The organism is Vibrio sp. 1-1(7) (genome assembly GCF_013048485.1).
GTDB classification, from domain to species: Bacteria; Pseudomonadota; Gammaproteobacteria; order Enterobacterales; family Vibrionaceae; genus Vibrio; species Vibrio fujianensis.
In genome coordinates this window covers 1-57671 of sequence record NZ_VHSP01000003.1, presented here as the reverse complement: position 1 = coordinate 57671, position 57671 = coordinate 1, and the positions used below count along the sequence as shown (strand labels likewise).

The window sequence follows — 57671 nt, the reverse complement described above, 5'->3', positions numbered from 1 at the left end:
AGTGGCGCGGCTCACGTAAACGGGTTTGCGCGTCGGCGTAGATGGCGCTAATCAAAGGGTCACTGTCTTTAGACAGGTCTAACAGCATCTGCTTATAGTGGTTCAGCAGGTTCAGACCAGATTTGCTATTCAGGTCAGTCCAACGACACCCCTCTGGCAAAGTATGTTTATCTAACGTTTCTGCTTCGGTGTTCTCATGCACCATCTTAATAAACAACAGTAGTACTAGCTCGGTGACATAGTCCGAATAGTTAATGCCATCATCACGCAGCACGTCACAAAGGTTCCACAGTTTTTGTACGATATTATCGTTAGTCATCTTATTTCCTATTTTGCCTACTTATGCCATGACATTTGGCGGAGGCACTTAATCTGTTCCGGGTTCAGCTCGCGGCTTGAGTTGGCCACATCGCTTCACTTAACTCAGCCAGTACGGTGTCTAGCTGGTTAACTAAAATTTTATCCAATTGCTTGGCCCCACCATGATCAGCAAAGCGTTGGTTGACAAATTCACGGTCGACAATGACTTCATGTACCAATTGCTTAGCTAAGCGATCGAGCCACTTACGCTGTGCAGGCATCCATTGGTGAGTGGTATAAATGCGATCCATTGCCTGAGCAACACGCTGCTCAAATGGCACCAAGGGCTCACCAAAGGCAGCACGACGAATATGACCGATAATGCTGGCTGCAATGTCTTGGCTGGTTTGATTGCGTACCGCGCTTTGTAATTTAGCTTCAGAGTAACCAGCACCATCAAGTAACAAGCGAACCTCTTTAAGTTGCTCGCGAGTAAGATCGCGGGGCTTGTTTACAACCACAGCCAAAGCCGCAGACTGATTCAGCTGCTCTTTGATGAACTGGTTAAAGCTGTCTAGGTAATCCTCTGGGCGTTGATGTGCACCATAGCTTTGACTACGGTCTCGAATTTCATCTTCATGATCTGAAATCACTGGTTTTCTTTCGCTACCGATTAGCAGTGACACCTCAGCTAATTGACTGAGTAAGCCACTTTGTTGGATCACAAACTGTGCAGCTTGTTTAGGCCCCAGTTGGTGCAAGTGTTTATGCAGCAGCTTAGGCTCAACTCCCCACATCTCTTGCAGCTCATCCAGCTTTTTCTTAAGCTCAGGCTTAAATTCCGCCTTTTTCTCCGCTTTACGTAGTACACGCATTAGTTTTTGGCTTAGCTGACTAAGTACCACATCTGCGTGCGACTCTCCCTGCTGCTCACCTGGGCTTCTTAGGGCTTGCTCCAACTTTTCAGGGTCGGTAAGCTCATCAACAAGTTGCTCGATGGTGATATTGGGGTCTTTCACCAACGGCTTCATCGTGTTGACTTCACTTAGCGCAGCGTAAATATCTACAGGATCGTAGATACGGAATACGGTTTTACCAATCTCGTCACAACGGCGGGTGGCACGGCCAACCATTTGCTCATAGAGAATGCGAGATTTTACCCGACGTAGGAAAACTAGGTTACAAATTTTTGGCACATCGATGCCGGTCGTCAGTAAGTCAACCGTAATAGCAATGTTGGGATAACGTTCGTTTTTGTATTGACGAATTAACTGATCAACTTTGTCACTTTGGCCAGTGATTTTAGCAACTGCCGCCTGATTGTACTCGCCGTTGTAGAGCTCTTTGAAAGCGTCATCCAACAACCGCTTAACCATATCAGCATGGAGATCGGTGGCACAAAAGATCATGGTTTTCTCATCACCAAATGGATCAAGCTCCTGCACCAGTTGCTCGCAAATCACCCGATTGAAATTTTCATTGATGACGCGACGGTTAAACGCATCGACCTCGAACTTCAGTTCATCTTCAAGTTCCGACGATTCTACTTCACCGGTTTGGGTGTTAATGGCAGAGACTTTCGCCCCTTTTTCAAACTCTATGCCCTTTTGAGTCAACAAAGTTTCATAGCGGATCGGGGGCTCATGATCGATCAACCAGTCATCGGCGACCGCCTCACGGTAGGAGTAGGTGTAAACCGGCTTACCGAAAATCTCGCTGGTGTGCTTAGCTGGGGTTGCAGTTAGCCCGACCTTGACCGCGTCAAAGTAATCCAAAACTCGGCGATAACTAGAGAGATACTGACTTGCATCCCTTGTTGCTAATTCACCCTCGGTCATTTCTTGATCTAGGGTGTAACCACGGTGCGCTTCGTCGACAATGATGCAATCAAATTGATCTACAGGTGGTGGGTTATCCGACATAAATATGCGCTTAACCATGGCCTGAACGGTGGCAACTTGCACCCGTGTTTCAGCTTCAGCAGCCATATCTCCCAATTCTGCAACATTGTAGATCTTGGAGAGAGTCTGGTTTTGCTCAAGTGGGGCTTCGTTGAATGAGTCTATGGCTTGCTGCCCAAGAGCTGTCCGGTCAACCAAAAATAGAATGCGCTTAAAACGCTCAGCCTTCAGGAAACGATACATTAAGCCAATGATTGTTCGGGTTTTACCGGTACCAGTCGCCATGGCCAGCAGTGCACTGCGAATATTTTGCGCCAAGGTGTTTTCTACGGCAGTGATTGCCTTTTCTTGGTAACTACGCAACTTTAGGTAAGCAAAACCTTCTTGCTGTAAGACTTGCTCTGCTTCTTGTTTACTTCGTTTCAGTAGGTCTAGCAGACCATCAGGCGTATGGAACTGCTGCAAAGCACGCTTAGTGTTGCTAGGCTCACGTACATCTCGGAACCAAGTGCCTGATTGCTCAGCAAGCTGTGGGATATATGGACGCCCATTGCAGGAATAGACAAATGGAACCTTGTAGTGGCCTTCATCCTCATCAGGCCATGCAATAGTAAGCCCTTCTAATTCCCAAGCTCCAACCATGGAAGAATCGACCTGAAATCCTCGGCTATATCGTTCTGCCTGAGTAATTTTTCCTGCTACATTGGTGTTTTCTTTCTTAGCTTCAACCACAGCAATCGGTGTCAGGCCATGAAACAGCACATAATCTGCACGGCCTCCCTTGCCATTGTGCTTTGTTGGCCACTCAGAAATGGCCTTATTGACGCCTTTCTCTGGGCGAGCGCCATTTTTAAAGGTTTGCTCTTGGCTGTCGGCAGACCAACCGGCTTCGATTAGCTGCTGATCAATAAGAATTCGGGTAAGCTCTTCACTCAGAACAATCTGCTGACTGGCGCTACGAGTGTTACTGCTTACCTGCTGCTTTTGTGCCGCAGCAGCTTTTTCACCTTGTTGCTCAAGCTGTTTTTGTAGGTCTTGTAACTTGGATTCGTACTCTTTTTGCTGCTGTGATAGCGCCTGCTCATGCGCTTTTGCTTGTTCTGACAGTTGCTTTGACTCTTCATCCATCGCCAACGCAAGTGCTTCGTATTCGGCCTTTTCCCGATTAATCAGGTCATTAAATTGCTTGCTGGAGTCCAGCTCAACATTCGCTTGAGTCAGCTCGGCTTTTAGCTTCTCTATTTCCGATTGAAGTAAACGAAGATCGCTACTTGGATCTGACGGAGGTACAAAAGGTCCAGCTTTAAAGGCGGTACCTTGCTTACCGAAAGACTGATGGAACCATATCGAAAGAGCTCGTGCCACTTTTAGCCCATCAAGGGCTTCTTTATGCTGCGTTTTAAACTGATGAGTCGCTTTGTTGCCCTCAATACGTAAGGTATGGAAAAGCTCACGTACCACTGGCTCGAATTTAACTTCACGGTTGAGACGGTATAAAAGGTCGGCTTGGGTAGTTTTCTCATCAAACTCGACTCCGACCAATACTGCAATGTGTTGAGCCAACGCTTCGCCCAGTTGTCTGAGTTTGATTAACGTTGTATTGGGGTCGCTGGAAAAAACACGCTCAGCGCCAGAGGCTAGTTCAACAAAAAGTGGGTCGTGTTCTTTCAGAAAAACAAAGTTTGATGTTGTCTGCATTTTACCTTCCGTATCCTTACTTAATTCTTGGTACTAAAGCCAAATTCAAGCTTGTTCTTGAGTATTATCCCGCTCCAGCAGCTCTCCCACATTGCAATCAAATAGAACGCACAAGCACTCAATCGCTTCCAAGTCCACTTTTTGGGCTGTTTCTTTATATAGCAGCGTGACTGTATTGCGACTAAGGCCCGTTTCACGGACAACGTCTGCAATACGCAGCTTACGTTCTCCCATTAAGCGAGCAAGATGGCATCGAATCATATTTTCTATCCATATAGATGAAGTTATGAGGAACAAGATTTTATCACAAACTCCTCGCGATGAGAAAAAATACAACTTGAAATGAAATTATTAGCGGCGGGATGAAATTCGTGTTAACCCTCTTCCCGTACTCAAAATAACTCTAACTTGCTCTATCAGTACAGTGAATGCAGCGGAAGCTGTACCGATAGAGCGGCACCGTTCGAAAGCGGTACACTTACTACAACAGTTTTTTTGTTCCCCTCTTCTGTTTTTTCAATTTATTTCAGTACTGCGCCATGACTTTCACATGTGAAAGTAAAACAGGAAAAATCTACAAAAATAACGGCCAAATGGCCCTCTAGGGGCAACTTCAGAGCGCTAAAAAATCAAGCCTCTGAAATACCATAACGGTGTCGACAAAATGAACTGAAATCAGCTGAAAACTATAGCGCCGCGGCCTATTTATTGAATAGGAATTTTTTATGAACCAGAACGTTATAGCCAAGAAAGTTGGCTTGATACTAGAAGAAAAAGATAAGGATCCAATACTAATCGCAGGGCCAACCCATGTGAAAGCCTTTACCTATGATCCAACCTTTATGAAAGACTTCGGAGTGCTTTTGCAGTGGACATCTCGCTCAGGAAATGCTCACGAGCGCGTTTTCAAAATGAGAGATATTTTGGCTGACGGTGGTAAAAGCATGCTTCAAGCATTAGCTGATACTGGTTTATTTATTCACCACAAAGCAAAGTACTGGCACTTTATTCTCGACTACCTTATGTCTGAAAATCCAGATAAAACAGTAGTAACCGTAGAGAAAACTGGTTGGTTTTTTGGCCAATTTGTCACACCAAGCTGGGTCGCTGGATTTGGAGAACAGGAGGTTATGTACACGGGTGATGCGCCAGAAAAGCTTAACTCCAATGGAACGTTTTTTGAATGGCAAGATTCCGTCGCTGCACTATGCCAAGGTAATGCATTGATGATGGTCGCTTTGTGTGCAGCATTTGCAGCACCATTACTCGAAAAACTTGGTTGGGACTCATTCTTAATTCATCTGATGGGTTCATCCAAAAATGGCAAAACAACATTAATACGTTTATCAGCATCCGTTTATTCTGATTTTCAATATCGAGACACATGGAAAAGTACTGATGTTGGCCTTGAACGTCGAGCTACAAACAGAAACGGCATGCTTGTGCTACTTGATGAATTTAACCAAGCTAAACCTGACGAGGTGTCTGAATCTATCTATCAATTAGGAAATGGAGTATCCAAGCTCCGTAGCGAGAAAAAACTAGCTAACAGACCACAGGATTTCTGGAGCTTGATTGGTCTATCAACCGGTGAAATTAGTCTGGAGCAAAAACTAGCAAAGTCGAATGAAAAGCCACAAGCAGGCCAACTTATGCGCTTTTTCGAGATTCCTCTGTTTCAAACATTTGGTGTATTTGAAAACTTACATGGATCTAAATCGCCAAAAGAATTCGCTGAACGGATTGCTGATGTAACATCAGAGCAATATGGCACCGCTTTACAGCCATTTTTGAATCAGGTCTCTGCGATTTCGGATTTAAAGAATAAACTACTCAAACATGTAAAACAGATTTCCCAAGCTTGGATTCAAGATCTTCAGATTAATCCAAGTAACCAAATCTCTTTTGCTTTGGATCGCTTTGCATTCCTTGCTGCTGTCGGTGAACTCGCTATCGAACTGAGCACTCTCCCTTGGGAAAAAGGATCAGTAAAATATGAGGTCGGTAAAGTCTTTGAAGCATGGCTAGCCAACTACAGCGAAGAATCTGATTACGAGGAACGACATATTCGTGAGCAACTGCGCAAATTTCTTCCCAAGAGCCAGTATTCAATCAAACCACAAGGTGCGGAGACTAAGGTCGGATGGTGGAAACTGAGCAGTCATGAATTGAGCTGGCATATCCGCCGTGATGCTTTTAAAACTGGCCTTAAACTCGAATTTGATCATCAAGTTATTCAAGCCGCCATGATATTGAAAAAACAAGGCTGGCTTCAAACTAACGAACCGTCACGAGGCACATTTAAAAGTAGCATTTCAGGGAAGGCAGAAAGGCACTTCAAACTATTTCCTAGCCAGATTGCAAAGGACCTCAATATCAACATTGATTTCAGCCAGTTCCAACAAGGAGGTGAGGCATGATTTCCCACTTTCCCATTTCCCAGAAGGAACGAGCGGAAGTTAAAGCGCTTCTGGCAGATATCAAAGCAGCAACAGAAGAGCTACGCACTCTGATCACATCGCAAAAGCAGTTTCTTAGTGCTGAAGAGACCGCCCAATACACTGGTTTGTCAGTTAAGTACATATATAAGCTGACCCATGCCAAGCAGATTCCGCACTACAAGCCAAATCGCAAACTGTACTTCAAACGTGATGATCTCGATGCTTGGTTGATGTCCCATCGTGTGGAAGAGGAGAAGTAAAATGAATTATACTGAACCTACTCTTGCACAAAGAGCGGAGATTTTGAGTGCATACGGTGAATCGGAGCGCCTAGTGAGAGAAGCTGAGCGCAAACAGATCACCTCGGTCAGCAACACCACATGGTGGCGACTAAACAGAAAAGGTCAAGTTCCGACAGCCAAGCAAGTTGGTACAACCAAGTCTTGGTTACTCTCCGATCTGCTGCTGTGGATGCAACATCAGTAAGTTAACCAAAATTGTTTTGGTGAGTATATCGGTGAGTAACAAATATTGATTACTCACCATAATTGATTGAAAGCATTGATTTAAAGGGCATTATCAATGCTATTCTGCGAGCAGATCCAAAACATCGAATAAGGTTTTTTGAGTCTCTTTAAGCTTACTTAATCTTACCAAGCCCCTGTAAATAGGGGCTTTTTTATTTTCAGGATATTTCAGGTCTTTGCCTCTATTTTCAACCAACTGGTGAGTTTAGTGGTGAGTAGGATTGATCCATAACCCCATCGCTTAGAGCAAGCCATTAAATACACCTGAAAGGACGTAGCGCTGATCTCGGCACGACTTGAAATGACTCTAAGTGCTTGGCGCGCTTTAGCGTCTAAATACCCATCCAAACGCTCGAATTTATAGTATTGATATTCGCTCACGATGACCTTGCTATGTATTTATTGTGAATTGAAACGCTTGTTTTAACAAAGGCTGTACTTGTACGACTCGAGCAATAGGATCACCGTTTACGTAGCATCTTGGATCAATAATGATAAATCCCCAAAACTGTAAAAATCGCTCAATAAACCGTGATTCGATGAGTAGGCTTACCTTTCTTTTCAGTGGAAAGTTATCGTCCGTAGGTAATGCTAGGAGCAAATCAGGGAAAGCGATCATCACCTCTTCAACCAACTGATCCACACTGTTGTGGCTTTGAATACGCCACAGCATAAATAGCCAAAAAGTACGTAAGTCGATATCGTACTCGAAACTGTCCAAATATCCCCAATTATATTTGCTGATGGCGGCTTCTAGCATGGGTTTGAAAAAGGCTTGTAGCCCTTGGGCTTGGTATTGTTTTTGTGCCTCTTTTTTCACATGGTAGCGACCGCTGCGCCGGTAAATAATGCCGCTGATTTCGGCCAGTACTCGGGTGTAATGCAAGGCATTAAACTTGTCTTCGTTACTGCCGGCAAACTCACTGATACTGATATGATGTTCGAATTGAGCGACTGAAAACTCAGGTAATAATTCACTGGCCTGTTTGACTAATTTAACCGGCAAGTTACCTTTACTGGTGGCTTTGAATGAGCCCTCATTGGCCATCGCCTCTTCAAGTATTAAGCTCAGATACCGCATCACAGGGCTGTCAGAAAAATCCGTAGGCGTCTTAATCGTCACCCACTGCAACTGTGCAAAAGGCGCATAAAGCCAATTGGCCATTTGTGTTGGCGTTACACCACAAAAATCGGGATGAGGTTGATTATTGCGATCTTGCACTTTGTGTTGCAAAGCAGCATTGAGTTCATCAATGCTCAAATCTGGGTTCATTGCCAATATGGCTTCCGCGTCATCAAAGACTTGCGCATGCTGTTTGGATACGTTGTCCATACAGCAACGTTTAAATTTTTTGCCACTGCCACAATGGCAAGGATCATTACGGCCGAGTTTCATTATGGGTTTCTCTTGTCTTTTTAGCGCTTGTAAAGCATTGGTTAAATCGCTGTTGGTGAAGTATCAAACATCATTCTAACGATGCAGATACAGACATGCCATTTTTAAGTTTTATCGTTATCTCAAACTGCTGGCATTTATTCAACCAAGTTAGCATTTTTGCTGTTCAAAGCAGATCATTCAATCAAATATCACTACACTTTTCTTTGTCTATACATCAAGACACCGCATCGATAATTGATTGGAGTGATGGAATGAATAAACCGTTTTGGTTACTGCTCGGAGCAAGCATATTCGCTTCGCCTACTTTTGCCGCCCACTATGTGTTTAAAAATGTACAAGTCTTTGATGGCCAACAAGCAACGCTCAGCGTAGCAAAAAATGTCTATGTGCAAGATAACCTAATTAGCAAAATAGAAGATTACCAACCACTCAACATCACGGATCCAAATACCATAGTGATTGATGGACAAGGCAAAACCTTAATGCCAGGATTAATTGATGCTCATACTCACTTAATGCTCGCGGCTCTGCCTCAACAAACCTTAATGCTTGCCGATCAAGGCTTTATTAATATTGTTGCCGCTAAAACTGCAGCAGACATGTTGCAACGTGGCTACACCAGCGTACGCGATTTAGGTGGGCCAGTCTTTGGCTTAAAAATGGCCATCGATAAGCAGATCACCACCGGGCCTCGCATTTGGCCAGCTGGGGCTTTTATTTCCCAAACCGGCGGACACGGTGATTTTCGACTCCCTAATGAACTGATCAGCGCAGATAGTAAAAAACACACCATCTCTGTTAGGACAGGCACTTCAGCGATTGCTGATAGTCCGGACGAAGTTCGCCAGCATGTACGAGAGCAGTTAGCCCTCGGGGCATCGCAAATTAAACTGATGGCAGGTGGTGGCGTCTCTTCTTTTTACGATCCACTGGATGTGACTCAATACAGTGTTGCAGAAATCCGCGCGGCAACAGAAGCGGCAGAAAATTGGGGCACCTATGTGGCAGTGCATGCTTATACCCCTCGCTCGATTAATCAAGCCATTGATGGTGGAGTTAAATCCATTGAGCATGGTCAGCTGGTGGATGAAAAAACCGTAAAACGGATGGCAAAAGAAGGCATTTGGTGGAGCTTGCAGCCATTTACCTCCGATCGAAAATCGGCATTTGCCGACGGTTCACCACAACGTATTAAGCAAAAGATGGTCGAACAGGGTACCGATCGTGCTTATCGTTTGGCGAAAAAGCATCAGGTAAATGTCGCCTGGGGCACGGACATTCTGTTCAGTGCTGAGCGGTTGCAGCAACAAACGAAAATGCTGACACGTCTAAGCGAGTGGTATCGCCCTTTTGAGATTTTAAAAATGGTCACTCACGATAATGCTCAATTGCTAATGCTCTCGGGAGAGCGTGCTCCTTATCAAGGTAAACTCGGTGTTATTGAAGAAGGTGCATTGGCTGATTTACTGATCATCACTGGGAATCCTTTACAAGATTTAACGATTTTAGAAAACACCGAAAATCTGCAAGTCATCATGAAAAACGGGATGCTATATAAAAATACTCTCCACTAAGAGAGACTGGCTTGCAGCGCTGGACGCAGAAACCCACGATGCACTGCCAGCAACTGACTGGCCTGCTTCGCATCCAGATCGGCAAGAATCATCAAAATAGCGGTCTTGCAGTGACGCTGGCAGGCATGTAAAGCCTTGTCTGCCTCTTCCTCATTACAACCAGTTGCGGCAATGACAATCTGCGTTTGCCGCTTAATCAACTTAGCATTGGTTGCTTCTACATCGACCATTAAGTTACCAAACACCTTACCACAACGAATCATAGCACCACTGGTGAGCATATTTAAAATCAGCTTTTGTGCCGTACCCGCTTTCATTCTCGATGAGCCAGTCACCACTTCAGGCCCCACAATGGGCGTAATCGCAATATCGGCTATCTGCTCCATCGGACTGTTAGGATTACAAGCAATGGCAACAACGCTCGCTCCGACGGTTTTGGCGTATCTCATTCCTCCAAGGACATACGGCGTCCGTCCACTGGCTGCAATCCCGACCACGACATCTTTACTGGTCAGGTTCAACGCCTGTAAATCAGTTTGCCCTAACGAAGCATTATCTTCCGCATTTTCGACTGCTTTTAAAATTGCTGGATGCCCGCCCGCGATTAGCCCAACAACTAAATCCGGTGACGAGCCATAAGTAGGGGGACATTCGCTAGCATCTAAAATGCCCAGTCGTCCTGAGGTGCCAGCTCCGATATAAATGAGCCTTCCTCCCGACTGAAAAGCAGTACTAATCGCATCAACCGCGAGCGCTACTTCGGGTAAGGTTTTTTCTACGGCAAGTGCTACTTTTTGATCTTCTTGGTTAATAATGCGTAACATATCCAAAGTAGATAAGGTATCAATTGTCGCGCTAGCAGGATTACGACTTTCGGTAATCCATTGGGTTAAATCCATCTTCATTAAAGACTCACCACTAAAATAGAATCGACGCTCTATGAGGCTCTGACCGTTAAATACCCCGCGCAAATAACTGAGCGAGAAAGATTAATTCCTCTTCACTCTCTTGGGCTGATAGTGCCTCAATCCAAATACTGCCGCTGTAATGCTCGGCCCGCAACAATAACGGACAACCCTCGAAATCAATCAACCAGCTATGCATATCGGCATCCAACTGTTTTTCAAGCACCGTTGCCGAAAGTAACCGGAGTAGACGTTCGGCTAGCTTAGGAAAGGAGTCAAAATCCCATGGTGGAGTACGTAAAATAATGCGCCCTTGCGGGGCTAAATACTCACTTAAGCCAAACTCAGCCATGTCCAGTCAAATGCTCCTGAATCGCATCTAAAAATAGGTCGGCATACTTTTCCAGTTTGCGTTGCCCAACCCCATTGACTGCCAGCATCTCTCCATAGGAAGTGGGTAAGATATCAGCCATATCAATTAAGGTGGCGTCACTAAAGACCACGTAAGGAGGCAAGCCTTCCTCATCAGCAATGGATTTACGTAACTTACGCAATTTCGCAAACAGTTTTTTATCGTAGTTCTTGCTCGATAGTTTATCGGCTTTTACGGTCCGAACGGCCGTATCTAAACGGGGCACCGCCAGCTCTATCGCTTTATCACCACGTAATACCGGACGCGCTTCTTCCGTCAACTGTAAAGTCGAGTTGCGGGTGATATTTTGGTGCAGTAACCCTTTGTGAATCAACTGCCGAAAGATACTGACCCAATAATCATGGCTATGATCGCGCCCTAAGCCGTAAGTGGAGAGCTTGTCATGGCCATTTTCACGAATACGGATATTTTGCATCCCACGCAGCACTTCCACCACATAACCAATGCCAAAACTTTGGTTAACTCGATACACACAAGAGAGCGCTTTGCGCGCCTGTTCGGTTGCATCAAAATGCTTAGGCGGATCAAGGCAAATATCACAGTTTCCACACGGCTTATCACGGTATTCGCCAAAATAGTTGAGCAGTACTTGGCGACGACAGGTTTGCGCTTCGGCAAAATGGCTCATAGCGGTCAGCTTATGGCTTTCGACTTGTTTTTGTGGCCCCTCTTCTTTTTCATCCAGCATACGTCGCAGCCAGATAATATCAGCGGGGTCATACAGCATCATCGCCTCGGCAGGCAAACCATCACGCCCAGCTCGTCCGGTTTCCTGATAATAAGATTCAATATTGCGCGGAATATCAAAATGCACCACAAAACGGACATTGGGTTTATTAATACCCATCCCAAAGGCAACCGTTGCCACCACGATCTGAATATCATCTCGCTGAAACGCTTCTTGAACATAGGCGCGTTCATCGGCTTCCATTCCTGCATGGTAGCTGGCGGCACGAATACGGTTGTTGCACAATTTTTCCGTCAACATCTCCACTTTTTTGCGACTGCCACAGTAGATAATCCCGCATAACCCTTTTTTGGTTTCCAAATAACGAATCACTTGCGACACGGGTTTATGCTTTTCGACCAATGAGTAACGGATATTGGGGCGATCAAAGCTACCTAAATAAATATGCGGTTCATTGAGTTGCAGGCGGTGCAAGATGTCGCCGCGAGTGGCATCGTCGGCGGTGGCGGTCAAAGCCATAAACGGAATATGAGGGAACTGCTGTTTAAGCTGACCTAATGCGGCATATTCGCGGCGAAAATCATGCCCCCATTGTGAAATGCAGTGCGCTTCATCCACTGCAATCATAGCGATTGGCAGGTGGTTGAGCCGTTCGATAAAGTCGGAGGTGAGAACCCGTTCCGGTGACACATACAACAGTTTAATGTGCCCCGCATGCATACGTTGATAAATACTTTGTAGTGCTTCTCGGCTCAGGGTTGAATTCACACATTCAGCCGCCACACCGTTTGCTTTAAGTTGGTCAACCTGATCTTTCATCAGTGAAATCAGCGGAGAAATCACCACCGTCACGCCATCACGGATAAGGGCTGGAATTTGATAACAGAGCGATTTTCCCCCACCTGTTGGCATGATCACTAAGCTGTCTTGGCCGGCCACCGCCGCTTCAATCACCTCTTGTTGGCCAACTCGAAAAGTCTGGTAGCCAAAAACCTCACGCAATACATGCTGCGGGTGTGAGGTGAGATCGGATTGTTCAGCGAGTAAAGTGGCGGTCATGCTGGCTCTTTGTTATGAGTGGGAAGACTGATACGTCAGCATCAGAATAGATCGGCTATTGTAGTGCCCTTTGTCGGTGAATAAAACCGCAAAATGTTCGAGGAATCCGATTTACACGCTATACTGGCGACCCATTCGCAATATTCATGATTGCGTACTCAACGAGATGTAAAACATGACACCTGAACAACACCAAGAAGAAGCCAAGAAAGGGATAGTGTTAGCGATCAGCGCCTATACCATGTGGGGGATCGCTCCCATTTATTTCAAACTACTTGGCCACGTATCTCCACTTGAGATCCTCAGCCATCGTATCATTTGGTCCTTCTTTTTACTGGCGGGGCTGTTACACGTTGGCCGCCAATGGAAAGCCGTGGTCACTGTTTTTCAGTCAAAAAGTAAGCTGTTCTATCTGCTACTGACCTCTCTGCTGATCGGGGGAAACTGGCTGATTTTTATCTGGGCAATTAACTCTAACCATATGCTGGATGCCAGCTTAGGCTATTACATTAACCCCCTTCTGAACGTCTTTCTCGGAATGCTGTTTTTAGGTGAGCGACTACGTAAATTACAGTGGTTTGCCGTACTGCTAGCCGCCATTGGGGTGGGGATTCAGTTGGTTTTATTTGGTTCTATCCCTATCGTTGCTTTAGCGCTCGCCAGCACTTTTGGTATTTATGGTTTGCTGCGTAAAAAAGTGGGGGTCGGCGCGCAAAGTGGCTTATTTATTGAAACATTAGTGTTACTCCCCATGGCTACTTTGTATCTGTTTCTTCTGGCAGATTCACCCACCAGCTCACTGGCGGTCAATGATTGGCACCTCAATCTCTTGCTGGTCAGTGCGGGCCTTGTCACCACACTCCCTTTGCTCTGTTTTACTGGGGCAGCCACTCGGCTAAAATTATCCACGCTCGGCTTTCTTCTCTTATCTTTACTAAAGACCATATTTTTAAAACTAGAAACCAACTCCCACAACCCTAGATACAATGGCTTCATCAAGGTTCACTCTTAAAATATTCATTACAAAATCACTCGATTTTGTAAAGATCTCATCTGACCCGCAGATTTTCACCCCCAAACTCCCTATTTCTACCTAAAAATCCTTTACACTTTTATTCGCCATAATTACTAAAAAATAATGGTACATCTACGTTTCACACAACATTAAATATTTTAGGTTCTAGTTATAAAGATAGATATGCAAGTGGTTGTCAAAAGAAGTTATTGAATTATCATATAAACACTATTTAATTCAAGGATAACGTGATGACGTCTAGCAGTGTTCAGCCTAATAAACAAGTATTCAAGTTATCGTACGACATGGAGGAGACCGCAGATCATACAATTGATGCTGAAACACTCGGACATTCAATTTTAAGTATGACTAGCGCCATAAAAAATGCGAATAAACTTCTTAACGGTGAAAACTCTGATTTACAGGTTCAGGTTCGAGCTCATCAGGAAGGATCATTTATGGTTGAGTTTGTTACTTGGCTCAACAACGGTGGTGCGGATGTTCTGAAAACTTTAGGCATTATATCAGCCGTTGGAGTTGCTGGAGCTAATACTGTTCTAGGAGCTATGGAAGAGTTAAAAGGTCGAAAAATCGTTGGAAGCATTCGACGTAGCGGTAAAGTTATCCTCAAAACAAAAGACGGTTCCGACCATGAACTAGAGCCTGAGGTGGCAAAAATATTGCTTGATAAAGATGTTCGTAAAGACATTGAGACTGTGTTCAAGACACCGATAGAGAACAAAAAAGATGCCAAATTGGTCATCAAAAATGAAAATAATGAGGAATTGAAAGTTGTTGCAAGTGAAGATGCGGCAACCTTCAAAAAACTGCCTCAGAAAACACTTGAAGAAGTGGAAGAAGAAACAAAGCAGATGACAATTCACTTTTCTCAGGTAAACTTCGAGGCAACTACAGGCTGGAAATGTAAACTACCAAATGGTGAAATCGAGTCTGTGCGCATGAATCATGAAGCATTCATTCATCGAATTAATCAAGGGTATGAAGAGTTTTCAAAGACTAAGCCTTGTTTGGTGATGATGAAAACCGTTAAGACTACCAAAGCCGATGGTTCGATTAACATCCGCTATACTATTGAAGAAGTTATTCGTCAGTTAAATTAAGACTATGAATCTAGAGCACGATACGATAATGAGCTTACTTTTTACAGTTGGGATATTTATGTCTCTGCCGTGGATTGCTCGTGTTTGTAAATTATTGGGACGTGCTGCCGTAATTTATTTTATTCCATCAAAAACGACGACGATAACGTTAACTCTTGAAAATGACGGAGATAAATCTGAAGCAAGAGTTATCGAGCTTAAAAATACGGATGCAATCGCCGATGTTATTTTAAAGGCTACGGGACATATAAAGCGTGACTGAATCTGCTCAGAGTTCTAAGGTAAAAGTTTCACCAGGTTTCTCTGTTGGCGGGGCTTCGACCGCCGTTATTGCTGCATATAACGCATGGGGTGACCCACAAAATGCAGCATTTGTAGCAACAGCAGTTCCAGTTGTTATTGGTGCTTTATTTTGGTTGTCTGAGTACGCATTTTCCGCTATTGGTCTCAGACCTCTTGCTGAATTAAAAGTTTTGCGAAGTTTTGATTCTGATATCAAAAACCTAGAAAAAAGAATGAAGAAAGCTCAAAAACTTGGGTATTCTCAAAATGATGTCAATTCTCTTATCCAACAACATAAAAAGTTAGTGATTGCGCGAAGTGAGATGAGCTCTAGCTTATCCAAAGTTCAAGTTCAGTAATATAAACCCATAATTATGGGTTTATATTACTGTAGTCCGTTGATTGAATTAAAAAGCCTAATTCACAATAACTTATCAATCATATCTGACCACCGACACCTTTAAACTTCTCAACAAAAGCAGCTATCTTACGAAACACAGTCTGCTTAAGAGTTCGGTATTTAGGGTTTAGTGGGCTTAATTTCGGCAACGCCTCGGTGAGAGCAGTACCATTCTCAGATGCGTACTCACGCTTCAACGATGAAATGATATAGCGCTTAGCGGCCTCTTCATTCAATTTTTCAGAATCAATAATAGCTTCTGCTTCGCGTTTTTGTTCTGCTTGTGCAAACTTGAAAAACGCGTCAATGATGCTGGCTTTATCACTAATTTCGTCTAGATTGGTTTGATTAATGAAATCAACAACTAGGCTCTCTTTAGCCCGGTTACCAAGGCTACCACGGATAAGACGGCGCACTTCATCTATTAGTCCTTCTTTGCTCTTGTTTTTCTTGTTGTGTTCAAAGATCAGCTCAAGAATGTAATCCAGATTAATTTCTTGCGATTTAAGCAAATCGACCTCAAACACGACATCGTCCCAGTCCATGGTCGGTTTATCTTTTTCCTGGCCTTCTTTCTCACGACGTAACCAATCACGGGTATCGTTATAAGTAGAACGATAATCCTGAACCACACGTTCGTTTGGCATTTCTATCGTTTGCATTGCCGCAATATCTTCATCGTTCAGATAATATTTTTCTTTGAACGCTTCAACAGCCTGCTCATCACTAGTATCTAGGTTTTGCAACGCTTTAAGACCGGCGAATTCATCATAGTTCTGTAGGATATTTTCCGCTTTAAGGTATTCGCCAAACAACTTAGCAAAGTCTTTTTTATCTTGTTCTTTTACGATGTCTTCAGGGTTAGGAAAACGCTCCTGCAACTCCCTGACAATCTCAACAAAACCACGGCGAGCCTGACCTGTTACGATATCGGTAAAGCCTTCCATGTACTCTTTGTAGCTTTTTTCGAGTACAACGTTCTTCGTGTTTTTATCCCCAAACAAGGTAATAGCATCAACGGTCGCTTGTTCTAGGTCTCGGAAAGTCACAATGTTGCCAAAGGTCTTAGTCGCATCATAAATACGGTTAGTCCGAGAGAATGCTTGCATCAAACCGTGATAACGTAAGTTCTTATCAACGAATAAAGTGTTCAGTGTTGGCGCATCAAACCCAGTTAAGAACATCCCAACAACAATCAGCACATCGATTTCTTGCTTTTTCACTCGCTGAGCAAGATCGCGGTAGTAGTTTTGAAAACCATTGCTGTCTACACCAAAGTTGGTTTTAAACATCGTGTTGTAATCATCAATTGCAGCACTTAAAAACTCTTTAGCACTGCTATTCATCGCCGTCACTTCAAAGCTTTCATCTGCGATATCACCGATGGCATCTTGCTCTTCATTTGCAGCGAAGGAAAAGATAGTCGCGACTTTTAGTGGCTTTTCAGCGTCTTTCTGCAGTTGCGAAAAGGTCTCGTAGTAGGCTTTTGCTGCATCCACACTACTTACTGCAAACATGGCATTAAAGCCTTTTGCGCCCTTATAAGCCCGATGCGTCTTCTGATTAAAGTTATTTAGGATGTACTGCGAGATCTCCCGAATACGCATGGGGTGCAAGAAAGCTTGTTTGTTTTCAGCAGCGCTTAGCTTTTTGTCATCTTGCTCTGTTTCAATACTCTTGAACTGAGGACGTACATCGTTGTAGTCCACCTTAAACTTAAGGACTTTTTCATCACGAATAGCATCAGTAATGACGTAGGTGTGAAGTTGCTGACCAAAGACACTGCCGGTTGTTTCGGCTCCAAGCGCATTGTCAGGAAAAATAGGCGTACCAGTAAAACCAAATTGGTAATACTTTTTAAATTTCTTCTTAATGTTCTTTTGCGCTTCACCGAACTGGCTACGGTGACACTCATCAAAAATAAACACGACTTGCTGCTTGTAGACAGGCAAATCGCTTTCACTCTTGATTAAATTGTTGAGCTTTTGAATGGTGGTAACAATGATTTTGTTGTCGTCTTTATCCAGGTTACGTTTAAGCCCTGCTGTACTCTCTGAACCATTCACGCTATCCGGTGAAAAGCGCTGGTATTCCTTCATGGTCTGATAGTCGAGGTCTTTACGGTCAACAACAAAGAATACTTTATCTACAAAATCTAATTTCGTCGCTAATCGTGCCGCTTTGAAACTGGTGAGCGTTTTGCCCGAACCGGTGGTATGCCAAATATAACCGCCGCTTTCCGTATTACTCCAGTTTTTGCTGTTATAGGCACTTTTAATCTTCCACAAAATGCGCTCAGTCGCCGCTATTTGATAGGGACGCATCACTAGTAGAGTATTGCTGACATCAAACACAGAGTAACGCAGGATCACTTCCAGCAAGGTTTCTTTTTGGAAGAACGTTGCAGTAAAGTCTTTTAAATCTTTGATGAGATTGTTGTCTGACTTCGCCCAGTTCATGGTGAAGTCATAGCTGTTTTTATTGCGCTTAGTGGTATTAGCGAAGTACCGAGTATCGGTACCATTGGATATCACAAACAGCTGTAAGAACTTATATAAAGAGTTTTCAGCATTGAAGCTTTCTTTGCTGTAGCGATGAACCTGGTTAAAGGCTTCACGAATCGCTACACCGCGCTTTTTCAGCTCAATTTGAACCAATGGTAAGCCATTGACTAAGATAGTCACATCATAGCGGTTAGCATGGCTGCCAGTCTGTTCAAACTGTTTAATTACCTGAACTTTATTACGTGCGATGATTGCCTTATCAAACAGGTAAATATTTTCAATATGACCATCATCAAATACAAAATCGTAAATGTAATCGCTGTGTACCTTACGAGTTTTCTCGATGATGTTGTCACTTGGCGTATTTAAGTACTGTTCCTGAAAGCGCCCCCACTCAGCGTCGGTAAACTCGACTTTATTGAGCTCTTGAAGTTGCTGACGGACATTCGCCATCATGGCATCTGGAGTAGTTAAGCCGGGTAGGTATTCATAACCTTGATTGCTTAAGTCCTGAATAAGCTCCCGTTCTAAATCACCTTCGCTTTGGTAACTTTCAGCTATCTGCCATGTTTTTGTGTATTTATCTAAAACGATGTAATTATTAGACTCTGCAATTGCTTTGTATTCTGCCATATCTATTCCTAAGCCTTTGTCCCTTGCTGAGTGCGCATTCCTTTATAAATGTTGTCTATCTCTTTCACCAAAAACTTAAATACGCGCTTATGGTCTTCTTCGACTTCAGCCACTTCATCACCAGCGTGTTTTGCATGGTTATATAAATTAATCACACGCGCATACGGGTTAACTTTACCTGCCGCCCGATCAGATTTCACTCCGGGCAATAACTCTCCCCACTCTTCGTAGCCTAAAAACGTTGAGGTCTTTTCAAGTACGTTACGCAAGAAGTTAAAGTGATATTTATGGATATCGCCCGATTCTGCTGCTTTCATTAATTCATTCTTCAAATGCAGGTGATACGAAAAAGGCGAGTCATTTTTTTGTTCAACCAGTTCATGGTTACCATCATCAAGCTTGCGCAAAACAAATTTAGGCGCTTTGTTAAACTCGTTATGCAACACATTGTAAAAAAGTGGGTTATGAGTAGTGATAATGAATTTGAGACCAGAAATAGCGAAATCACTAGACTTAATTAAACGAGCTAAATCAACCGCTAATTCAATAAGGTGGTTGTCATCTAACGAGCTAACCGGGTCATCAATAAACACATACTCTAATTGATTAAACTGGTCTGTTTCGCGGTCAGCCTCTTCAGGTACATTTAGGATGCTAATCACTTGATCAAGCAGTGAATAAAAAACACTCCAGATAAAGTTACTCTCTTCACCCTTAGATATTTTAATTTTTCTATCAGGCTGATCATCCCCACCTTCGTGTGAAAACGTTACTTCTGAAAAGGCTTTGACGGTAACTTGCTTACCATCTTTGTCTTCAGTTGTGTATTGTGGGTTAAAACGGGGCGTGAGCTTATCGCTGGCGTAACCTTGGAACGTGGTGATCACGTTCATATCTTGCCCTTGATCTTGTAATATCCAATCCGTAAACGTATTGGGTTGAATTTTTAACTTGGGCTCTGCATCGGCTTCTAAATCATTATCCCAGTAAAACAAGTCTTCGGTAAAAGCGTTATAATACAAAATTTTGTGGCGAGAAAGTAACTCTTGTTGGATCTCATCAGGCTCATCCTCTCCTTCTTCTTTTGGTGCAATGATCTCTTTAAATTCACGTGACAAACGCGTTTTACCAGTACCATTAAAGGCATAGATCAACTGCACCTTGTTAGTACGAGCTTTCAGCTGTTCTGCTATTTCCGTTAACGTGTTACTCATTAAGCCGCCTCATCAGAATTAGATTGAGGGAAGCTCAACAGCAGGTCGCGATAATATCCATATTGCTTTTTACGTAGCTCGATTTCTCTCGGCAAACCATCAGAGATTGAAGTAGTAAGTGTATGGAACTTATCTAATACGGATACAATACGTTCTTTTTCTTCAAGCGAAGGATTTGGAATACTAATACTGTTTAAGTTCTTTTTATTCAGTTTTGGCTGTGCCGCTCCTGAAATGTAAGGGGTTAGATCGATACTATTCAGGTAGTACTCTACATATCTTCTCTCAGCATAAGTTTCAAACTTCAGCACATGAGCATGATTATTTACCCAGTTTTTTCCACTAATACTAAATGCAATCGGTGTGTTTCTTGCCAACAAGTTGGCTCCATCTTCGGAAACAAGCAAAAAGTCTCCATCAAAGATGAAGTCTTTAACATAATCAACAATACCGGACGCACCGTAGTATGGAATATTACCAGGCTCTCTCTGCCCACTAGTTATTGGCTTGCGTTTTGAATCTAAGTTTTCAGCGAGCTTGCCTAATGACTTCCACTCAACATTCCCTTCATCAAAGCTAAGCAATTGGTTACGATAGTAGTTGTATTGTTTTTTCCGCATGTTAAGCTCAGCGGTCAGCTCAGCGGTCAGCGACGTAAATGCATCCAAAATACGTACAATTTCAGCCTGTATTGCCAGCGATTTTTCTGGGTTGTCTGGGCATGGGATGGGGATTTGAACCTTTGCCATATCGGTCGCAGAAACATCAATAACTTTAGTTCCTTTTGCAAGCTTTCTCTTCGCGGAAAAAAAAGTAGAAGTTTGCGTGAAATACGCAAAGTATTTGCCGATTATAAGTCTATCGGGTTTAAAGATGGTTGCGTGTCCACCTGTAACCGCTTCTGATTTACCCAGATAAACCAAAGCCTTTCCTACGTCATCAAGGTTCTCGCTTGTATTTGTTATTACAACATCACCTGCGTTCACCTTTTTTAGTTTTTTGGCTGTTTCAGGCGAAACGAAAGATATAGTTGTCTCGGTAGAAAGCCCATAATGAGTATAAATCTGCCCGTAATGAATAGCAGGCACACCCGAGTCCGTAAAATCGGTTTTTGGTAAGCCATTTCCACGGACTAACTCGCCTAGCTCAGAGAGCACTTTCCACTCAACCTCAACTCCATCCAACAGTTTTTCCATGTAGCTCAAATGACTCATTCCTCAATCTCCTCACCTTCAATCTCAGCAACAATGGCGTCAATATCACTGCGAAGCTGGTCTATTTTAGCAACGGTAGTCTTAAGCTTGGCGTTGAGTTTAGTTATGTCCACTACCTCGCGATTATCTTTGATTTCTACATAGCTACTTACCGATAAGTTGTAATCCGCTTTCTTGATATCATCTAAATCAACGGATTTAGCAAAGTGATCCACATTCTCTTTGCTAGCAAACACCTCCATGATGTCTTCGATGTGATCGTCTGTCAGTATGTTGTTATTAGTTTCCTTTTTAAACAGGCCGCTGGCATCAATAAACTGGGTGGTGGTGTCGGTTTTGTGTTTAGAAAGCACCAAGATATTCACGGCAATAGTGGTACCAAAGAACAGGTTTGGAGCTAGTGATATAACTGTTTCAACATAGTTATTATCAACAAGATATTTTCGGATTTTTTGCTCAGCACCGCCACGATAGAAAATACCAGGGAAGCAAACAATCGCAGCCCGACCTTTGCTAGAGAGGTAACTAAGCGCATGAAGCACAAAAGCAAAATCGGCTTTAGATTTTGGCGCAAGCACACCTGCAGGGGCAAAGCGTTCGTCGTTGATTAGTGTCGGGTCATCACTACCAATCCATTTAACTGAATATGGCGGGTTAGAAACAATAGCATCGAACGGTTTATCATCACCAAAATGAGGTTCACGAAGAGTATCGCCCAACTGAATATTGAACTTGTCGTAGTTAATGTTGTGCAAAAACATATTCATACGAGCCAAGTTATAGGTCGTGTGGTTAAGCTCCTGACCAAAGAAGCCATCTTCAATGATATGAGCATCAAAGTGCTTCTTCGCTTGAAGTAGCAAAGAACCTGAACCAGCAGCAGGGTCGTAAATCTTATTAACGCTGGTTTGTCCATGCATAGCTAGTTGGGCAATCAGTTTGGATACGTGTTGAGGCGTGAAAAATTCGCCTCCGGATTTACCCGCATTCGCTGCATAGTTAGAAATCAAGAACTCGTAAGCATCACCAAACAAGTCAATCTGGTTTTGGTCAAAGTTACCTAACGGAAGATCTGCAACCCCTTTTAACACTTTGGCTAGACGTTCATTTTTTGCTTTTACTGTGTTACCTAAGCGGTTACTCGTAGTATCAAAATCCGCAAATAGCCCTTTAATGTCTTTTTCTGAATCGTAACCATTGGCTGAATTTTCTATATCGGAAAAGATAGCAGCAAGGTCAGTATTTAGGTTCTCATTTTTAGATGCATTAGCGACTACGTTGCTAAATAACTGACTCGGATAGATAAAGTAACCTTTTGTTTTGATCGCATCGTCTTTGGCAAACTCGATGTTTTCGTCATCATCCGACATCGCTGCGTAGTCTACGCTTTCATCGCCACCGGTAATGAAGTGAACAAAGTTTTCACTGATAAAGCGATAGAACAAAGTACCTAGTACATACTGTTTAAAATCCCAGCCATCTACTGAGCCACGAACATCGTTGGCGATCGCCCATATCTGGCGTTGCAGGGCGGCGCGTTGCTGGCTACTTGTCATTTTTATTATTCCTGTTTCAATTCGTTTTGAGCCATTATGAGCTCATTATCTGTCGAGTATTATAACGAGCAAAGGAGTGCGAATCTAACCGCTTGTTGTAAAAGTACTAACTTAGGATTAATTTAAGTCAACATTCATAAAAATAAGGAGTTAGCATGAAAGTTTACCTTGATGATGAACGACCAACTCCGAAAGGATGGCATCGAGTTTACTGGCCTGAAGAAGCTATTGCCTTGCTACAGCAAGGAACGGTGACTGAAATCAGCCTAGATCATGATCTAGGAGATGATGCTCACGGTACTGGCTATGATGTGGTTTTGTGGATTGAAGAGGCGGTTGCAACACAAGATTTTCAACCACCGGTTATACGGGTTCACAGCGCTAATTCATCAGCAAGACAGAAAATGGAATCCGGAATCTCTAATATCAAACGGTTAAGTACGTTGGGTTGAATCTCTAGAGAAAAATACAAGCCACTCTCGTTTCTCTATATGATTTGAATTATGTATATAGCTGCGTTTACAGCAAAAATTGCTGCTACTTTCACCCCAAACGATACCAACTGTCTTTGGTATGTATCAGCAATCGCTTGCTCAACTTCTTGCAGTTCAATCTCTGTGCGCTTTTCTTGATATAAAAAAATTCCATCAAGTACCTTTTTAGCGGTTCCAGGTTTCCACTGTTCGTACAACTTTAGTCTTTCAAGAGAAGGGAACTCATCAATGTTATTTCTGCTTCTGATAGAAGCAGCTATCTGCTCAACAGTTCGTCTCTTTTTCAAAAGCATCGGCATTGCCCCAGAAAGTTTATTAATAATCCGCTGATTTTAAGCCGCGTATTTTAGAGATCAGTTCACTAGTGACACCCTTTCCAAACTCTGAACGTAAATAACGCCCCGGATAATGTTGTAAGAGCTCTTCAGAGCCGACATCACCACAGACGTACCATTGGGCTTTCAGACTGTGAGCATGGGCTAACATCTGACGGACTGAATTGTTGTCGTCCATATGCGTTCTGAAGGGTAACTCTGTGTCAGGGGCTAATTCATCGCCAGTAAACACTCCATTTTCGATAAAACATGTACGAGTGTGACGAATCCCCAAAGGGTAAAGTAGAAGGTTAGCTTCTGATGCTGCTCTTCTAAGGCCATCAATAGCATTTGAATCGGGGCTCACCATTTTTAATAAAGTCGTTGATCTAGTTTTTAGCCATTCGTCAAATGCAGCATATAGACTTTCGTTACTGTGAATGTATTGATTTGAATACAAAAGGCTAAGCGTATCAAAGTACAAAATCTTCATTAAAAATCTCCTATTTGCGTATTCGGATTTACTTGACCATATTTCAGCCTTATTCACAAAAGCGCTTTTTCAAGTACACTCCCATCCTATATGACTACAGCTAAGCGAAATCTTATCGCTCTTCATTTAAGGACTTTACGGTGAACGAAGAACCTAATAACACTCGGCAAGGCGTTTTATTTGCCCTTGGGGCGTACGGAATCTGGGGCGTTGCACCGATTTATTTCAAACTACTTGGTGATATTGCTCCCTATGAAATTTTATCGCATCGAGTAATCTGGTCCTTGTTCTTTTCCGTGATCCTAGTGCTGCTCTTTGGTTTGTGGCCGAAAGTTCGAGCAGTATTTCGTTCAAGCTCACAATTACGTTACTTAACAGCCACATCACTTTTGGTCGGGCTAAATTGGGGAATATTTATTTGGGCGATGAATAACGACCATATGCTAGATGCTTCACTTGGATACTATATAAATCCTCTGGTAAATGTATTGTTAGCCACTATTTTTCTAAATGAGAGACTAAGCATTTGGAAATGGGGAGCCGTAGTACTAGCTTTTGCCGGTGTAGGTATCGAATTAATACACCTTGGAACGGTCCCTGTTATTTCCCTAGCTCTAGCTTTCAGTTTTGGTTTCTATGGACTACTACGAAAAAAAGTTCGCGTAGATCCTACCGTCGGAATGCTACTGGAAACTGCGCTATTAATACCGTTAGCTTTAGCTTATCTATGGTTTTCAGACTCTGAGACCAGCAGCCTGATAAACAATGATTTAAAACTCAATCTACTGTTAATTGCTGCAGGACCTGTCACGATGATTCCTTTAATGTTGTTTGCCGCTGCAGCTACCCGAATCAAACTATCAACTTTAGGGTTCTTTCAGTATCTGGGGCCAACATTGATGCTATTTTTAGCCACAGGGGTATATGGTGAGCAACTAACTTCTGACAAATTAATCACCTTTGTGTTTATTTGGGCTGCATTGGTGGTGTTCTTTGTTGATAGCATCCGAACGCACCGCCATCAGCGTCGTACTAGCTATAGTTGAAGTGGTGCTTCATAAAGAATTCAATATGGCACCCTCTTTCTAATGCTCTTTCCTTAATTTGCTCCCATAACATCGGTAGACGGGTTTTCAGAATTTCCGCATCAGATTGGTGGTATTCATCTTCACACTCTTCAGAGGCGGCTTTTAGCCACTCTGAGGGGGTTAAAATAGTTAATCCTCGATGGAAATACTCAGGAATGGCTTGACGTATTGATTCTTCACTACCGCTAGCAACATAGATAGTACAACCTTCACCGGTCGCGTAATACTGACTAACCCCAACATAAAACATATCAACTCCTTGCTAATGCAAAATCAACAAACATTATTATTGGTTACAAAAATGCGGCTATTACGCGCTCTCGAAAGTTTCCTAAATTCAATTGTCCGGAGGTTACAGGACAAACAGGGATAGTTGGCGATTTTCGCGTCTGATTATTACTCCAACTGAGCTTTACTTTCTCTGTATCTCTTTCTGACGTTTTCTGGATTAGGGGCTGGATTAGATCCAATGAATTCGACATTTCAGATTTATCTTGCAATGCATCGGATTTAATAAACAAACATGAATCAGGTATATCCTGTTCGATTTGCTCCGCAAACTTAACGAGATTTTCTTCCGCAAAGGTATACAACCATGCCTGTTGGTTAGGAAAGTCATTCGTTCGCAAAACTCTGCCTAACACCTGTCTGAAATAGAGCTCCGTCTTCACAAAGCTTAAATGGCAACAGACTTGTAAACGAGGAATGTCGGTTCCCTCACTGACCATCCCAACACTGATAATCCATTGGGTTGAACTATCTCGATAACGATTAATTGTCTCTGATGGATTATCATGGCAATACGTCACGATCTCTGTGCTTTGCACGTAGTATTCGGTTAAAACCTTCTGAATTTCAATCGCATGTCTTACCGATGAAGCAACAACCAATCCTCCGGCTGTAGGATTATCTATGCGGATTTCTTCAAGTTTCTGACATCCAAGCCCTAAGATATAAGTCATTGCATCAGCATTCTGCAGGATACTTTGGTATGGAGTAGCAGATTGTTTTAAAAGCTCTGGAATCGATGAAAAAGACTTTGATTCACCACCTTCTGAAATTGAGAGATGCTCATTATCGATTAATACAATCTTTGGTGAACGGCAGACCTCATCTGTAATAGCTTGCTTCAGGCTATATTGATAATCACATAGAATACGGCCCTCGGTATTAGAATACTTCGCCAATGTAATGGGTAAAAAATCTGATCGCCAAGGAGTTCCCGTCAGCGCTAATGTGAACTCAGCTATCCCTTGGATCTGAGTCAGTATCTGCTCTCCCCACACATTAGCATTTTCAATTTCATCACCAGAGCAATGGTGAATCTCATCAAAAACAACCAATACACGGTGTTTTTTGATCGTATTCCAGAAACTATCCCGGAGATATTTCATACTTTGATAGGTAAACGATGCGCCAATCGCCCCAAGTCCACCGTTAAAAGAGCAACTCAAGTGCCAAGCAAAGGTACTTTGTATACCTTCAGCAATAATCAATGACGGAGAAAAACATAGGACTAGATCTATTTTATCCGCATCGAGCAGCCTTTTAGCAATTTCTGCCGCTGTTACCGTTTTCCCCGCGCCAGGAGTAGCCTGAACCAGAAAATGTGAATGACCAGCTAGATACCTTTCTAAGGCAAGCCCTGCACACTCTTCTTGCCATAATCTCAACATTCTGCTTTTCCATAATTACTAAGTTTAAGAACCTGATTCAGTACATTTATCTTGGCAAGATATCGAACAGACCTTTCTCTGGCTTCCTCAGAGAGCCTCAGCAAAGACGACTTTTGAGAAGGTAGTCTTTCGGACAATATTTGAAACTCTTCGATCTCAGCCAAAGCTATTGCTAGTTCAGCTTCACACTTACGTCTTTCTGAAACGAGTTCATCAAGAGTAAGCGTCTCATCAGAGATTTTTTTTACCGCTTTTGTCTTTTGAGGTTTTCTTTTTTTTGCTTTAAATTCAGTTACGTGGAACAGTTCTGATTTGTGATACGTTCTCTTACGCCCTTGACCTTTAGTCAAAAGTAATCCTTTTTGCTCCAACTGTAATAGCTGACGATAAAGAAATTTACGCGCTTCAACGACGTCCTTGAATTCTTCGGTTATTTTTAATAATTCATCCCTTAAGCAAGGCACCGTTAATCCATCAAATCCCTTTTCTATGAGTAGGGTATAGATATATTCATTAAGCACTGTTTTATTAGTCATAAGAGTTCAAGCACAAACCAAAATGCGGATTATAGTCCGTGGCTATATATTCCGCAATACAGGATAGTCTTTCATTTTGAGCATCGAGAAAAATGAAAGACTTAGCAAAACGGTTTGGTCATAACCTACGAGGAATGCGTAGGGATAAGGGTCTATCTCAAGATAAATTGGCACTTTCGGCCGATATAGACCGGAGTTATATCGGCCGGATTGAAAGAGGGGAGGTCAACATAACGCTTGAAAAAGCTTACCTGCTCGCAAGTGTTCTTGGCTGTGATATCCGGGATTTATTGCCTTAATGGCAGTAACGTACAAAAAAGGCTATGAGGGTAAGAACCTGTTTTATGCCTAATAGCCATTATTGCAGTTACTTTTTCTCACTGCGCAAAGCTGATTGCTTTGCCTTGTTTAACAATGCAACCAACGATGGATTTGATGCTGCAAGAACCCCTAACTCTTTAATAAAAGCCAGCTGCTTATCGGCTTTCTGAGCCAATACTTCCTTTTCTGCTTTTAGTTTTTCAATTTGATCGAATGCATCTTGATCCGACTTAACGAATTTTACAAACTCCTTACTTGGCTTTCCTCGCAACTCCTGCTTCTTTGAATCGTAAGCAGCTTTGATACTGCTATAGGTATTCAGAGTTTGGCGAGTTGTAGTGATATCGAGGTCAGTTTGAATACGGTCGACCAATAATTGCCAAGTGAGTTTTGTTCGCCATGTCGCGATCAACACTTCAATCTTGCGTATTTGTGCTGTCGTCAATGATGGTAATGCCATTAGAGTCCTTTAAATTAACGCTAAAATATCATCTAAAGAGTTATCAACTGGAGACTTTTCAGATCTGAACTCAAGAGCCTTCGCCAATGCTTCATCAGAATTAGGAAGAGCCAGTTTTTGTACTGTTACGGTCTTTTTCTGAGTATCAGTAATGCGTATCTCATTTTTCCCAGCAAGAACACGAATAATCGCTCCTTCTTTAATGTCTTTGCTTTCCATTAGTTGTATCAGTTCGCGGAGCATGGAGGTATTTCGATGGTGCACTAAGAACCAGTCTTGTGTTGCCTTGCTAACGCAAAAATTTGGCCGTTGCTCCGCATCTTCAAGGCGGCGTAACTGCACCTGTAAATCCTTATTTAACAATCGCAGTGCTTTCTCATCATGAGCCACATGACAAGAGGATGGGCAAAGAGAACATTGAGTAATAAAATCATTAAGATACTCACAAGGCGAAAACTGTAAGTTTTGTGAACAAAATCCTGTACTGGTAACAGCTGTTGCAGTTTTAGTTAACTCTTCATATTCAAGTTGACTCATCACCTTAACTATAATTTCTTGTCCTGTATCATTAAATAAAATATCTGAAATTTCAGACGATTTTTCGGCATGGGTACGATGTATATAATGCAAAATTTGCTCTGGTGTTTTGCGACCAGACCATAAATTGATTATGGCATGAGGAATACCTTCACGGTCAGCTACATCATTATTCCAATGTCGGAACTGGTGCGGCTTAACTCGAAATTCGTGTGAAAACCCATGTTTAGCAAAAATACTATCCGTAAGACAATGAGCTTGTGAGGGATTAACAGATCGAATAAACACATCGCCAAGGGAAGATAAAGGGACAATCGCAAAATGGGATTTCCCCCCAATGTATGCCGGATTGTTAGTTATCATCTGATTACCAGTAAAGCTAAAAAGTGCATATTTATATTTGCATTTACCGGTATGAGATTTGTTATAGCCAACCGGAAATCCAGCAAGATTACTGATTACGTACTTAACCCATATATCTTGAAACTGTGCGATAGTCATTTTCTCTCGAGAGAATATTTTTTTTACCCCGGGCTTAATCGAGGTACCTAGCAAGTACTTACCATAAGGACAGTATGAAACAATCATTAGTTCATCATCCGGTTGCAGACTAACAATCGGCTTAATGTATTTATTAGACCCTCGTTGAACCTTTTTACGCTCCGCATTATTCGTTGCTTGACTAACACGTACGAATCCATCTCCCTCGTCATAAAAACCCAGTAAATAGCCTAAATGGATTAAGTTAATTGGCTTATTCATATCCGGATTTAATGCATTAATATTTCTGTCTGATGGACAGAAATCACCCAACACTTTCTTTAGTGGTAATAACGGATTTTCATAAAATCTAGCAAGTACCTTCGCAGGCTCACAAACCAATTCCATATACTCAAGACTACGATCTATCGGTTCAGACATCACGGATAAAATATGATTATGATAATTTTCAAACCCTTTCGAACCTTGCCAGTCAAGATAATGCGTGACCTCTATCTTACCCTTCACTGTTTGGGTGAGCTTTTGTAACCTTTGCTTCGCTAGCACAGTCTGTTCCGCATCAATACGATTCGGAGATCCCATAGCCAATGACACCATTGCACAAATATAAGCATCTCGCTGAAATGCTAATGGATGTGTATTCCATTTTTCTCGCTCAGGCGGTATGACATCGTAAAAAATAGTCCCTAGTGCTAGCAAAACCTTAGTTTCTGGAATTTTGTTCTTTTTGTGTTCAATTATGTCATCGCCAACAAGGGATTCAATCTTGGATGCTCTTGTTGGTAATTTTAATGTTTTCGGAATAAACATGCATTTATGCAACCACTCAAAAAAATGAGGGAGGTTTCCACGGTCTCTTTTGCTTAATCCAAAATAAGCAGGTTCCAATTCTGAAAAGGTTACATGAGCAGGATTATCAGCAAGTTCTGCAATTAGTCTCCTTGAAGCAGCATGTTTGTCCTTTTTATTTTTTATTGAGGTATTCCCTGCACAAATCTCAATTGCATAAATCATCATCAAATGACGTAAATCGTCAGGTAATAGGTGAACTGAACTATAATTGGACTTAAAATTAGTGTTCTTTACCGTGTTATCAACAAAATAGAAATCCATATATTTGCCAGATGACAATGTATAGCGCCAAGCCGAATCTTCCCATGTCGCTGGATCATTTTTCTGATTGGTAAACCCACTCAATGGCTGTTGCATCAAAGCAGCGATATAATTACGCTGTTTTGAAATATAAAAATTTATCTCACCCATTAGATAACCCTTTTTCAGCCAACTTTCGTTCTTCACATATCTTAATGGTCGCTTGAATATACAGGATTATTTTCCTTATTTTTTTAAGAGTTACCTTATTCCCATCCTGCTTATTCACTTCATATTTAATCAACGCCTTATCAAGATACTGTTGATGATTAGCTTCTTCTATAGCTGTAAAATTATCGCATGGGTAGCAACCTAACGGAGCACCTAGCTTAGAAGCACAACTAGCACAATTTTCTGGATTAATATGAATTCCGATTTCTTCATCAAACTCATTGCGAACCACATAGTTATACCTATTCTGTAGCTCTTTAACTGACATTTTCCCAAACTTGAGTAGCACATCCTTCTCAGCAAAGGCTTGGTCAATAGCCAGCCTAGCTTCAAAACTCAGTTCAATATATGGACTAACAGCCTTTTCCGTCACATTAGTGATTGAAGCTAAGTATGGTGCGGATAATCCCTGCAAAGCAGCTCCTGTAAGAACGGTATGACGAAGACGGTCGTTACTTAGTCTAAGTTTGCTACTTTCAATACGGTCACTCTTGATACCTAATCCGGCAGAAAAATTAGATATAGCTTGCTGAAGAGCATCACTTGTTTTGTGAAAAGAGTCCGACATTGAACCTAACGCCTTAAATAGGTTAGATTTACTCCCAAATTGAATTGTAAACAGCTGCTCTTCTGGAAACAGCGGGCAACGCAACATTATTTGGTGCAGTTCATCCAAACCAAGACTAATACCCTGTTTTTTCAGAGATAATACCAACACTGACTCATATTGCTGACGATACGTGATAATTAATGCTGACAAGTCTGGTTCCAAGCGACGTGAATTGCGTTCAGCATTGACTCGAAACAGCCCTTCCTTACCCTGAAACAATCTAATGTGTAAACAGTCTACATCACAGAACAAGTATTCGGAGTCAGGTGTTGGTTCTTCACTAGATTGTCTGTAATCAGAAAAACTCTGTCCAACAGGCAATAAATCGGACCACTTTAGTTGAACTAACTGGCATGGTCGTCTTACAAGCGCTACCATCAACTGGCTAGCCATAGCATTACTAAAAGCAAGAATACCCTTAGGACCTTTGCAAATCTTGATCTTGTTGTCTGTAGCTAAACGCAATTTTTCTTTAATGGAATCATATTCAATTTCGCTGTATACCCCCTTTTCGGGGTCAAGTATATTATTCCCAGCACTAATCTTGGGACAATGTTCACTAGCAAAATCAGCAATTTCTTTAAACTGCTTTAAACCCGCTTTATTAACAGCAAAAGATAACGTACCAGATAGAATTTTCTTATAAGGATCAGTAAGAGAACTCCAAACCAATCGAAAAGAACTTGGAGTCAAATTATCTCCAAGAGACTTAAGTGCTTTTTGACGGCTATCGACTGTATTAAAAGCCAATTTACTTGCCATTTTTGCCAACAACACTCGTAACTCAACAAAAGTTTTCCAGTCATAGCCAATATCGTACATCCAAGTTAGGTGTACAGAACTCTTCGTTCCGAGTTGCCATATATCATCAAATATATCAAACCCATAAGCATCATTTTTTGCCTGGTACACTCTTTGACCATCGAAGGACTGCTTTAAGAATTCAAATTCATTTTTATTAATTATTTCCATTAGTCTTTCCTTGTGATGGTACAGTTCCTTTCTGACGCTGTGCTGATAACTCATGGACTTTCACTGCATGTCTAAACCTGTTGTAAACACTAGACATCTTGCTATCTTCAACCCACCCCATTGCATACTTGCGCATATCTTCGATTTGTTCAGGGCTAAAACCAGCAGCAGTAGCTTTTTCGTCAAAAATTTCATTCCACTTATGTCGAAACCTATGGGGATGCAGGGGAAATACCACTGCCTTAGACAGTTTTGTGATAATTTTATATATTCCGTCATTAGTGATAGGTAAACCTTCGCTATCGCCTTTAGTACTAACAAATATAAAGTCATGGGTTGCCGAATCAGGGTATTTTGATCGCTCAGTATCAATATACAATTTCAAAAGTTTCAGTGTATTAGATGTGATGGCAGCAGAGTGCGCCTTCGTTTTTTGTGCAGGTCGCCGCTTACGAGGATCGGTTAAGTCATTGGGAGTACGTGTTATATGTAATCGCGCTCCTTCAGCACCCTCTTTGATATCACTAATTTTCAGCTTACTAATCGCTCCAAGTCGGATACCCGTTTCGATAAATACGTCAATAATCAACTTATTTCGCAAACGTCCGCTATGTCCCCAGGGATTATCAGAACTGGATGGCTTAGTTATTTCTAATATTTTAAAAAAAACATCATCCGGTATCGCCTTCTCAAATGGATCACTAACATCTGAATTTTCATTACGGATGGCACGTATATCAGCTTTAACTAGACGCTCCAAATCTGAAAAGTTCTGACTTATAAGAGCAAGAGGTGTATTTGCAAAATGGTGAACTTCATAGAGATACTGAATGTAGCCCATAAATTGCCGCAAACGCATTTTAACAGTACTTGCCGATACTCTGCTTTCTGAGCTTTGTGTTGCATGAATTAGGTTATCAAGCTGCTTGTCAGAAAAACGCTCAAAACTAACTACATTCTTTTCTTCAAATTCTACTTCTTTCTTAAATTTGCAGTAATGCTTGAATTCATTGTATTCCTCAGCACTAAAGAACTCCCCCGAAGCAACTCTATCGGGAAGATAAATTGATTGTGCTGTGAAATAGTTAAATATAAATAAGAGTGTTTTTCCGTAAGTTAGCCGAGAATTAAAAGATAAATCCGCAAATGCTATACTCATATGATTACTAAGAAAAAAACAAGCTGGGAGCATGTTTTCATCGACTATACAAACATCTCTATTGTTCTTTTGATCTGTATGGGTAATTAACGAATAATTCATTACAAAAAAAACATATAGTTAAACAATTAAATACGATAATAGAGGTTTTTCATATATTGTAAACTAAAAACCAGTAATATCCTGATATTAGTGAATTTCTAAATAAACAAATCTTTACATTAAATATAGTATGGTTAATTCCAATATATTGGGCCAAGCTTTATGTTTCTATTAGCCGTGCTGGTGTATGGCGAAGCTTTCTCTAGTGATAAAGCCGTGACCTTTCTGTTTATTTGGGGAGCATTGTTGGTATTTAGCTTTGATGCCGCCGTCTATAACCGCAGACGCCGCCGTTAGATGATCATTTTTTACAAGACAAGCACTTTTCCAACCGCTAACTTAGCTCGATGATGTTTATTCCACGACTGACTTAATATGGATAAAGTCCACTATTATTCAACACCTCACCAAGCGATAAGTTTGATTGAAGCGGACTATAAAAAGTTTGCTTTTCGGCGTCATTACCATTTGGATTTCCACATTGGACTCATCACCGGTGGGCAACAAAAGTTTGCTCACCGTGGAGAGCAACATTTGGTTGGGCCGGGAGAAGTGGTCATTATGCCTCCGGATGAATTACATGACGGCCGGTCATTGTTGGATTCCGGTTATCAAGTGCGAGTCTTTTCCGTTACACCCGAGTGGTTTAGTGAATATTTTGAGCTTTCCTCGCCAGAAAACATCATCCGCTTTAAGCATCTGATTGTGAGTGATAGCGCCATCTTTTCACAATTAAATCACTTCCACAAAGTGTTGACTCAGACCCACTTAAGCCAACTGGCGAAAGATTGCTTACCTTATGAAGGTTTTAACTCGCTACTTTCCCGCTATGGTGTCCATAAACCACAGCCGATGATTCCCTTAGGTAAGCAGACCATTGAGACACTGAAAGCGTTTCTACTCGCTCATTTAGATCAGCCAATACGGTTAGAGCAGTTGGCGCAGCTTTGTCAATTAAGCCCAACACAGTTTCAACGACATTTTAAAGCACAAATGGGCATCACCCCTTATGCCTGGTTTTCTCGGCTACGCTTAGAGCAAGCCATGAAACTCTTGCAACGTGGCGTGTGTGGTACTGAGGTTGCCCTGCAAGTTGGATTTTACGATCAAGCTCATTTTACCAAAGCATTTAAACTCACCTATGGCGTGTCCCCCTCGGCGATTAACTAACCTGTCAAAAATTTACAATCGTCTGGCCCATTCTTCTGGCAGGCTATTGCAAATGATTCATCACCAGACTTCACTATGAACGAAATCAGCCTACTACTTACGCTTGCCAGCGTCCATTTCATCGCCTTAATGAGTCCGGGGCCGGATGTGGCATTAGTGATCCAAAACGTGACGCGGTACGGACGGCAAACCGGTCTATTCATCGCACTTGGACTGTCGTGTGGTATTTTTCTTCATTCACTCCTGAGCTTGACGGGCATCAGCTACTTAGTACATCAGCACCCCGTTTTGTTTGCGATTTTACAGCTCGCGGGGGGAGGTTATTTACTTTATCTCGGCCTTCATGCCTTACGACACACAGTACAACATTGGCAAGCCACGACTGACCAAGCCTCTTCACGTCCTGTTTTGCTGCTCAGTAACAAACGTCAGGCGTTTTCACGGGGTTTCATCACCAATATATTAAACCCAAAAGCCTTAGTCTTTTTCATTAGCTTGATGTCGACCCTAGTACCGACTGAGATGTCGCTGCAAGGAAAAGGGCTAGCTTTAGTTATTTTATGGGGATTGTCGCTGATATGGTTTACATCACTGGCTTGGATGCTTTCAACAGAAAGATTGCAACGTCGATTGCAGCAAACCCATCGTTATATTGACGCGCTCTGTGGCATGATTTTTAGCTTAATTGGCTCAATCATTCTATACCAATCACTGTATAGCGTGCTGACATAGCGTTTAAGCCTGCAAAGCTATTTTTTAACAGCAGTAAATCGCCCTGAGTTTCTGTAAGAGATCTCGCACAAATAGGTAAGTAAATCTCGCTTTCCTTACTGATAAAAACCGAAGAAAACAATTTAACTTATTGATAAATAAGAAATATAGATAAAAAACATCAAAGTATGGATAAAATCATCGATTTCCTACTCTTGTGAGGTTCAGACAAATCCGTAATATGGAGGGTGTCGGAAGGATGCTGACAGGGAAAAAGGAATCACTAAGGATAGTGGGCTTCAGGATGAAGGCGCGGTTGTTGAGGATAAACAATCGGCAAGGATAGCATCAAGGACATTGAACGGACTCAATCGTTACTAGGATGGTAGCGACAACGGAATGACGATGGACACCTCTGGATGAGGCAAGGATTCAACATCAGGATGATGTCAAGGACACTGCTCAGGGAACAAGTAATGTGCGCTAACAGGATGGTTAGCAGATCAGGATGATCGAGGACACCGCTAGGAAGGCGATGAACGGATTACGCTGAAGGAATAGCACACTATCAAGGAATCGATGCAGGGAGCATTTTGGTAGCTGGATTGCTGCAAGTTAGACCATAACCCCGCAGGGCTTTGCCCGCGGGGTTTTCTTTTATTCGTTATCCAACGTTTCTGTCTGTTATCAACCTTTTGCTATCAAGCTTAAACTTGACCGTTCAGCATCAGCGATAATCAGGAACCTCACCGAAGTATCGCTGAAAACGACTACACTTTTTCTAATTTGGCATAAGCCGTCACTAACCACTTAATACCTTCACCATTAAACGCAACTTGAACTCGGCTCTGCGGGCCACTACCTTCAAAGTTGATAATGGTACCGTCACCAAATTTGGGATGACGAACCCGAGACCCGAGACTAAAGCCCGTTTCATTAAAATTGTCTTTCACTGCGGTAGCACTAAAGCGTCCACTGTTTGCCGGACGGCTTACCTGCGCTTTCATTCGCACTTCATCCAAACATTGCTCAGGCAATTCTCGGATAAAACGCGAGGGTTTATGGTATTTATCCTGGCCGTATAAACGACGAATTTCTGCATAAGTCATGTAGAGCTTTTGCATTGCACGGGTCATGCCTACGTAACACAAACGGCGTTCTTCTTCTAAACGCCCAGCTTCTTCAACCGACATCTGGCTTGGGAACATGCCCTCTTCAACCCCTACCATAAAGACCAGTGGGAATTCTAAGCCTTTCGCACTGTGCAACGTCATCAGTTGTACCGCATCATCAAACTCATCTGCTTGCCCTTCTCCTGCTTCTAATGCGGCATGAGTTAAGAAAGCGGTGAGCAGGCTCATCTCTTCCGCTTCTTCCGGTTTTTCAAACTGACGCGTCGCGGTAACGAGTTCTTCTAAGTTTTCAATTCTGGCTTTGGATTTTTCGCCTTTTTCTTGCTCATACATGGCGTACAGGCCAGAGGTTTTAATCACATGGTCAGTTTGTACATGGAGCGGCATTTCCGCACTGTCATCTTCCAATGCATTAATCAGTTCGACAAAGCGGCCTAAAGCTCCCGCAGCCCGCCCCGTCAGTACTTGCTCATTGAGTAGAGCAAGCGAGGCTTCCCATAAGGTGCAGCCCCGATCCCGCGCAGCAAAGCGCACCGTTTCCAAGGTTTTATCACCTAAACCACGGGTGGGGGTATTGATCACTCGCTCAAATGCCGAATCATCATTTCGGTTTGCCATTAAGCGTAAATAACTGAGAGCATCTTTGATCTCTTGCCGTTCGAAGAAGCGCATTCCACCATAAATACGATAAGGTAATCCTGCTTGCAGCAACGCTTCTTCCAACACCCGTGATTGAGCGTTATTGCGGTAAAGCATCGCACAGTCATTCAGCACCCCGCCTTTATCCTGCCACTCTTTGATTTTACTCACCACAAACCGCGCTTCGTCCAAGTCGTTATACGCGGAGTAGACAGAAATCGGTTCACCTTCACTGCCATCGGTCCATAACTCTTTGCCCATACGTTCGGTGTTATTGGCGATTAATGCGTTGGACGCTTGCAAAATGGTTTTGGTAGAGCGGTAATTTTGCTCAAGGCGAATGGTATTCACACTCGGAAATTCCAGCGTGAATTTTTCGATATTCTCAATTTTTGCTCCGCGCCAGCCATAAATGGATTGATCATCATCCCCAACGATCATGACGTGACAGTCAGGGCCCGCCATCATCCGTAGCCATGCATACTGAATGTTGTTGGTGTCTTGAAACTCATCCACCAGAATATGCTTAAAACGCGCTTGGTAATGCTCACGAATATGCTGTTTATCACGCAGCAGTTCATGGGCTCTGAGTAATATTTCCGCAAAATCAATCAACCCCGCCCGATCACACGCATCTTGGTACGCGGTATAGAGCTGTAAATAGGTTTGGGTAACGGGATCTCGATAAGCATCAATATGGCGAGGGCGCAGCCCTTCATCTTTTTTGCCGTTAATCCACCAGCACACTTGCTTGGCGGGCCACTGCTTTTCATCCAGATTCTGCGCTTTAATCAAGCGGCGCAACAAACGCTGTTGATCTTCTGAATCGAGGATTTGAAAATCTTCCGGTAGCTTAGCATCGAGGTAATGAGCGCGGAGAATACGGTGACAAATACCATGAAAGGTGCCCGTCCACATGCCCGACGCACTGCCCATCATTAGCTCTTCGATTCGCCCGCGCATTTCTGCCGCCGCTTTATTGGTAAAGGTCACTGCCATAATGGAAAAAGGGGAGGCACGCTCCACCGACATTAACCAAGCGATACGATGGACCAGTACCCGAGTTTTACCACTTCCCGCCCCCGCGAGAATAAGCAGATTTTCAAGTGGCGCGGCAACCGCTTCACGCTGTTTATCATTGAGACCGTCGAGTAAAAGAGAAGGATCCATCATGGCTAGGCTACTGGTTATTTATACATATTTTGCACGATTATACTCTTAAACGAAGGGATAACCAAATGACAAGAAAGGGGAGCACTATGGCTCCCCTTGCAAGGTATTTCCGCGTGAATTATGCGGCAATTCCGGCATGACGCAACATGGCATCAATTTGTGGTTCACGACCACGGAAGCGTTTAAACAGTTCCATCGGTTCCTCACTGCCACCCATCTCTAGGATGTGATTTAAAAAGCTCCGCCCAGTTTCCGCATTAAAAATACCTTCTTCTTCAAAACGAGAGAAAGCATCCGCCGATAACACTTCTGCCCATAAATAGCTGTAATACCCTGCGCTATAACCGCCGGCAAAAATATGACTAAAGCTGTGGGAGAAGCGGTTCCACTCAAGGCTCGGCAATACGGACACTTTCTTTTTCACTTCCGCTAATGTTTCTAACACTTTCGGACCAATTTCAGGGTCATACGTGGTATGCAGAGTAAAATCGAACAAACCAAATTCCAACTGACGCAAAATAAACATTGCAGATTGGAAGTTTTTCGCTGCCAGCATTTTATCTAACATCGCTTTAGGTAGCGGTTCGCCCGTTTGATAGTGGCCTGAGATAAAGGCCAGCGCCTCTTCTTCCCAACACCAGTTTTCTAAGAACTGGCTAGGCAGCTCGACGGCATCCCACGGCACGCCATTAATCCCCGAAACCGCGCCCACATCGACTTGCGTCAACATGTGGTGAATACCATGCCCAAATTCATGAAATAGCGTCACCACTTCATCATGGGTAAACAGGGCAGGTTTATCCCCTACTGGGCGGTTAAAGTTACAGGTGAGATAAGCCACCGGAGTTTGCAGCTCACCATTGAGGGTGATTCGGCGACCACGACAATCATCCATCCATGCGCCGCCACGTTTATGCTCACGAGCGTATAAATCGAGATAAAAACTGCCCCGCAGGCGATCTTGACCATCAAAAATATCAAAAAAGCGCACAGACGGATGCCAAGTATCCACTCCATCACGCTCTTGCACACGCATACCAAATACGCGCTGCAACACTTCAAACAGGCCGCTGACCACTTTAGCTTCTGGGAAATAAGGGCGCAGCTCTTCATCAGAAATATCAAACTGATGCTGTTTTTGTTTCTCGCTGTAATAAGCGATGTCCCACAGCTCAAGCTCAGTTACGCCATACTCTTGCTCGGCAAACTGACGCAGTTCTTCCACTTCGCGCTCCCCTTGCGGCTTAGCTTTACTCGCTAAGTCATTGAGGAAACTGAGGACTTGATCCGGTGTTTCTGCCATTTTAGTGGCCAGAGATTTTTCACTGTAAGTGCTAAAACCCAGCATATGCGCAATTTCATGCCGCAGCTTGAGCTTCTCAGCGATGATTTCACTGTTATCCCATTTCCCTGCGTTCGGGCCGCGGTCAGAAGCTCGAGTCACATACGCTTCATACAACTCTTTACGCAATGCTTGGTTATCACAATACGTCATGACCGGGAGATAGGACGGCATATCCAAGGTTAAGAGATACCCATCAAGCCCTTTTGCCTGTGCCGCCGCTTGCGCCGCCGCTAACGCCGATTCAGGCATACCGGCCAACGGCTCTGCATCAGCAATATGTTTCGTCCAGCCCATGGTCGCATCCAATACATTATTGGAAAACTTAGAGCTAAGCTCTGACATGCGTTTGCTGATCTCACCATAGCGTTTTTGCTCAGCAACGGGCAGACCAATACCGGATAACTCAAAATCACGCAGCCCATCATTAATGGTTTTTTGCTGCGCGCGGCTCAACTGGCTGAACTCTGGGCTGGCTTTGATCGCTTTATAAGCTTCAAATAGCCCTTTGTGTTGCCCAACCCAAGTTCCGTATTCCGACAGCAGTGGTAGACAACTTTCATACGCGTCGCGTAATTCGTCACTATTGAGCACCGAATTCATGTGGCTGACTGGCGACCAAAGACGGCTTAAACGATCATCCACTTCTTCAATAGGAGCGATCACACTCTCCCAAGTGGGTTGGCGATTGTCTTGCAGCACCTGTTCAATTTGAGTGCGACAATCTTCAATCGCTTTCTCAACCGCTGGCTTTACATGCTCGGGCTTAATGGCAGAAAACGGGGGTAAATCCGTAAAGGTGAGAAGTGGATTAGACATAAAACATTCCTTTTGGGTTAAGACATGTGCCTAGATATTTTGCAGCGATGAAATAGTAAATATAGGTAGGTTCAGCAAATTTCAATAGTGGCGTATAATCAGTCAACATTTTTGATTCACAACCAACGCTCAATTTGAGTATTTTGAGGGCTTATTTTGCTAAGTTATCGTCACAGCTTTCATGCTGGCAACCATGCCGATGTATTAAAACATATTGTGCAAAGCCTTATCCTCAATGCCTTGCAGCAAAAAGACAAGCCTTTTGTCTACCATGATACCCACTCTGGAGTTGGCCGTTATGACCTGACCCACGAATGGTCTGAAAAAACCGGCGAATATAAGCAAGGGATTGCGCGCATTTGGCAACAAAATGTAACGCCTTATGCCATTGAGAGTTATTTGGCTGCCATCAAAGCGCTCAATAATGGCGATACACTACGCTATTACCCAGGTTCACCGCGTGTGGCACGTGCTCACTTACGCCCACAAGATCGCATGGTATTGACGGAACTTCACCCAAGTGACTATCCATTGCTTGAACAAGAGTTTCAGCGTGATCGCCAAGTTTCTATTTACAAAGAAGATGGTTTCGCCCGCTTAAAAGCCAGTCTACCCCCTAAAGAGCGCCGTGGTTTAGTGCTGATCGACCCCCCATATGAACTGGCAAAAGAGTATCGAGATGTGGTGCAAGCCATTGCTCAAAGCTATAAACGCTGGTCTACCGGTATTTATGCGATTTGGTATCCCGTGGTTAATCGTTGCGATATTGATGATATGTTAGACGGTCTAGCAAACCTTGGCATCCGTAAAATTTTGCAAATTGAACTGGGCGTCGCTCCGGATACCAATGAACGTGGTATGACGGCCTCTGGTATGATAGTGATTAATCCACCATGGAAGTTGGAAAGCGAAATGCAAGAGATACTGCCGTTTCTCAAACAGGCCATCGCCCCCGTAACGGGACATTTTAAAGTCGAATGGGTTGTTCCAGAATAAACTGACCCAATCTATTCAAGAAGCACTCAAAAAGAATAATGGAGAAAGTAATGACCACACATTTTGATTATCTCTGTATCGGTGGCGGTAGTGGCGGTATCGCATCAGCAAACCGTGCCGCCATGTACGGAGCCAAAGTCGCACTGATTGAAGCCAAAGATCTCGGTGGTACTTGTGTTAACGTCGGTTGTGTGCCGAAAAAAGTCATGTGGCACGGCGCGCAGGTCGCAGAAGCACTGCATCTCTACGCCAAAGATTACGGCTTTGATGTCGATGTAAAAGGCTTAGACTGGTCGACACTGATCAAAAATCGTCAAGCATACATTGGGCGCATTCATCAATCCTATGACCGCGTATTAGGTAACAACAAGGTAAACGTTATCCGTGGTTTTGCCCGTTTTGTTGACGAAAAAACCGTTGAAGTGAATGGCAAACAGTACACTGCAGATCATATTTTAATCGCAGTGGGTGGTCGCCCGAGCATTCCAACGATTCCCGGTGCCGAACACGGTATCGACTCAAACGGTTTCTTTGAATTAACCGAGCAACCTAAACGTGTAGCCGTCGTCGGTGCTGGTTATATTGCGGTCGAGATTGCAGGCGTACTACATGCATTAGGAACCGAAACCCACCTTTTTGTACGAAAAGAGTCCCCTCTGCGCAGCTTTGACCCGATGATCATCGATACCTTAACCGAAGTGATGAAAAACGAAGGCCCAACCCTGCATACGCATTCCATTCCGAAAGAAGTGGTGAAAGAAGCCGATGGCAGCCTCACGCTCCATTTAGAAAATGGTCATAGCCAAAATGTCGATACACTCATTTGGGCCATTGGTCGCCACCCCGCAACGGATGAAATTAACCTAGCGGCAACCGGTGTTGAAACCACAGAACGAGGTTACATCAAGGTTGATCAATACCAAAATACCAACGTACCGGGCATTTACTGCGTGGGCGATATTATGCAAGGCGGTATAGAACTCACCCCCGTCGCGGTCAAAGCCGGACGCCAACTCTCTGAACGCCTGTTTAACAACAAGCCTGAAGCGAAAATGGATTACGATTTAGTCCCGACAGTGGTGTTTAGCCACCCGCCGATTGGCACCATCGGCTTAAGTGAACCCGATGCCATAGCTAAATATGGCGAAGAACAGGTCAAAGTGTATACCTCTAGCTTTACGGCCATGTACACCGCCGTCACGTCACATCGCCAACCTTGTAAAATGAAACTGGTGTGTGCAGGCCCAGAAGAAACCGTGGTAGGCTTACACGGCATTGGTTATACCGTCGACGAAATGATCCAAGGGTTTGCCGTGGCCATGAAAATGGGCGCAACTAAAGCTGACTTTGATTCTGTTGTCGCCATTCATCCAACCGGCAGTGAGGAATTTGTGACTATGCGTGGGTAATCAATAACTTACCCTTATAATAGCGAGCCACTTAACTGGCCCGCTATTTTTCTGTGTCTAACCCAATAAAACGACAGCGGTGTTAGCCATATTCAGTATCGAATTGATTGCGCTATCATTCCTCAAAATGCCTTAGCGTATCTCATGACCCAAAAATAAAACACAAAGTGCATACGACTTCATCAATCACTCAGTATTTTTATCACTATCTTGACCTTCCTGAAAGAGAACAAGATCAATGGCTTAAGCAACTAAAAATAAATGATGAACCAGGCTATCAAGCCCTGCGTGCATTAGTGGCGTCATCAAACCAACAAGATTTCTCCTTAAGCCAAGTCTTAGCAACACATGCAGTAACGTGGCATCAAGCCACTCCAAATTATACTGGCCAGCAAATTGATAAATACCAATTAACGCAAGAAATTGGCCGAGGAGGAATGGGAGTTGTGTATGCCGCTCACCGTGCAGATAACACGTTTGAGCAACAGTTAGCGATCAAATTTATCCAACCAGAAATGAGCCAGTTATTAGGCCATCGAGCACTGTTTGCCGAAGCACAGTTACTCGCTAAACTGGATCACCCAGCGATAGCTAAAGTTTTTGACGGGGGCGTATACAATGACCAAGTGTATATTGTGATGGAACGGATTGATGGTCTGCCTCTAGATCAACACCTTCAACAACATCATTTAAGCCTACAACAACGCCTAAAGCTGTTTAACGATCTCTGCCGTGCCGTGGAACATGCTCATCATCATCAAATTTTACATGCAGACCTTAAACCCGAAAATATTTTAGTCACTCGCCACCATCAAGTTAAACTGATCGACTTTAACTTGACTCAAAAATTACAACATAGCCACAAGAAGGATGAAAACTTCGCCTTCAAAGCATTGAGTGTCGAGTATGCAAGCCCAGAACAAAAACGAGGCGATTATTTAACTCAACAAAGTGATCTCTATTCATTAGGAAAAGTATTAGCACACTTACTGACCGGACAAGCGATTGGTCAAGAACTGCCATTCGTCATTCATAAAGCCACGGCAGATGATATCTGTGCGCGATATTCTAACGTCGGAGAACTTAGACAAGATATTGAGGCGCTACTGACTCACCGTCCCATTAAGCAAAAAGCCACTGAGCCATTCTATATTATGCGCTGCTTTGCTAAGCGTCGCCCTATGGTCAGTTTACTTAGCTTATCGTTAATGGTTATGGGACTCGTGTTTACTTATACTTTGCTGGAAAAAAATCGTCAGTTAGAGCAAGAGCAGCGCGTCACGGAACAGATGTTATTACAATTAACTCAACTAATGTATCATACCCAAAATGGTCAAGCTGAAACCTTAAGTGTACAAGGGATGTTAGACATCACTCGCCGACAGCTATTGACCAACCCCGAGATACCACATCATATCAAACAAAAATTATTGACGGCCTTAATGACCCCAACACCTGATAAACAAAAATTAACCTTAAATTGTCGTACCGTGAACTGTTCATCATGACACATTATATGCTATCGCTTAATCATTCTGTATACATCGCTTTACTACTAGCGCTGACAGCATCGCTGCACAATCAGGCCTATGCCAGTCAAGCTAATGAATCCGCTTTACCTAATATCTTCTCATCAACCGTCATTTATCAATCTCAGGGGGAGAAGCTGGTCAATACGATCATAAAAAAGCGCGATTGGCGTGGTAAATTATGCTTACAAGATCTTGATCGCCAAACTCATCCCGGTTACCAGCCTCCTATTGGGCGCATTATTTTTTCCATTCATGAGCACGGTATAACTCAATATCCGTCTCCCGGTGATTATTTTCAAAACTGCTCTCTAGACGTACGTCAGTCGATCAGCACACCATTTACCGAACCATTACAGCCTTTCGAAAATCACCAAGGGTTATTGGGTTGCGCTCTGACCGGCTGTACTGTTAATGATCTCAGCGGTTTTTATATTGAAAATCATGACGATGAGGGAGACTGGAAATATCGCACAATTGCACTGAGCTTTGATCCTGAAGCACAGCTTTTGATCGAAAAAATTCAAGGATTAGGTCGTAATGAACATGTTTCACACCTTAACCAAGAGCAAACGTTAGCCTTTACTTATCCATTAGATAAAGGCGATAAAATCGATTTCTCTGGCATTTGGCGACAAACCCTTTACCAAGCACAAACGATGCAATACCGTTGCTTGTGGATCACACCGCAAGCCATCCGGCTCGGACCAACTGGTCAACATGAGTGCCCTACACAAGAAACGCTTTACCGTATAGATATTTCAGACCAGTTTCGCGCGATGTGGTGGCGTGATAACCCAGAACCTTATGCGCAACTAGCCCAACTCAATACCACGGTGACCTGGTATGACCCAGACTTAGGTCGCCAGTGGGTCAGTTGGGAGTACCAACCGGCTGGAAAAAATTGGGATCTCGGTGTGCTTTACCGCTTTCAACAACAAAAGTTTTTGGATGATGCTGGGATGGAAAAATTGCGCATCTTACACGCGAGTGAATTCGTTAAACAACATGATGGTCAGCTAAAATCATGAATTCTTTCACACACATTTTATGCCGTTGGCAACAAGGTGATAAAGAGGCAGAAGCACAACTTTATCAATTAGCTTATCAGCAACTACGCCAAATCGCCGCACAAGAACGCCGCAAAAATATAGCCAAATATGGTGATCGTGCCGTCCAAGAAGATCATCTACATAATACAACCGCCCTGGTACACGATGCATATATCAAACTCGCACAAGCCAATTTACAAGATATTCAACATCAGCGTGAATTTTTATTGCTGGCAGCCAAAGTGATGCAACAAATATTGATTGATCACGCTCGCGCTGCACAAGCAAAAAAAAGACAAGCAACCATGTCGTATTCCGTACCCCATCCACTTCATTTCGAACAACTGGTACTGCTGGACAAAACGCTGGATCACTTTACTATTCGCTACCCAAGACAATCGAACGCTTTAAAGTTGAAATATTTTATTGGAATGAAAACACTTGAAATCAGCCAGTTACTCGAATGTAGCGCTAGCTTAATTGAAAAAGATCTCAAGTTTGCTCACAGCTGGTTACAAATGCGGATGAGTGATCAATGAAGTATCGAGCCACGCTGATCGTGCTGGGGCTATTGATGTTGGTTGGTTGGCAATGGCCTCACCACACTCTCCAAGCTGATCCTCTTGCACTATCAAGGATGAATCAAACAAAGCACACAAAGCTCGCGAGTGAGTCATGGAAACGCTTACCGAACCGTGATCGCAGTCACTCAACTAACCACCCCCATCAGGACGTAGACTCTACTTTAAATAAAACAAATCAACGCCTTCAGACCATCAATCAAGACTCGCTAGCGACAAACGAAGAATGGCCTCTTTCGACCTTGTACGCAGCACCAGATACTGGCGCACCCCAAAGGCCGCCGCACTTCAAAACCCAAGCGAAAACCAATCATCCTCCTTATGTTGATCCACGGTACTATCAACAATTGCAGCAAGAGTTGGCGAGCTGGATCTTACAAGAAGGGACAATGGTAAACTATTCGATTGCTGTCGATGGACTATTTATTGATCCGGAAGGTGACTCCTTGAGCTATCGGGTAGAATTCAACAGCCAAGCACTCAAACTCTTCTTTTCCAATCAACTGACGATATCTGGCTCACCAGACCGTCAAGAAAACCCGCTCATGCTCACTATCTTCGCGACAGACAACCGCGATGAATTAGACTCGGAAGAGCATCGCTGGGTCGCAGCTCACTTTCAGTTATCCGATGTCAAACCGCTTCCTGCCATAAGCGAACAACTACTCAACCAACCTTTATACCGAATTCATACCACACGAGTCATCGCGGGACAACGTTACCCTTTTTATGTCTTACAATGTGAAATTTTTGAACTCAAACAAGGCCACGTGTGGTATGCCGCGAGTTCGGATCGACAACGCTGCCCCCAACTCAATGAGATGAACATTGTGGCGACTTATCAGCAACAAGATGAGCAGATTCATTTACACTTTCCTAGCGATAAAACAGCAAATTGGCGGTTTCGCTACCGTTATTCGTCCAACTATTATCCGGGGATGCAGCTTTACCAGGTGACCAGCAACGAAAATGGCCCCGAAGAAACTTATAGCTTATTTGATCAACGCATCGGAGCCGAAGCTCGTCTCAATGTGCATACGGGGCAATATCACTATCAAGGTCTAAATTTTGACTACTTAATGCTTAATGAACAACAGCAGTATTATCCAATCGGTCTGTTCAACTATATATACAACTTACGCAACGCACAGCCGAACTATTACCAACCGGCAGACTCAGACCTTAATGTTTTTCACCCGACCAAGAGTTTATTTTGTCGAGATGTTGAGCCCTATTGGGCTTACGCTAGCTTAATTGGCCCAACCCACTACAATGTGCCATTGATCAGCGAAAGTGGCGATCGGGCAGGAAACTATCCCCCGCTCTGTGGTGAGTATTTACGGAGCCAAACTCGCACCGCTCTCTATTTTGATCATGAGTTCACCGCACAAGATATTCCTTTGGACGGAAAAATTTATACCTATATTCTTTATCCTCGTCCTGAATACGCCCATTTGTTAGAGAAGTTTGCCATCAATCTGATTTATCACGCGCCCATCGATTGATGGTATCGATCATTCTCAAGATGCACGTTATTCGTTTTCCTTATATCTAGCCTTTTCTCTTTAACCATACCGCTCAAATTGCTTGCTCAAAAATGCTCAATATCAGTGAAGTAAAAAAATAAAATAAATTTTACGGATTTTCTGCGCTTTTTCGTTCCTTGATACTTATATCAAAAATCAGTAAAAACGAATTCATCTTCGTTCTCTTACTTACAAATTAGTAACAAGAGATTGATTTTTAAGTGTATTATTTGGAACCTAACTATAATGAATAAAATCAGTTTACTCGCATTGTCAGTCGCTATGGCGCTTACTGGATGTGGTGGCTCTGACAGCTCGGACAACACCAATCAACCACCCAGTGCCGCGGGAGTGTTAATCACCGCCCTTGATGGTCACTTTTATCAAGCGGTGATCTTTGACGATGCGGATAAAAACGGCAAATTCGATGATAATGAGTATGTATTTGGCTTAACTAACCAAAGTGGTCAATTGGAATTACCGGCTGACTATCAACTCAAAGGTCAGTTAGCCGTACAAACCTTGACCCCTGGTGGGGCGGTGCAGCGCCGTTTGGCTAACCTAAATGCGGCTTATGCCGGTAAATACACCATTGATATGGACCATCCCGCTCAAGCCATGGCCCATGAAGTGGTATTGCGCGCCCCTACCCTTGAGGCACAGCAGCAGGTAATTTCGCCAATCACCGATTTAATTGTGCTAGCAATGGAAAACGATCCGACCAGCGACCTCACTCAAGCGAAACAAACCGTTGCTAATACTTTAGGGCTGGATAACCAAGCTGAACTATTAAGCGACTTTACCAAAACAAATCCTAAGCTACATAAAAAAGCCCAGATCCTCACTGACTCGAAAGCCGCCAACCCAGCGAGCTATGAAAAAAATGCGGCGCAATTTGCCGAAAAATCCGCGCAACTCGTCGGTAACATGGACGACACAGAGATCAACGATGTCAATCAACGTCCGGTGATTATTAATGATAATGAAAATGCCGAGAGTGGTTTCGCCCCTAAGGTAGTTACCAACCATAAACTACAGGTAAGTGAAAAGGTTAAGGGTAAACTTGAGGCCGATTTTGCCAAGCTAAATCTCAAACAAGGCGACACCTTTGCTGACCAAGCGTTTTCTATCGCGGACTTATTTAGCGATAAAGACCAAACAACTGTTGAGGTTACATTAGAGCAGGATTTAAAGGCTTCAGGACTGAGCGCGAAAATTGACCATCAGCAATTGGTTCTCAGTTCAAACGGCTCTGAGCTCAAGGCGCAAGATAATCTTTACTTGATCTTAGTCGCTACGGATAAGGACGTTCAAGAGGCAGAGCGAGGTCAAGTGCGGGTACAACTGAACTTAAAAGTGACCACGCTAAATCAAGCCCCCGTTATAAACCAAGCTGAAAAAGAGAGATTACAGCAACAAATCGATGCTTGGTATCTCCAACAAGGGGAAGCGTTTGATCAATCGATTGATATCAGTGCGCTATTTAGCGATACCGATGGCCAAATCGTGAGCTATTGGGGCGGTGACGTACAGGTTGCAGGATTAACCATCGCGGATGTTGATAGCCCAATGATCACGCTCCGTGGCACCCCAAGCCAAGCCTCTCCAGCAGGTCAAACTTTTACGGTTAAGGTCAAAGATGACCAAGGGGCAGAAAGCTCGACAACCTTTATTCTACCAGAGGTAAAAGAAGGGATTGCCCCGCCATCACTCAAGCATCCTTTAGAAGCCACCACTTGGTATCGTCTTGAACACGGAGGCGGTACGGCAACAACTAAACTGCCTTATGAACGGATTTGGTGCGATACATTGCATTTTGAAAACGGTAAAATCTCGGGTAATTACCGCACCATGAACAACTTAACCCAGTGTGGCGCTCTCGACAATCGTTCTTGGTATAACGGCACCTATCAAGTTCAAGGCGAGCAATTGATTGCAACCTTCGGCAGCGGAGATCATAAAGAAAAAGTCACACTAACAATTGAAGACGCTGATGGTATCGCTCCAGGCGCAAAAACCTTAACTTGGTCATCTGACGAAGGAACCGAGCGTTACACATTGTTTCGTCGTCAGTCAGACGCTGAAGCGCGAATTCAAATAAAATCGAATGATGGCCCAGAAAAGCGCTTTTTTCCTATGATGTTACCGACACAACAAGAAGGCGTAGAAGCGTTAGGTAGGGTCTCTTTATCGTTACGGAAAAATACCAATCCTGACGATCAAAATGCGATGGATGCGAACTTAATTTTAGAGTTCCCAGACCAAAATTTCACTTGCCAGGATGCAGAAGAGTTTTATAAGTACTTTATCATTCACGGACCACAGCTAGTCACTGAAACGACCGATTATAATACAGGCGAAATTTATAAGTCTTACGGTGTTTATTCGGGTAACGAATGGGGTACCTCACTTGAGTGCTATCGAAAAACAGAAAATCACATTGTGCACGCAGCGATTGATTTCGACCTACCGGAATTAAGCAAAGGCGGCGTTTATAGCTTTATCGGCAAAGTAAAAGCCAACCAAGGTGAGTATATTGAAGCCATCAAATTCAATATGACCTGGACAGGAAAAGGCAATCACGAATAGGCATTAATCGCTCCTTCATTAAGCCCCGTCAACCGGGGCTTTTGCCATTGGTCATTGATTTCACACAAAGCACACTAAGCAGAGAGTGACCGTTCAAATTAGTCATTTTCCCACTGGTAAATAACCCTTTATTATTGGCTCCCCAATAGGGCAAATACATCGGCCATTGTTCTTTCTCCATCACTTTTGAACTCAGCAACTGTTGCCATTCGTCTTCAGTCACTAAGCGCATGCCTTGACTCTCACACATGATTTTTGCGCCGCTATAATTCAAGCGGTTCCAAGCCTGATTATGTTCCATATAAAACTGCACTTTCTCTGATGCGGTATAGGGAATCGCATAGGTTAGCCCATTAAATGATGTTTGATGACGAATCACGATGGCATTACTTTTGGGCTTGGTCGTTGATGCTTTTTTCAGTGGCTGTATTGCTGGCGATATTGGCTCTAGCGTAGCAGGCGGGTGAGATATTGGCTTGGGTTGGGTTTGAGTTATCGGACGTTGTGCTCCGTTTTTTTTGCTCACTTCACGCAGAAAGGCTTCTTGATAGCCAGCCAAGTGGCGCACTGCCGTCAGTTCTTTACGCACAGATGTATAATCATGATAAGGCCCGATTAAGCAACGAATACCGGTACTTTCGGGCTTCATCCATACGTCTGTCGATATTTTCTCATAGAGCACTTTTGCCTGCTCCACCGATAAGGGGGATGCTAATAAGCCACACTGAATCCAGAATTTGGAATCTTGACCTTTAGGTAAGGTATTCCCCCACAATCCTTGCCCAATTGGACATGATGAATCGAGAACCGGGAGTTGATCACTGGCCGCTTGGGTCGCATCACAGAGAAAATCCTGAGCAAATACGGTAAACGAGCTCAAAGAAACCGCGCAACAAGATAGGCTTAATAAAGTTCGATGGATGATTCTAGCTATCGTAACCACTCTTATATCCATAGTTATCCCTACTATAGTGACAGCATCAATGGCTTCAGGTGCAAAATACATGCAAAAAAAGAGCCGTAATTGCTTACGACTCTCAGTGTAGGTGGCTTATGGCGGTAAAATCAACCGACCAGCCTCACCCTTTATAAATTTTTGGATTAAAAACATCCCGTAACCAGTCACCGAGCAGGTTAATCACCAACACTAGGCTAATCAAAACCAGTCCCGGGAAGGCGGTAATCCACCAAGCACCAGAGAAAATATACTTAAAGCCGATACTGATGAGCGCCCCTAACGATGGCTGATCCACCGGTAAGCCCAAACCGAGGAAAGAAAGAGCCGCTTCCGACATGATCGCATTGGCAATTTGTACTGTTGAAATGACTAAGATTGGTGATAAACAGTTGGGCAAAATATGTCGAAACATAATCCGTAGCGACTTGAACCCCATCACTCGTGCCGCTTCGACATACTCTTTCTTCTTCTCTGCCAGTACCGATGCTCGAATCGTTCGAGCATACTGTGGCCATTCAGCAATACCAATGATCACCACCAACATGACAACTGCGTATTGGCTATAAAACTCACCACCAAAACTGGCTTTAAAGATAGCGGAAACAATGATTGCCACCATCATGGTGGAAAAAGAGAGCTGAATATCGGCAAAACGCATCAAGAAGCTATCAATTCGCCCACCGAAATAACCAGCCGATAATCCAATGACGATACCAAGAATGAGCTGAAGACCGACCGCTAAAAATCCAATCGTTAAAGAAAGGCGGGAGCCATACAAAATCGTCGATAAAATATCTCGCCCCTGCTCATCGGTTCCCAGTAGAAAACGCTCATCACTGCCCTCTAACCAAACAGGCGGCAATTCTGAGTCCATAATATCAATGGAGGCCAGATCGTAAGGGTTGGTTGGTGCTAATAAAGGCGCAGTTAATGCCATGGCGAGAAACAGCATAAAAAAGGCAAAACTGACCATCGCCACTTTATCGCGCAGAAAGTAGTATAAAAAATCCGATTGTTTAAAACGCTGCCAAACTGAAGGCGTACTTGTTGTCGAAGTCATGATTACGCCCCTTTTCCGGTTACATTAACGGTTGGGTTGATCAACCCATACAGCAAATCGACGATGGTATTGGTGACCACAAAAAGCAGCCCAACAAAAATGACATAAGCAGTAATCAATGGGGTATCAACCCGGTTGATCGCCTCTAAAAAGAGCAAACCGGTACCTGGCCATTGAAAAACAGTTTCCGTTAAAATGGTGTACGCCACCATGGTCCCTATCTGTACCCCACCGACGGTGAGCACTGGTAATAGCGTATTTCTTAACGCGTGTTGAAAATAAATTTTGTTCATCGCTAAGCCTTTGGCTTTAGCAAATTTGATGTATTCCGAACTCAATACTTCAAGCATTTCTGAGCGGACCAAACGAATAAAAAGTGGCAACATAATCGAGGCGAGAGCAATACTGGGTAACACTAAGTGACGCAAGCCATCGAGATTGAATAAACCCGATTCCCATCCGAATAAACGTGTCGTTTCACCTCGTCCGTAAGAAGGCAACCAGCCTAATTCAATCGAAAAGACATACATCAACATAATAGCGGTTAAAAATACCGGTATAGAAATACCGACACTGCTTCCGGCCATAATCAATTTTGAAAACCATCGCTTAGGATGAATAGCCGAGTAAACCCCAAGAGGAATAGAAAGGGCGATGATAATCAATGTCGCGGCAAACACCAGCTCTAATGTGGCCACCAACTTGTCTAAAATCACCTCAGCAGCAGGGCGCTTAAAAAAATAGGACGTCCCTAAATCTCCTTGAACGGCTGCCCCTAAGAAACGAGTGTATTTCACTAAAAAGGGATCATTGAGCCCTAACTCATCACGCATCGCTTGTCGCTGGGCCTCTGAAACGGACTGCCCTACTAATTCACGTAGCGGATCGCCTAGGTTATCTTGAATTGCAAATGCCACCAAACTGATGACAAACATCACTATTACTGCCTGATATAGGCGTTTGACCAGAAAAGAAAACATTCCCTGCCCCTTAAACTATCCATGATGATGGTGCACAACTCGCACACCAAAACGCTTCAACCTTAATAACATACTTAATCCGGCTGAATAAAAATTAAGCTCGACAAGGTCAACGGTGTATTTTTTAATAAACGCATTACGATGCAGGAGAAAACAAGAGGTAACGAACGCTTCTATTACTTCTTGTTCTCCGATTTAATATCGCTTTACTCGCATCAACGGGGTGATTATTTAACCACCAAATCACCAAAGTAAGGGAAATCCATACCATTAATGATCGGTGCTAACTCTAAGTTTTTCTTCGCCGCCCAAGAAGGGTCTTGCCAATGAAGCGGGACAAAAGCAGCCTCATCATAAAGTATTTTCTCTACTTTTTTCAGCATCGCGTTACGTTTGGTTAAATCCGTTTCAACATTCGATGCCTCAACCAAAGAGTCAACGTCTGCATTAGAGTAATAACCACAGTTATATTGACCTTTGCCCGTTTGCTCATCACGTGTCATGGTTAAAAACTCGGAGAAATTGGCTGAATCTTCCGTGTCAGGATGCCAACCAATCATCAACATATCTGCCGCACATTTATCAAATTCTGGCCAATATTGTGCTTTAGGCATGGTTTTTAAGTCGACTTTGATGCCAATTCGAGCCAGCATGGCTGACGCGGCTTGAGCAATTTTATCGTCATTCACATAACGATTATTCGGGGCCATCATAGTCAGAGTAAAACCGTTCTCATACCCTGCTTCCTTCATCAATTGTTTGGCTTTTTTAAGATCAAAGCGTGGTTTGAGGCTCTCGTTATAACCGGCGTAACCGACAGGGCTTTGCTGCCCAGCAGCGGTCGCTGCACCACGCATTACTCGATCAACAATGCCTTGATTATTAATCGCATAAACAATCGCTTGACGCACGCGCACATCACGCAAGGCTTCATGGCTATTTTGGTTCAATTGAAAAGTGATAACTCGGGTACCGGGCATGGTATACAGCTCGATATTTTTAGCATCGCGAATACGCTGGTAATCATTCGGGGAAACAGGAGAAATCATATCAACCCCACCAGATAATAAAGCCGCAACTCGCGTAGCCGCCTCTTTAATTGGAACCAGTGTCAATTGATCAACATTACCTTTGCTGTCTTTATCCCAGTAATCAGCAAACCGAGTAAATTCGACACGAATTCCCTGCTCACGCTCTGTAACAATAAAGGGCCCGGTTCCTGATGCATGGGTTGAGGCAAATGAAGAACCATGTTTCACGATTTCGGCTTTATCTTTGCCATCGGCCGTTTTCCCTGTATAAAACTTGCTATCCATTGGGAAAATATAGGTCGCCACGTTTTCAATCAACGGATATACCCCGTTGGTTTTGATATCGATTGTGTAGTCATCGACCTTGGTGATCGATGCAAGCGGTTCAAAAATACCTTTAAAATCAGCTGACTCTTTTAAACGATTAAACGTCCATACCACATCATCGGCAGTAAACGGGTTACCCGAGTGAAATTTTACCCCTTGACGCAAAGTAAAGCGCATCGTTTCATCATCTAAACGCTGCCAAGACTGAGCCAAACGCGGCTCAAACTTCATCTCCTGCGTGAAACGAATTAACGGATCAAACACCATGTGTGACAGTTGCAGCGTTCCCCCGGAAAGCTGTTCATGAGGGTCCATCGACACGGGATCTGAATCGTAGGCGACTTTAATTTGCGCCGCACTGAGTGAAAAACTCAATCCTGCCGCCATCAAGGCTAAGGTCAGCTTGCTTTTCAAGGTTATCATTGCATAACTCCTTATGCGGGAATTTATATCCCTAATGTTATTGTACTGGTATTGATATGTGCTTTTTCCACTGGATATGGAATGGAACGAAACCACCAACTAGGCTGTTTCTGCCTTTTCTCTTAACCCGGTAAACTCGGGCATCAAGGAAATCAATTGCTTGCTATATTCATGCTGCGGGCTATTAAATAACTGCTCGGTTGGAGCGACTTCCAATAGTGTCCCCATCTGCATCACTCCAACCCGATCACACATTTGTCGAATTACAGGCAAATCGTGACTGATAAACAACATGGTCAAATTCAGCTCTTGTTGTAAATCTTTCAGCAAGTTAAGGATCTGCGCTTGAACGGACACATCTAATGCTGAGGTCGGTTCATCACAAATCAATAATCGAGGGCGAGTCGCCAAAGCTCGGGCAATCGAAATGCGCTGCCGCTGTCCACCAGAAAATTCATGAGGATATTTCAGCCCCGCCATACGTCCGAGCCCGACATAATCCAATAAATCATTCACAATTTGTCGAGTCTGCGACTCATTGTCGGTCAATTTATGAAAGCGGATGGGCTCAGCAATAATATCTAATACCTTCATGCGCGGATTCATTGAAGTATAAGGGTTTTGAAACACCATCTGCATCTGACGACGCATAGGACGACGCTGCTTTTCTGACTTCAGTCCGGTTAGGTCAATCCCTTCAAAAGTCACCCGCCCTTCATTCGGTTGGTAAAGGCCAGCAATCACACGTGCTATGGTCGACTTACCTGAACCAGACTCGCCGACCAGCCCAAAGGTTTCCCCTTCATGAACCTGAAAACTGACATTATTGGATGCTTGGACATATTCACGGCGGCTTTCAAATAAAGAATCTTTGGTCACAAAGCGAAGGTTAACATGCTCGACGTTCAACAGTGGCCCGGTATAAGCACGCTGATCTTGATTTTGTCCTAACCAATGATGCTTAATATCTAACGGTGCCAACTCACTGGCTTCTTCGATATAACTAACGAGAGGAAAGCGATCTAATTTAGTGTCAGAGCGAGGCACCGCTGAAATCAAACTACGGGTATAAGGATGATCGGGATCGCCTAATACTTTCGCCGTTGGGCCAAACTCGACTAAATCACCACGATACATGACAGCAACCCGATCTGTCACATTAGACACCACCCCCATATCATGAGTCACCAGCATACAGCCAACATTATTCTTTTTACATAACTCACGAATCAGTGACAATATTTGGTCTTGAATAGAGACATCTAAAGCCGTAGTCGGCTCATCAGCAATAATTAAATCCGGCTCTCCGGCTAGCGCAATCGCAATCACTACACGCTGACGCATTCCGCCGGAAAACTGATGAGGGTATTGCTTTAAACGATTTTCTGGCTGAGGAATCCCCACTTGTTGCATGAGAGATAAAGCACGTTGATAAGCTTCTTGATGGCTAACCTTCATATTGGCATGAATCGTTTCCGTCAGCTGATGTTCAACTGTAAATAATGGGTTCAATGAGGTCATCGGATCTTGAAAGATAAATCCAATTTTTGAGCCGCGAACTTGCCGCATTTTTTCAGGGGACAAACCTGAGATTTTCTCACCATCTAACCATACATCCCCTCCAGCAATCGTACCGGGAGGGCTTAATAAATCAATGATTGCGTTGCCTACTGTAGACTTACCAGCACCAGATTCACCGACCACACCAACAATTTCACCGCGCTCAATATTAAAACTTAATGACTTGACTGCCGCGTGGACACCGTGACGTGACGGATATTCAATACGTAGATTGCTAACTTCTAAAAGTGACATGTAAACCAGACCTCAACTGCTTTGGCACAATACTGCCCTGTCTGAGCCTCACACAACTACAAAGTGAACATTGTAATTGTGCAAAACCTAATAATGATTCCTTTCTACCAACACAGTACAATCTGCTGGCTATTTACAAGCTCATCAATGTGTCAAAAATCTCACATAAAAGCAACAATCAAAGGATAAAAACTCGATAAAATCCCCAAACAAAGCAGCTTAATCGAATAAATATGCATAAAATAAAGATATAATAATGGTCGAACCACTGATTAAAAATCCATCACAGTCGCTACAAAACCAAGTGCATCTGTATTTTGTATTCAATGAAAAAGCATTCAAAAAATAATTCACCGGAATATTATTTCAAATCCTGACCAGCCCCAGCATTAACAACAAAGAAACAACTCTCCACAAAAAAGGCATAAATGCCAATTAAAAAACCACCAAAATAGAAATAGACAGAGACAAGCACCAAAATAACAACAAAATAAAGCGTATTAGACGGAGTAAACACTAGGGTTAAATCGGAAAACAGCACGACTCAAGAAAAATACGTTATTTTTTTCTTTATCTATGCGCATTGCTGTGAGTACTTTGATTTTATGCATAATTTCAAAAATAAAAACTCTGATTGTAAAAAATTAGAACTCTCATTATTTGAGAAAGATGAAATCTAGACATCAAAAACCCAGTCTCTCGACTAGGGCTCAATATAAGTGGTCGGTGAAGAGCGGATCCTAAATATCAACCGAACCCCCGACCCTCTCAATCACTAACAGAAAGTAAAAAGCCCTAGTCTCTCGACTAAGGCTCAATATAAGTGATCGGTGAAGAGCGGATCCTAAATATCAACCGAACCCCCGACCCTCTCAATCACTAACAGAAAGTAAAAAGCCCTAGTCTCTCGACTAAGGCTCAATATAAGTGATCGGTGAAGAGCGGATCCTAAATATCA

General features: G+C 43.2%; 46 protein-coding genes and 2 pseudogenes (1 of these 48 running past the window's edge). 21 read left to right on the top strand and 27 right to left on the bottom strand.

Annotation, left to right across the window (positions count from 1 at the left end; all coding sequences use genetic code 11):
* The 3 genes from FKN05_RS11810 to FKN05_RS11800 all read right to left on the bottom strand — a co-directional run.
* Positions 1 to 319, bottom strand: the start of a protein-coding gene (locus FKN05_RS11810) for a class I SAM-dependent DNA methyltransferase (protein ID WP_170887602.1). It extends 1235 nt beyond the left edge of the window; the window shows 319 of its 1554 coding nt (coding positions 1–319); the start codon lies at positions 317 to 319; its stop codon lies off the left edge, out of view.
* Positions 320 to 383: 64 nt separating this feature from the next.
* A complete protein-coding gene (gene hsdR / locus FKN05_RS11805; protein ID WP_170887601.1) occupies positions 384 to 3899 on the bottom strand; it encodes a type I restriction-modification system endonuclease in 3516 nt (1171 codons plus the stop codon).
* A gap of 45 nt (positions 3900 to 3944) precedes the next feature.
* Positions 3945 to 4160 carry a helix-turn-helix domain-containing protein gene (locus FKN05_RS11800; RefSeq protein WP_170887600.1) on the bottom strand — a complete coding sequence of 72 codons (216 nt, stop codon included), beginning with the start codon at positions 4158 to 4160 and terminating at the stop codon, positions 3945 to 3947.
* 464 nt (positions 4161 to 4624) lie between these two features.
* On the opposite strand from FKN05_RS11800, the gene FKN05_RS11795 reads away from it, so the two are divergent.
* Genes FKN05_RS11795 through FKN05_RS11785 form a run of 3 tightly spaced genes read left to right on the top strand, consistent with a single transcriptional unit; the run spans position 4625 to position 6826 of the window.
* Entirely contained in the window at positions 4625 to 6319 is a 1695-nt protein-coding gene (locus FKN05_RS11795) for a DUF927 domain-containing protein (RefSeq protein ID WP_170887599.1), read from the top strand.
* Positions 6316 to 6600 carry a helix-turn-helix domain-containing protein gene (locus FKN05_RS11790; protein ID WP_170887598.1) on the top strand — a complete coding sequence of 95 codons (285 nt, stop codon included), beginning with the start codon at positions 6316 to 6318 and terminating at the stop codon, positions 6598 to 6600. Before FKN05_RS11795 ends, FKN05_RS11790 begins: the two co-directional genes overlap by 4 nt.
* 1 nt (position 6601) lies before the next feature.
* Positions 6602 to 6826 carry a hypothetical protein gene (locus tag FKN05_RS11785; protein ID WP_079325090.1) on the top strand — a complete coding sequence of 75 codons (225 nt, stop codon included), beginning with the start codon at positions 6602 to 6604 and terminating at the stop codon, positions 6824 to 6826.
* Positions 6827 to 7258: 432 nt separating this feature from the next.
* Here the strand turns inward: FKN05_RS11785 and FKN05_RS16790 are convergent, their stop codons facing one another.
* Positions 7259 to 8263 carry a YecA family protein gene (locus FKN05_RS16790; RefSeq protein WP_170887597.1) on the bottom strand — a complete coding sequence of 335 codons (1005 nt, stop codon included), beginning with the start codon at positions 8261 to 8263 and terminating at the stop codon, positions 7259 to 7261.
* Positions 8264 to 8517: 254 nt separating this feature from the next.
* Between FKN05_RS16790 and FKN05_RS11775 the strand changes: the two genes are divergently transcribed.
* Positions 8518 to 9840 carry a metal-dependent hydrolase family protein gene (locus tag FKN05_RS11775; RefSeq protein WP_170887596.1) on the top strand — a complete coding sequence of 441 codons (1323 nt, stop codon included), beginning with the start codon at positions 8518 to 8520 and terminating at the stop codon, positions 9838 to 9840.
* Here FKN05_RS11775 and murQ read toward each other — a convergent pair.
* The 3 genes from murQ to recQ are packed head-to-tail and all read right to left on the bottom strand — an operon-like array spanning position 9837 to position 12925.
* Positions 9837 to 10745: an N-acetylmuramic acid 6-phosphate etherase gene (murQ, locus tag FKN05_RS11770; protein ID WP_170887595.1), complete on the bottom strand. Its 909-nt coding sequence runs from the start codon at positions 10743 to 10745 to the stop codon at positions 9837 to 9839. The two genes, FKN05_RS11775 and murQ, sit on opposite strands and share 4 nt — an antisense overlap.
* 49 nt (positions 10746 to 10794) lie before the next feature.
* Positions 10795 to 11097, bottom strand: coding sequence for a DUF3630 family protein (locus tag FKN05_RS11765; RefSeq protein ID WP_170887594.1), 303 nt, complete (start codon positions 11095 to 11097; stop codon positions 10795 to 10797).
* Positions 11090 to 12925 carry an ATP-dependent DNA helicase RecQ gene (gene recQ / locus FKN05_RS11760; protein ID WP_078927526.1) on the bottom strand — a complete coding sequence of 612 codons (1836 nt, stop codon included), beginning with the start codon at positions 12923 to 12925 and terminating at the stop codon, positions 11090 to 11092. Before recQ ends, FKN05_RS11765 begins: the two co-directional genes overlap by 8 nt.
* A gap of 175 nt (positions 12926 to 13100) precedes the next feature.
* On the opposite strand from recQ, the pseudogene rarD (FKN05_RS11755) reads away from it, so the two are divergent.
* The 4 genes and pseudogenes from rarD (FKN05_RS11755) to FKN05_RS11740 all read left to right on the top strand — a co-directional run.
* Positions 13101 to 13844, top strand: a pseudogene (gene rarD, locus FKN05_RS11755) (EamA family transporter RarD); the annotation flags it as partial.
* A 347-nt stretch (positions 13845 to 14191) separates the two neighbouring features.
* On the top strand, positions 14192 to 15061 hold the full coding sequence (locus FKN05_RS11750) for an LAPAL motif-containing putative phage structural protein (RefSeq protein ID WP_170887592.1): 870 nt from the start codon (positions 14192 to 14194) through the stop codon (positions 15059 to 15061).
* 28 nt (positions 15062 to 15089) lie between these two features.
* Positions 15090 to 15323 carry a hypothetical protein gene (locus tag FKN05_RS11745; protein ID WP_170887591.1) on the top strand — a complete coding sequence of 78 codons (234 nt, stop codon included), beginning with the start codon at positions 15090 to 15092 and terminating at the stop codon, positions 15321 to 15323.
* Positions 15316 to 15702: a hypothetical protein gene (locus tag FKN05_RS11740; RefSeq protein ID WP_170887590.1), complete on the top strand. Its 387-nt coding sequence runs from the start codon at positions 15316 to 15318 to the stop codon at positions 15700 to 15702. The genes FKN05_RS11745 and FKN05_RS11740 overlap by 8 nt, the downstream gene beginning before the upstream one ends.
* A gap of 79 nt (positions 15703 to 15781) precedes the next feature.
* Here FKN05_RS11740 and FKN05_RS11735 read toward each other — a convergent pair whose 3' ends face one another.
* Genes FKN05_RS11735 through FKN05_RS11720 form a run of 4 tightly spaced genes read right to left on the bottom strand, consistent with a single transcriptional unit; the run spans position 15782 to position 22864 of the window.
* Entirely contained in the window at positions 15782 to 18880 is a 3099-nt protein-coding gene (locus tag FKN05_RS11735; protein ID WP_170887589.1) for an HsdR family type I site-specific deoxyribonuclease, read from the bottom strand.
* Between the two features lie 8 nt (positions 18881 to 18888).
* The gene (locus FKN05_RS11730) at positions 18889 to 20094 is read right to left on the bottom strand and encodes an AAA family ATPase (protein WP_170887588.1); all 1206 of its coding nucleotides are present in this window, start codon (positions 20092 to 20094) and stop codon (positions 18889 to 18891) included.
* Positions 20094 to 21308, bottom strand: a complete 1215-nt coding sequence (locus FKN05_RS11725) for a restriction endonuclease subunit S (protein ID WP_170887587.1) — start codon at positions 21306 to 21308, stop codon at positions 20094 to 20096. The genes FKN05_RS11730 and FKN05_RS11725 overlap by 1 nt, the downstream gene beginning before the upstream one ends.
* Positions 21305 to 22864 carry a type I restriction-modification system subunit M gene (locus tag FKN05_RS11720; protein WP_170887586.1) on the bottom strand — a complete coding sequence of 520 codons (1560 nt, stop codon included), beginning with the start codon at positions 22862 to 22864 and terminating at the stop codon, positions 21305 to 21307. The genes FKN05_RS11725 and FKN05_RS11720 overlap by 4 nt, the downstream gene beginning before the upstream one ends.
* Positions 22865 to 23019: 155 nt before the next feature.
* On the opposite strand from FKN05_RS11720, the gene FKN05_RS11715 reads away from it, so the two are divergent.
* The gene (locus FKN05_RS11715) at positions 23020 to 23316 is read left to right on the top strand and encodes a cyclic-phosphate processing receiver domain-containing protein (RefSeq protein WP_170887585.1); all 297 of its coding nucleotides are present in this window, start codon (positions 23020 to 23022) and stop codon (positions 23314 to 23316) included.
* A 35-nt stretch (positions 23317 to 23351) separates the two neighbouring features.
* Here FKN05_RS11715 and FKN05_RS11710 read toward each other — a convergent pair whose 3' ends face one another.
* Positions 23352 to 23651 carry a hypothetical protein gene (locus FKN05_RS11710; RefSeq protein ID WP_170887584.1) on the bottom strand — a complete coding sequence of 100 codons (300 nt, stop codon included), beginning with the start codon at positions 23649 to 23651 and terminating at the stop codon, positions 23352 to 23354.
* 22 nt (positions 23652 to 23673) lie between these two features.
* A complete protein-coding gene (locus tag FKN05_RS11705) occupies positions 23674 to 24165 on the bottom strand; it encodes a hypothetical protein (protein ID WP_170887583.1) in 492 nt (163 codons plus the stop codon).
* 140 nt (positions 24166 to 24305) lie between these two features.
* Between FKN05_RS11705 and rarD (FKN05_RS11700) the strand changes: the two genes are divergently transcribed.
* Positions 24306 to 25211, top strand: a complete 906-nt coding sequence (gene rarD / locus FKN05_RS11700; RefSeq protein ID WP_170887582.1) for an EamA family transporter RarD — start codon at positions 24306 to 24308, stop codon at positions 25209 to 25211.
* Here the strand turns inward: rarD (FKN05_RS11700) and FKN05_RS11695 are convergent.
* From FKN05_RS11695 to FKN05_RS11685, 3 genes are read right to left on the bottom strand one after another with little or no spacing between them, the layout of a single operon-like run.
* A complete protein-coding gene (locus FKN05_RS11695; RefSeq protein ID WP_170887581.1) occupies positions 25198 to 25503 on the bottom strand; it encodes a hypothetical protein in 306 nt (101 codons plus the stop codon). The two genes, rarD (FKN05_RS11700) and FKN05_RS11695, sit on opposite strands and share 14 nt — an antisense overlap.
* Before the next feature lie 43 nt (positions 25504 to 25546).
* Positions 25547 to 26929 (bottom strand): DEAD/DEAH box helicase, encoded by a 1383-nt coding sequence (locus FKN05_RS11690; protein ID WP_170887580.1) that lies wholly within the window; start codon positions 26927 to 26929, stop codon positions 25547 to 25549.
* On the bottom strand, positions 26923 to 27465 hold the full coding sequence (locus FKN05_RS11685; protein WP_170887579.1) for a VspR family transcription factor: 543 nt from the start codon (positions 27463 to 27465) through the stop codon (positions 26923 to 26925). The genes FKN05_RS11690 and FKN05_RS11685 overlap by 7 nt, the downstream gene beginning before the upstream one ends.
* Before the next feature lie 92 nt (positions 27466 to 27557).
* Between FKN05_RS11685 and FKN05_RS11680 the strand changes: the two genes are divergently transcribed.
* Entirely contained in the window at positions 27558 to 27764 is a 207-nt protein-coding gene (locus FKN05_RS11680; protein WP_045618360.1) for a helix-turn-helix domain-containing protein, read from the top strand.
* Positions 27765 to 27832: 68 nt separating this feature from the next.
* Here the strand turns inward: FKN05_RS11680 and FKN05_RS11675 are convergent, their stop codons facing one another.
* The 4 genes from FKN05_RS11675 to FKN05_RS11660 are packed head-to-tail and all read right to left on the bottom strand — an operon-like array spanning position 27833 to position 33450.
* Complete coding sequence (locus tag FKN05_RS11675; RefSeq protein ID WP_170887578.1) at positions 27833 to 28246, bottom strand: hypothetical protein; 414 nt, start codon at positions 28244 to 28246, stop codon at positions 27833 to 27835.
* Positions 28247 to 28255: 9 nt separating this feature from the next.
* Entirely contained in the window at positions 28256 to 30547 is a 2292-nt protein-coding gene (locus FKN05_RS11670; RefSeq protein ID WP_170887577.1) for a hypothetical protein, read from the bottom strand.
* Positions 30540 to 32189, bottom strand: coding sequence for a hypothetical protein (locus tag FKN05_RS11665; protein ID WP_170887576.1), 1650 nt, complete (start codon positions 32187 to 32189; stop codon positions 30540 to 30542). Before FKN05_RS11665 ends, FKN05_RS11670 begins: the two co-directional genes overlap by 8 nt.
* Positions 32176 to 33450: a tyrosine-type recombinase/integrase gene (locus FKN05_RS11660; RefSeq protein WP_170887575.1), complete on the bottom strand. Its 1275-nt coding sequence runs from the start codon at positions 33448 to 33450 to the stop codon at positions 32176 to 32178. The genes FKN05_RS11665 and FKN05_RS11660 overlap by 14 nt, the downstream gene beginning before the upstream one ends.
* Before the next feature lie 138 nt (positions 33451 to 33588).
* Between FKN05_RS11660 and FKN05_RS11655 the strand changes: the two are divergent.
* The 3 genes and pseudogenes from FKN05_RS11655 to FKN05_RS11645 form a co-directional block, all read left to right on the top strand.
* Positions 33589 to 33747 (top strand): annotated as a pseudogene (locus tag FKN05_RS11655) (EamA family transporter RarD); the annotation flags it as partial.
* 78 nt (positions 33748 to 33825) lie between these two features.
* Positions 33826 to 34620, top strand: coding sequence for an AraC family transcriptional regulator (locus FKN05_RS11650; RefSeq protein WP_154115037.1), 795 nt, complete (start codon positions 33826 to 33828; stop codon positions 34618 to 34620).
* A 75-nt stretch (positions 34621 to 34695) separates the two neighbouring features.
* Positions 34696 to 35352, top strand: coding sequence for a LysE family translocator (locus FKN05_RS11645; protein ID WP_158117018.1), 657 nt, complete (start codon positions 34696 to 34698; stop codon positions 35350 to 35352).
* A 749-nt stretch (positions 35353 to 36101) separates the two neighbouring features.
* Here FKN05_RS11645 and uvrD read toward each other — a convergent pair.
* Positions 36102 to 38276, bottom strand: a complete 2175-nt coding sequence (gene uvrD / locus FKN05_RS11640) for a DNA helicase II (RefSeq protein ID WP_158117019.1) — start codon at positions 38274 to 38276, stop codon at positions 36102 to 36104.
* A gap of 118 nt (positions 38277 to 38394) precedes the next feature.
* Positions 38395 to 40437 carry an oligopeptidase A gene (gene prlC, locus FKN05_RS11635; RefSeq protein ID WP_158117020.1) on the bottom strand — a complete coding sequence of 681 codons (2043 nt, stop codon included), beginning with the start codon at positions 40435 to 40437 and terminating at the stop codon, positions 38395 to 38397.
* A gap of 156 nt (positions 40438 to 40593) precedes the next feature.
* On the opposite strand from prlC, the gene FKN05_RS11630 reads away from it, so the two are divergent.
* The 7 genes from FKN05_RS11630 (at position 40594) to FKN05_RS11600 (ending at position 50119) form a co-directional block, all read left to right on the top strand.
* Positions 40594 to 41433: a 23S rRNA (adenine(2030)-N(6))-methyltransferase RlmJ gene (locus FKN05_RS11630; RefSeq protein WP_154115040.1), complete on the top strand. Its 840-nt coding sequence runs from the start codon at positions 40594 to 40596 to the stop codon at positions 41431 to 41433.
* A 50-nt stretch (positions 41434 to 41483) separates the two neighbouring features.
* Positions 41484 to 42842, top strand: a complete 1359-nt coding sequence (gene gorA / locus FKN05_RS11625; RefSeq protein ID WP_170887574.1) for a glutathione-disulfide reductase — start codon at positions 41484 to 41486, stop codon at positions 42840 to 42842.
* 167 nt (positions 42843 to 43009) lie between these two features.
* Complete coding sequence (locus FKN05_RS11620) at positions 43010 to 44350, top strand: serine/threonine protein kinase (protein ID WP_099610842.1); 1341 nt, start codon at positions 43010 to 43012, stop codon at positions 44348 to 44350.
* Complete coding sequence (locus FKN05_RS11615) at positions 44347 to 45402, top strand: chromosome partitioning protein ParA (protein ID WP_170887573.1); 1056 nt, start codon at positions 44347 to 44349, stop codon at positions 45400 to 45402. The genes FKN05_RS11620 and FKN05_RS11615 overlap by 4 nt, the downstream gene beginning before the upstream one ends.
* A complete protein-coding gene (locus FKN05_RS11610; protein ID WP_170887572.1) occupies positions 45399 to 45962 on the top strand; it encodes an ECF-type sigma factor in 564 nt (187 codons plus the stop codon). The genes FKN05_RS11615 and FKN05_RS11610 overlap by 4 nt, the downstream gene beginning before the upstream one ends.
* Positions 45959 to 47509 carry a hypothetical protein gene (locus FKN05_RS11605; protein WP_170887571.1) on the top strand — a complete coding sequence of 517 codons (1551 nt, stop codon included), beginning with the start codon at positions 45959 to 45961 and terminating at the stop codon, positions 47507 to 47509. The genes FKN05_RS11610 and FKN05_RS11605 overlap by 4 nt, the downstream gene beginning before the upstream one ends.
* 267 nt (positions 47510 to 47776) lie before the next feature.
* Positions 47777 to 50119, top strand: a complete 2343-nt coding sequence (locus tag FKN05_RS11600; RefSeq protein WP_170887570.1) for an Ig domain-containing protein — start codon at positions 47777 to 47779, stop codon at positions 50117 to 50119.
* A gap of 28 nt (positions 50120 to 50147) precedes the next feature.
* Here FKN05_RS11600 and FKN05_RS11595 read toward each other — a convergent pair whose 3' ends face one another.
* The 5 genes from FKN05_RS11595 to FKN05_RS11575 all read right to left on the bottom strand — a co-directional run bounded on the left by FKN05_RS11595 (position 50148) and on the right by FKN05_RS11575 (position 56713).
* Positions 50148 to 51074 carry an SPOR domain-containing protein gene (locus FKN05_RS11595; protein ID WP_170887569.1) on the bottom strand — a complete coding sequence of 309 codons (927 nt, stop codon included), beginning with the start codon at positions 51072 to 51074 and terminating at the stop codon, positions 50148 to 50150.
* A 124-nt stretch (positions 51075 to 51198) separates the two neighbouring features.
* Positions 51199 to 52137 (bottom strand): ABC transporter permease, encoded by a 939-nt coding sequence (locus tag FKN05_RS11590; RefSeq protein WP_161427392.1) that lies wholly within the window; start codon positions 52135 to 52137, stop codon positions 51199 to 51201.
* Between the two features lie 2 nt (positions 52138 to 52139).
* Positions 52140 to 53117, bottom strand: a complete 978-nt coding sequence (locus FKN05_RS11585; protein ID WP_099610848.1) for an ABC transporter permease — start codon at positions 53115 to 53117, stop codon at positions 52140 to 52142.
* A gap of 227 nt (positions 53118 to 53344) precedes the next feature.
* On the bottom strand, positions 53345 to 54898 hold the full coding sequence (locus FKN05_RS11580; RefSeq protein WP_099610849.1) for an ABC transporter substrate-binding protein: 1554 nt from the start codon (positions 54896 to 54898) through the stop codon (positions 53345 to 53347).
* Between the two features lie 99 nt (positions 54899 to 54997).
* On the bottom strand, positions 54998 to 56713 hold the full coding sequence (locus FKN05_RS11575) for an ABC transporter ATP-binding protein (protein ID WP_161427389.1): 1716 nt from the start codon (positions 56711 to 56713) through the stop codon (positions 54998 to 55000).
* Between the last annotated feature and the right edge of the window lie 958 nt (positions 56714 to 57671).

What these genes read in the sequence shown, in the direction of transcription:
- FKN05_RS11650 (WP_154115037.1), top strand. Translation starts at nt 33,826, where the DNA reads ATGGATAAAGTCCACTATTATTCAACACCTCACCAAGCGATAAGTTTG.
- FKN05_RS11670 (WP_170887577.1), bottom strand. Translation starts at nt 30,547, where the DNA reads ATGGGTGAGATAAATTTTTATATTTCAAAACAGCGTAATTATATCGCT.
- gorA (WP_170887574.1), top strand. Translation starts at nt 41,484, where the DNA reads ATGACCACACATTTTGATTATCTCTGTATCGGTGGCGGTAGTGGCGGT.
- FKN05_RS11580 (WP_099610849.1), bottom strand. Translation starts at nt 54,898, where the DNA reads ATGATAACCTTGAAAAGCAAGCTGACCTTAGCCTTGATGGCGGCAGGA.
- FKN05_RS11715 (WP_170887585.1), top strand. Translation starts at nt 23,020, where the DNA reads ATGAAAGTTTACCTTGATGATGAACGACCAACTCCGAAAGGATGGCAT.
- uvrD (WP_158117019.1), bottom strand. Translation starts at nt 38,276, where the DNA reads ATGATGGATCCTTCTCTTTTACTCGACGGTCTCAATGATAAACAGCGT.
- FKN05_RS11595 (WP_170887569.1), bottom strand. Translation starts at nt 51,074, where the DNA reads ATGGATATAAGAGTGGTTACGATAGCTAGAATCATCCATCGAACTTTA.
- FKN05_RS11775 (WP_170887596.1), top strand. Translation starts at nt 8,518, where the DNA reads ATGAATAAACCGTTTTGGTTACTGCTCGGAGCAAGCATATTCGCTTCG.
- FKN05_RS11605 (WP_170887571.1), top strand. Translation starts at nt 45,959, where the DNA reads ATGAAGTATCGAGCCACGCTGATCGTGCTGGGGCTATTGATGTTGGTT.
- FKN05_RS11680 (WP_045618360.1), top strand. Translation starts at nt 27,558, where the DNA reads ATGAAAGACTTAGCAAAACGGTTTGGTCATAACCTACGAGGAATGCGT.
- hsdR (WP_170887601.1), bottom strand. Translation starts at nt 3,899, where the DNA reads ATGCAGACAACATCAAACTTTGTTTTTCTGAAAGAACACGACCCACTT.
- FKN05_RS11600 (WP_170887570.1), top strand. Translation starts at nt 47,777, where the DNA reads ATGAATAAAATCAGTTTACTCGCATTGTCAGTCGCTATGGCGCTTACT.
- FKN05_RS11710 (WP_170887584.1), bottom strand. Translation starts at nt 23,651, where the DNA reads ATGCTTTTGAAAAAGAGACGAACTGTTGAGCAGATAGCTGCTTCTATC.
- FKN05_RS11590 (WP_161427392.1), bottom strand. Translation starts at nt 52,137, where the DNA reads ATGACTTCGACAACAAGTACGCCTTCAGTTTGGCAGCGTTTTAAACAA.
- FKN05_RS11575 (WP_161427389.1), bottom strand. Translation starts at nt 56,713, where the DNA reads ATGTCACTTTTAGAAGTTAGCAATCTACGTATTGAATATCCGTCACGT.
- murQ (WP_170887595.1), bottom strand. Translation starts at nt 10,745, where the DNA reads ATGAAGATGGATTTAACCCAATGGATTACCGAAAGTCGTAATCCTGCT.
- FKN05_RS11800 (WP_170887600.1), bottom strand. Translation starts at nt 4,160, where the DNA reads ATGATTCGATGCCATCTTGCTCGCTTAATGGGAGAACGTAAGCTGCGT.
- recQ (WP_078927526.1), bottom strand. Translation starts at nt 12,925, where the DNA reads ATGACCGCCACTTTACTCGCTGAACAATCCGATCTCACCTCACACCCG.
- FKN05_RS11695 (WP_170887581.1), bottom strand. Translation starts at nt 25,503, where the DNA reads ATGTTTTATGTTGGGGTTAGTCAGTATTACGCGACCGGTGAAGGTTGT.
- FKN05_RS11795 (WP_170887599.1), top strand. Translation starts at nt 4,625, where the DNA reads ATGAACCAGAACGTTATAGCCAAGAAAGTTGGCTTGATACTAGAAGAA.
- FKN05_RS11705 (WP_170887583.1), bottom strand. Translation starts at nt 24,165, where the DNA reads ATGAAGATTTTGTACTTTGATACGCTTAGCCTTTTGTATTCAAATCAA.
- FKN05_RS11730 (WP_170887588.1), bottom strand. Translation starts at nt 20,094, where the DNA reads ATGAGTAACACGTTAACGGAAATAGCAGAACAGCTGAAAGCTCGTACT.
- FKN05_RS11690 (WP_170887580.1), bottom strand. Translation starts at nt 26,929, where the DNA reads ATGTTGAGATTATGGCAAGAAGAGTGTGCAGGGCTTGCCTTAGAAAGG.
- FKN05_RS11765 (WP_170887594.1), bottom strand. Translation starts at nt 11,097, where the DNA reads ATGGCTGAGTTTGGCTTAAGTGAGTATTTAGCCCCGCAAGGGCGCATT.
- FKN05_RS11660 (WP_170887575.1), bottom strand. Translation starts at nt 33,450, where the DNA reads ATGAATTATTCGTTAATTACCCATACAGATCAAAAGAACAATAGAGAT.
- FKN05_RS11720 (WP_170887586.1), bottom strand. Translation starts at nt 22,864, where the DNA reads ATGACAAGTAGCCAGCAACGCGCCGCCCTGCAACGCCAGATATGGGCG.
- FKN05_RS11735 (WP_170887589.1), bottom strand. Translation starts at nt 18,880, where the DNA reads ATGGCAGAATACAAAGCAATTGCAGAGTCTAATAATTACATCGTTTTA.
- FKN05_RS11790 (WP_170887598.1), top strand. Translation starts at nt 6,316, where the DNA reads ATGATTTCCCACTTTCCCATTTCCCAGAAGGAACGAGCGGAAGTTAAA.
- FKN05_RS11615 (WP_170887573.1), top strand. Translation starts at nt 44,347, where the DNA reads ATGACACATTATATGCTATCGCTTAATCATTCTGTATACATCGCTTTA.
- FKN05_RS11685 (WP_170887579.1), bottom strand. Translation starts at nt 27,465, where the DNA reads ATGACTAATAAAACAGTGCTTAATGAATATATCTATACCCTACTCATA.
- FKN05_RS11665 (WP_170887576.1), bottom strand. Translation starts at nt 32,189, where the DNA reads ATGGAAATAATTAATAAAAATGAATTTGAATTCTTAAAGCAGTCCTTC.
- FKN05_RS11725 (WP_170887587.1), bottom strand. Translation starts at nt 21,308, where the DNA reads ATGAGTCATTTGAGCTACATGGAAAAACTGTTGGATGGAGTTGAGGTT.
- FKN05_RS11610 (WP_170887572.1), top strand. Translation starts at nt 45,399, where the DNA reads ATGAATTCTTTCACACACATTTTATGCCGTTGGCAACAAGGTGATAAA.
- FKN05_RS11585 (WP_099610848.1), bottom strand. Translation starts at nt 53,117, where the DNA reads ATGTTTTCTTTTCTGGTCAAACGCCTATATCAGGCAGTAATAGTGATG.
- FKN05_RS11745 (WP_170887591.1), top strand. Translation starts at nt 15,090, where the DNA reads ATGAGCTTACTTTTTACAGTTGGGATATTTATGTCTCTGCCGTGGATT.
- FKN05_RS16790 (WP_170887597.1), bottom strand. Translation starts at nt 8,263, where the DNA reads ATGAAACTCGGCCGTAATGATCCTTGCCATTGTGGCAGTGGCAAAAAA.
- FKN05_RS11785 (WP_079325090.1), top strand. Translation starts at nt 6,602, where the DNA reads ATGAATTATACTGAACCTACTCTTGCACAAAGAGCGGAGATTTTGAGT.
- prlC (WP_158117020.1), bottom strand. Translation starts at nt 40,437, where the DNA reads ATGTCTAATCCACTTCTCACCTTTACGGATTTACCCCCGTTTTCTGCC.
- FKN05_RS11645 (WP_158117018.1), top strand. Translation starts at nt 34,696, where the DNA reads ATGAACGAAATCAGCCTACTACTTACGCTTGCCAGCGTCCATTTCATC.
- FKN05_RS11750 (WP_170887592.1), top strand. Translation starts at nt 14,192, where the DNA reads ATGACGTCTAGCAGTGTTCAGCCTAATAAACAAGTATTCAAGTTATCG.
- FKN05_RS11675 (WP_170887578.1), bottom strand. Translation starts at nt 28,246, where the DNA reads ATGGCATTACCATCATTGACGACAGCACAAATACGCAAGATTGAAGTG.